The organism is Pontibacter oryzae (genome assembly GCF_003576375.1).
GTDB classification, from domain to species: Bacteria; Bacteroidota; Bacteroidia; order Cytophagales; family Hymenobacteraceae; genus Pontibacter; species Pontibacter oryzae.
The window spans coordinates 115,343-173,013 of sequence record NZ_QWGE01000004.1 but is presented as its reverse complement, the minus strand read 5'-3'; the positions used below and the strand labels follow the sequence as shown (position 1 = coordinate 173,013).

Below are 57,671 nucleotides of genomic sequence, written 5' to 3'. Positions count from 1 at the left end.
TGGCCATGAAGTTGGCAAGTATAAGGTGGCCGATGTGAATGGGGTTGAAAGAGCCAAACAGTAGCCCTACCTTCATACTATTGCTGGTTCTGACTTAAGGAAATCGTTTACTAACTTCTCTGCCTCGCCGCACGCCCGGTCCAGGTCATCATTCACGATCACAGTATCGAATTGATCCTCAAAGCTAAGCTCGAATTTGGCCTTGAAAACGCGGCTGCTTATACTAGAAGTAGAATCGGTGTTGCGGGCTGTCAGGCGTTTGGCCAGTTCATCAATGGATGGCGGCTTCACAAAAACGGCTAGCGCTCTCTCTTTGTAAAAATGCTTTATACTTAACCCTCCCTTTACGTCTACATCCAGAATAACATGCTTGCCGCTCTTCCAGATGCGCTCAATTTCAGACTTCAGCGTGCCGTAAAAAGCACCCTCGTATACTTCCTCCCACTCTACAAACTCATCGTTTGCGATTTTCTTTTTAAAATCCTCGGGTGTGATGAAGTAGTAGTCTTTGCCGTTTTCCTCGGTGCGGCCACGCTTATCGCGGGTGCAGGCCGAGATAGAAAAACTCAGCTGTGGATTGATGCTGAGCAGGTGCTTTACTATAGTGGTTTTGCCGGCGCCCGAAGGGGCCGAAAAGATAATGATTTTGCCTTGCATTAGGGGTTATAACGTTTCTTGAATCTTCGCTTTAATGGAGTGTACCAGGCTTTGGGGTACAATCACGCGCTTCAGGTGGCCTGTTACCAGCCCTTTCAAGAGCTTTTGTTTTTGATGGTTTTCGAAGCAGCTGATGCATTCTTCGATGTGGTGGTTAAAGAACCTCTGTTCTTCCGGGGAGGCTTCGCCGTCGATCATCAGATCCAACAGGTTGGATATCTGTTCACAATCGGCCGTACGTGCATCATCAGGTGCCTTTGGGTATACTTCTTCTGTATATTTTGCTTCCATCTTTACTCAAACTCTTAAAATTTCGTCTCTAATTGTTATATCCCATGCTTTTAGCATACTTCTCCAACTTCTCCTTCAAAGAGTTTCGGGCCCTGTGCAACCTCGAACGTACGGTGCCTATGGGGATGTCAAGAATCTTGGCCATCTCCTCGTAGGTGAATCCTTCCAAATCACAAAGTATAATTACCGTTCTAAAGTCAACGGGCAAAGCATTCAGGGCACTGGCCACCTCATCCCCTATCAGATCCTGCACACTCTCGGTGCGCATATCTGTGGTAGAAGCCACTCCACTCTCACCTTCAACGTCTTCGGAGTTGTAATACCCCTCTACCTCGCTGTAGTCTACCTTGGCAGGCTGTTTGCTCTTCTTCCGAAACTCATTTATGAATGAGTTCTTCAGGATTCGGAACAGCCACGCTTTTGCATTAGTTCCTTGCTCGAAGTAGTCAAAAAAGCGGTATGCCTTCAGATATGTCTCCTGTACCAGGTCGTTGGCGTCGTCTTCGTCTAAGGTGAGCCTGTAGGCAAAATTGTACAGAGGGTCTAGCACGGGCAGCAACTCCGCCTCAAACCGTGCGTCCTTTTCCTCTTTACTAAGCTGTTTACCTGTCTGCTCGCTCATTTACTTTTATGGATTTTGTACTTTAGTGAAGTCCTCCATCGCGCGTGTAGCGCAAATATAGGAATTTTAATTACATACCTTACTAGCCGCTTCAGGGTTGCAGCCATAAGTTCTACCCTGCCTCGGTATGCAATAATAAGTCAGTTTGTACATACGTAGATTAGATGATTTAGTACGTTTCCTTTCTTTTTTCGCAGTACTTAGCCGTGAAGTATGTAATTTTGTGTGAAGCAACTTTACTAATGGGCAGGTAAATTTATCCATGAGCAACTCTATTTCGGTAACCATACTTACAAAAAACAGCCGCAAACACCTGGCGGCTTGCCTGCATGCGTTACAGCCTTTTAGCGAGATAATTGTACTGGATAACGGCTCTACTGATGATACCCTGGATATTGCCGCTCAGTTTGCCAACGTAAAGGCAGTCCGGTCACCGTTTATTGGCTTTGGGCCTTTGAAAAACCTGGCCGCGCAGCATGCCTCCAACAACTGGATTTTATCCATAGACAGCGATGAGGTGCTGACGCCGGAATTACAGCAAGAGCTCCTACAACTTAATCTTTCTGATAGCAAGTTGGCTTATACCATACAGCGCCATAACTACTACCGGAAAAAGCTGATCAAGGCATGCGGCTGGGATAATGATTTCGTGCTGCGCCTCTACCACAAAGCAGAAACCAGCTTTGCCGACTTACAGGTACATGAATTTGTGCGCACCGAAGGGCTGCAGGTGAAAAGGTTAAACGGAATTATCCGGCACTACTCTTACGACTCTATCTCTCAGTTGATTACCAAGTCTGACAAGTATACATCGCTGTTTGCCCAAGAAAACCGCTTTCGCAAGAAGTCATCACCTTTTAAAAGCCTTTATAAGGGAGCATTCTCTTTCTTCCGGAATTATATTTTGCAGCGCGGCATTTTATATGGCTATGAGGGCCTGAGTATTTCCTATACTAACGCTGCCAACTCTTTCTACAAGTATATAAAACTACACGAAGCCAACCAGACACTAGATGTGAGTGTGGTTATACTTCCAGGAGCCGCTCAATCGGATTTGGGCATCACACTCGAAAGTATAGCCGGCCAGCAGGAGTTGCCAGTAGAGGTTGTATCCTTTGGTTCTGAAGAAGCTCACCTCTACCAACCTGCGGCTGTGGCGGCTAGCACCTTGCAGCACTATACTTTGCCAGCCAATACAGAATTGCAACATGCAATTGCGCGCACCAACGGCGAGTACATTCTGGTAGTAAAAGCTGGCACGGCACTACCACCTCAGTTTGTGCGGGCACTTAAGCAAAAGGTGCGTTACCGGGCTTTCTCGGTTTACCCATTGGCGGCCGGCCAGGATATCCTTGCTTTCTGGAAAGATGATTTGCTGCGGCTGCCGCAAATACCTGCACCTGCTACAGCAAACGGTTGGCAGACAATAACCCAAGCTCTTTTGCAAAACGGAATTACACAAGTATAACAGGACTTCATACTTTCACGCTGCTACCTTAAACACATGGATCTGCTCTTTCTAACTTTCGGGGATAACATCAAAAACCATTACCAGGCTAATTTCTGCATTCTTTCGTTCTTAGCGCAGCCAGAAGAGGTAAGCTCCATTAGCGTGTACACTGATAAGCCTGAATTTTATACCCATCTGCAGGCACATGTGAAGGTAGTGGAAATTACCGAAGCCACTCTGAATGACTGGAAAGGCCCCTACGACTTCTTTTGGCGCGTAAAAATCAAGGCCTTAGAACATTTTGCTTTGGCTAAACCCGCTAGCACCATCGTCTACCTCGATTCCGACACGTTTCTTTACAATGATGCCCGAGGATTCCAGCGCATGCTACATTCAAGCGCTAGCATGCATGTGAGAGAAGGCAACCTGGCAGCATTACAAAGCAAAACAGAGAAAAAGATGTGGCAACAGGTACAGGGCCGCGCCTTTGGAGGGGTTACCATAACAGCCTCGCATGCCATGTGGAACGCCGGGGTTGTGGCAATTCCTCAAGAAAATAACCTGAAAGCAATTCGGCTTGCCTTGTCCATTTGTGATGATATGTGCCGCGAGGATGTAACCAGGCGGCTGATTGAGCAATTTGCCATTTCGGTTGCGCTTGATGAAACGTTTGGCTTAAAGCCTGCTGACCAGTGGATAGGCCATTACTGGGGCAATAAAGATGGCTGGAACGATTTCATCTCTAATTTCTTGCTAGAGTCCTTATTGAAAGGATATACTTTAGACCAAGACATTGCACGCCTCAAGCAGCTTAACTTCCAGCAAATTCCGATAATCAAGAAGGAAAAGAATACTAAACTGCGTTTACAGCGCCTACTTAATAAGATATTCTCCCCCAAAGAAGTAACCTATATTAACTAGCTAAACCGGCTAAGCCTAACCTTCTTAAACTCCTGAAATAGCATTTCTTCCGGAACCACTACCGGCTTAGGCAAACCATGTTCTAACAGCTGTTGCGCAGTGCTTTAGATGCGGACCTTCTATCGAGGTCAGTTCACACATTGCCGTGTGCAACTCACCAATAAAATACAACAAACTATCAGTTACCTTTTATTGTACGTGCCGTAAGAAAAATTATATGCTACCTTTAACGTAGGCACTATTACTCCCCGATCAAATTGGCCGGAGGCAAAACGGATTAGCTTTGATGTATTCTATGCGCTTACTCATACTGCTGTGCCTCGTTCTGGTAAACCTGCCGTTACCGGCGCAGCAATACAATATCCGAAGCTGGGCGATGGAGCAAGGTTTGCCACAAGGGCAGGTAGTAGCTATTCAACAGGATGCTAAAGGTTATCTGTGGCTGGCAACGCGTGGCGGGCTCAGCCGCTTCAACGGCATCGAGTTCAAAACCTATACTAAATCCGATGGCTTAGGCAGCAACAATATTGCCACTCTATTTTTAGATAGCCGCCAGCGCCTCTGGATCGGCACATCAGATGCCGGCCTTGTGCAGCACAATGGCGTTTCTTTTAAGAAGTATGGCCGCAAGCAAGGCTTAGAGGCGAGTACTGTAACAGCTATCGCTGAGGACAAAACCGGAAAACTCTGGCTAGCCACCGATAACGGTATTTACACCCTTGTAAAAAACCAACTGCTAAAGTATACCTCACTGCCAGCCATAAGCTATACGGCAATTGCCACAAGTAATTACGGAGAGATATGGATTGGCTCCGAGAGAAACGGGTTATATGTAATTAACGGCACCCAAACCGAGAACTTTACTACTGCTAACAGCCCACTGCCCTCTGACCACGTAACGGCTCTGCTAATTGGTAAAGATGAGGAAGTATGGATTGGCACAGAGCTGGGCCTGGCCTTGGCAGACAACCGGAGCGTTAGCAAAGTAACGCTTCCGAAGAGTTTAAATCATAGCCACATTAGCAGCCTTACCCAAGACCATTACCAGAACCTGTGGATTGGCCTACACCGAAATGGCTTGCTAAAATATAGCCAAGGCACATTTACCCGGTTAACCCGAAACAACGGCCTGCGCACTAACCGCATTGCTGCGCTAGCCACCGACACCGAGGGTAACCTATGGATCGGCACCAGTGGGTACGGCCTGCAACAGTACAAAGCTCCTTGGTTTATAAAGTACTCCGACTTCCCTGATTACACAGAGCCTAGAATCACTGCCATTGCGCAAACCGACAGCAGCCATATTTGGCTCGGCACCGATGAAGGCGCGTTGGCTAAGCTAAAGCATGGCATCCCTAGTTGGCTGCCCTCCCGCCCCTGGCCAGATGGCACTACCATCTATAGCTTTCTGCCGGAGAACAAAGGGAGTTTATGGGTAAACACCAGCAATGGCATTTGGCATATCCGCGGAGATAGCAACACACACTATACGTTTGCTGATGCCCTCTCTGCTATAGATGTGTATAACGCTGCCCAAGGCAGGCAAGGCCAGTTATACTTTGCAACCAGCAAGGGAGTAGCCGTTCTTCAGGACGGAAAGCTTTCCCTACTGCCTTATACTGGCGGAAAATTACATGCACATACCGTTAAGCGAGACAGTAAACGCAACATATGGGTGGGCACCGAAGAAGGTGTCTTTTTAATCGAGAACGGAAAACTTACCAGACCAAGGCAATTAAAGGACTTAAACCCACCAGACATCCGGTCTATCACAGAAGATAAGAGTGGCAACTTATACTTTGCCGCTTACAACACGGGCATTCTAGTTCTTCAGAACGACCAGCCTACACTTTATACTTCTGATGATGGCTTACCCAGTGAAAGCGTAAAGGTGCTGCAAGCCGATTCAGCCGGTAACCTGTGGGTAAGCACCAATAACGACCTACTCAAAATCCGGCTCCCATTCCTGCAGAAAGAGGGAATGCTTACTTACAGAAGCTATGCCAGCTCAAATGGATTTAAAGATCTGGAAGTATGCGACAATGCCATTCTCCCTACAAAAGATGGTGTAGTGTGGTTTGGCACAACCAAAGGCCTTACAAAGTACCTCCCCTCCCTGGACCGGCGCAACAAAGTGTACCCAAATTTGGTGCTAAAGGATGTAATGCTCTATGCCAAGCCAACCAACTGGGAAGAGCTAGGCTTTACCCCCGATAGTATGACTGGCCTGCCTGAGAACCTGCACCTCTCTCATTCTCAAAACTACCTTGCGTTTAACTTCCATGGCATTTGTCTTTCTGGCCCCGACATGGTGAAGTATAAGTACAGGCTAGTAGGCCACGAAACAGAATGGTCGCCGGTAACGAGCCGTACTTTTACCTCTTATGCCAACCTCACGCCTGGCACCTATACTTTCGAACTGATGGCTCAGAACAACGATGGCTACTGGACGCCGCAGCCACTGACGTATACTTTTTCTATCGTACCCCCCATCTGGCGCCGCGAGTGGTTTGTGGGCCTGTTGTTGGTGCTAGTGGCTGGCAGTGTTTTAAGTATCGTTCGCCTCCGGGAGAAGAATCTTGTAGAGATGAATACATTGCTGGAAATGAAGGTAAACCACCGCACCCGGTTACTGGAACGTAAAAACAAGGAAAAGGAAATATTGCTGCAGGAGATACACCATCGGGTAAAGAATAACCTTCAAATCGTTATTAGCCTGCTAAACCTGCAGGCCCGCCACGTAGCCGATCCACTTGCCAAGGAAATGATGCAGGCCCTCCGTAGTCGCGTGCGCTCCATGTCGTTGCTGCATGAACGGCTCTACCGCTACGATAGCCTCGAAAACATAGATCTGGAAGAGTATTTTCTGGAAATTTGCGAGAGCCTGTATGCTTCCTATGGCGTAAGCATGAGCCGCATTGCGCTTGAGTTGGATGTACCTAATATTAAATTAGACATAGACTCTGCCATAACATTAGGTTTAATTGTGAACGAGTTGGTATCCAATACCTTAAAATATGCGTTTCAAGAAGACGAACAAGGTGTATTACGGATTGAGCTTGTAAAACACGACGAAGTACAGTACACACTTACTGTAAGCGACAATGGCCACGGTTTACCCGAAGATTTCTACCAGAAACAGCAACAAGGCCAATCGTTTGGACTTAAGCTTGTGCAGTCGCTGAGCAAAAAGCTAGACGGGAACATTCGCTTTTTCAATAAAAATGGCACAAAATCAATATTATATTTTGTTTTGCCATCGTAATTAAATTTTTCACGTATGTACCTAATGCTATGACGAAACCCAAAATCCTAATATCTGAAGATGAGGTCATCATTGCGGAAGATCTTGCGGCAAGCCTGGAGGAATTAGGTTATGAAACGTGTGCCATAGATTCTGGTGAAGATACGATCGATATGATCCGGGAAACGCACCCTGACCTGGTACTGCTGGACATTAACCTTAAAGGCGATGCCGATGGTGTAGATATTGGCTCGCGCATCCGCCAGGAGTTTAAGATACCGTTTATCTACCTCACAGCCTATGCTGACCACGCAACCGTTGACCGTGCCAAGAAAACCCAACCAGATGGCTTCTTGGTAAAGCCTTTCGATGAAAAGAGCCTGCGCTCTGCCATCGAGATCGCGCTTTACAAGCACGACAATAACCGAAAAGGCGACCTGCCCACCAATGGCTCGCACCTCCCCGACCATAAAGACCAGGAGTTTACCTCTGACTATATCTTTGTGAAGGTAAAGCACCGCATTATAAAAGTGCACTACAACGATATACTTTGGGTTGAGGCTTATGATAACTACTCGTTTATCGTAACCGCCGACCAAAAGTATTTAGTAAGCTCCACCTTAAAGGATATGGAACACAAGCTGCGTTCGCAGAACTTTGTGCGCGTACACCGCTCTTACATAGCCAACCTCGATAAAATTGAGGCATTGGAGGAGAACTCTGTCGTTTTCTCTAAAGGCGATGTGCCAATTGGTAAGTCTTACAAGAAAGCACTCATGTCTAAATTCAACATTATATGACGCAGCGTTACATGGCTTAAACTATACATTAAAAGTTATCAGAACTGGCTTTGCCAACAAAAAAGAAGGGCCGATGCTATAATGCATCGGCCCTTCTCATACTTTATTTTTGCGCAGATTAGTATCTGTAATACTCAGGCTTATAAGGTCCTTCAACCTCTACGCCAATGTAGCTTGCCTGTTCTGGCGTAAGCTCATCCAGCTCAGCGCTTATTTTACCCAAGTGCAGGCGGGCCACTTTCTCATCCAGGTGCTTTGGTAAAGTATAAACTTTGTTCTCGTAAGCACCTGCATTAGTCCAAAGCTCCAACTGGGCCAGCGTTTGGTTAGAGAAGGAGTTAGACATTACAAACGATGGGTGACCAGTGGCACAGCCAAGGTTTACCAGGCGGCCTTCAGCAAGTACAATGATATCGTTGCCCTCGATGTTGTAAAGGTCTACCTGCGGCTTGATAACGTCTTTTGTGTTGCCATACGTTTTGTTGAGCCACGCCATGTCGATCTCGTTATCGAAGTGGCCGATGTTACAAACGATGGTTTTGTCTTTCATCAGGCGGAACTCGCGCTCACCAATAATATCTTTGTTACCAGTTGCTGTTACTACAATGTCAGCTTCTTTTACGGCATCAACCATTTTCTTCACAGCAAAGCCATCCATAGCAGCCTGCAGGGCGCAAATTGGGTCGATCTCGGTTACAATAACGCGGGCACCAGCACCACGCAGCGAAGCGGCAGAGCCTTTTCCAACATCACCATAACCAGCTACTACGGCTACTTTACCGGCCATCATTACGTCAGTGGCACGGCGGATAGCATCTACCAAAGACTCTTTGCAACCATACTTGTTATCGAACTTAGACTTGGTTACAGAGTCGTTTACGTTGATGGCTGGCATAGGAAGCGTGCCATTTTTCATGCGCTCGTACAGGCGGTGCACACCAGTGGTAGTTTCCTCTGAAAGGCCTTTAATGCCTGTGGCAAGTTGCGGATACTGGTCTAGAACCATGTTTGTCAGGTCACCGCCATCATCCAGGATCATGTTTAGTGGCTGGCGATCTTCACCGAAGAAAAGCGTTTGCTCGATGCACCAGTCAAACTCCTCGGCAGTCATACCTTTCCAGGCGTAAACCGAGATACCGGCAGCAGCAATGGCGGCGGCGGCGTGGTCCTGTGTTGAGAAGATGTTGCACGATGACCAGGTAACCTCAGCACCCAGCGCAACCAGTGTTTCGATTAGCACGGCTGTTTGGATCGTCATGTGCAGGCAGCCTGCAATGCGCGCGCCTTTCAGCGGCTGGCTTGGGCCAAACTCCTCACGGATAGCCATCAAGCCTGGCATCTCGGCCTCAGCCAGTCTAATCTCCTTGCGGCCCCAGTCAGCCAGCGAAATATCTTTTACTTTGTACTTTAGATATGTCTCTACCATTTTTCTCGTTTTTTCAAATAAAACACGAATTTACGCATTTTGTTGCAGTTCTTCAATACAAACTAGTTGCTAGGCTGCCTGGCATGGCCAGTTGTTAAAATAACAGCGCCTGTTAACGTTTAACAGGCGCTGCATTTAGCAATAGAGAGCAGAAAGCTATTTATTTACAATCACTTCCGCATCCAAGCTATTAGAGTTTCCGGATGGTGGGTTCAGGAAGCCTTTGGCAAATACCGTATAAATCTTGCCGGCCTCTAGTGTCAGGGTAGCAGTAATGGCGGCTACATCCGTACCAACGGGTTGTACTTCTATAGTATAGGTTCCGGCATCTACAGGCGTAAAGGCAGTTGCTTCTTTAAACTCAAGGTCAGAGAAAAGCTCCGGGCCATTCTGGACCACTACGTCAACGTTGGGCGCATCCGGCGAAAGGTGTACCACACGTATATGCGCTTTGCCACTGGCAGGTATGGTTAAGTCATCTTCCAGCACCACAGGGGTGATACTGCTTAGCATATCCGCCGCGAAAACGGTATAGCTTCTGTCTTTCTCGAGTGTTACATCGGCATCGATTACCGGGCTGCTGAGCCCTGCGCCGGCAGCGGTTACTTTAAAGTTGCGCTCGCCGGCATCAACTTCCAGATAGCCCGTGTTGTTGGGGTAGTTCAGGGCAGCGCTGTTCACTTTCGCATCATCCACATACAGATCCACGGCCGGGGCATCTGGCGACGCATGCACTACCATCACGTTAGCCTCATCAACACGCAGGTCAATGTCATCGTCATCGTCGCAACTTGCAAGGAACATAGTTGGCAGTACGGCCAGTAAAGCGATTTTCATCCAATTTTTCATAGCTAAATTATTTAATGTTAAAAATATGCTAGATGACTGATTAACTGGCAATTATAATTTTTGTTTAAATTTTTAAAAATAACATTAGACAAATATTTATACATACATATCTACACTTACTCGCTCTTTTTAAAATGATTATCTTTGCCCAACGCTATCCTCTACAGTTGCTATGCGCCATTTTACTACACAAGAGCAGGAATTTATCCTTGAGCACCAACATCATGATGTGGCCCGACTGATGCTGCAAGCAAGGCGCTACCCGCAACTGCCTATGCAGGAGCTTGTGCAACAGATTAAAGCCCGGCAAAAAGCCGCGCTGAAGTTGCCAACCTGGGTGGCAAACCCAAAGGCGGTTTTTCCAGTGGCCCTTTCTGTAGAGCAAAGCTCGTCAGAGGTTACGGCCGCCTACAAAGCCAGCCTGGTGAGCGGTAAACTGCTGGTAGACCTGACCGGAGGTTTTGGGGTGGATAGCTTATACTTTGCCCGCCAATTTGAGCAGGTGATACACGTGGAACAGAACGCGGAGCTGCAGGAAACAGCAATGCATAACTTCGGTCTGCTTGGTGCCGCCAACATCCAAAGTATGCATAGCACTGCCGAGATTTTTTTAGAGACATTTGAAGGCACAGCCGATATTTTATACTTAGACCCCGCCCGCCGCGGCAACCACGACCAAAAGCTGCACTTGCTGCAAGACTGTGAGCCCGATGTGCTGCACCTGCTGCCTTTGCTGTTCCAGAAAGCTAATGCCGTCTTGCTGAAAACCTCTCCGATGCTAGATATTGAGCAGGCACTTCAGGAGCTTGGGCAGGTGGTGCATGTATGGGTAGTAGCGCTGCAAAACGAGGTGAAAGAGGTGTTGTACTTGCTAAAGCCTGTGGCGCCGGCTCCGGAGGCTGTGCCGGTTACTGCCGTTAACCTACTGCCGAATAGTACAGACCAGCAACTTACCTTTAGCCGCCAACAGGAAGAGGAGGCAAAACCAGACTACTCTGATCCGCTGGAGTATATCTATGAGCCCAACGCGGCCATACTGAAGGCAGGCGCTTACCGCTACCTGGGGCAGCAGCTGCAACTTGGCAAGTTACACCCAAACAGCCACCTTTATACTTCCGGCCAGTTGTTGCCAAGCTTTCCGGGGCGCAGCTTTAAATGCCTTGCGGTGAGCCGCTACAACAAGAAAGAGCTGCTTCGCCACCTGCCTGCTAAGAAAGCCAATATTACGGTGCGTAACTTTCCGGAGTCTGTGGCTGATATCCGCAAAAAAACCGGCGTTAAAGAGGGAGGCCATATATATCTGTTCTTTACCACGGATATGCACCAGAAACCCCTTGTGCTGATCTGCCAAAAGGCTTAGCCCCCTTTTGCAGCCATGAGAAACGATAAGGATAAAACCGGCCAGCCCCCCTGCAGGTTATTAGCGAAGCCTCCCATACCCTAAAATCCGGCAAACTGGTAGTGCGTAGCAATGGCGCTGGCAGCACATCAACAGATAAAGTCCCTGAACGTGGCAAGAAGAAGACACGCTTACCAATCACCTGAACATCAATCACCAGCTATCGTACACCCATAAGCGGGCCTCAATGTTAAGCCCGATTGTTTCACCTAAAAACTACGAAAGCAGATGAAAGGAGAAAAGAACAAGAACTGGGAGTTTAATGGTTTTGCAAGCAACCCTGAAAAATCCTATGAGGCGGGCAAGAAAGGTAGCCGCCTAGCTGTGGAAGCCTCGCTGAGGAACACGACTCCGCAAGCCCAGAACACCGAGTCCAAATCAGTAGCTAAGCCAAGCGCCCAGAACAAGAACGAGAGCGGCAAAGGCTGGCAAAGCGTCCCGGCTGAGGGCAAAGCAAACAAAAGCGCTACTGATGAGTAGCAACTATAACTTAACCTATGAAGACAATGAAAGATCAAGATAAAAAGAATTCGTCTGAGCTGACCGACACAAACAAAGGCAATAGCAAGGACATATCTAACAGCTTGGAGCGCGACGCCACTGGTACCAAGCTCACGGGAAAGCAAACGCCGCAAGGCCGCACCGATAACGAGCAGGAAAGGGAAAGTAAAAAGCACAATCGCTAAACCTCCAAGCTAAAAGTATAGTAACAGCCATGGCACTTCGTGTTGTGGCTGTTTTGCGTTAAGCGTTTGTATATTTCTGCTTAACTTGAGCCCTGACCATACTTTGTGCTACCACTATGAGAACTCTATTTTCGCTACTGCTGTTTCTAGCACCCGCGCTGGCCTGCCTCGCCCAACATACTGCTACAGTAAATATCAGCTTTGAGCTTCATGCACCTAATTTACCCGATTCGGCGCAGGTTTATATTACAGGTAACGCTCCGCAGCTCGGCGACTGGAGCCCGAACAAAGTAAAAATGGAGCGCAACGGCCCAAATAAATGGCAAAAGCAAATTACTGTCCAGTCCACTGCTCACCTGGAGTATAAGTATACATTGGGCAGTTGGCAGCGAGAGGCTACCGACAGCACTGGCAGGCCGCTACCAAATTTTAGCGCCGAGGCTACAACGAACCAGGTACGCCAAGACCAGGTAAGCTATTGGCGAAATGGTGAGACCATACCCGTTAAAGGCGGCATTACAGGCAGCGTAATATATCACCGAAGCGTAGGCAATGGCCAAAATTTACCTGCCCGAGACCTCATAGTGTGGTTACCGCCTGGTTACGAGCAACATACTAAACGGCGCTACCCAGTCCTGTATATGCATGATGGCCAGAACATCTTCGACCCGGTTACCAGCTCTTTTGGTCTAGACTGGCGCATAGATGAAACTGCCGATAGCCTTATCCGTGCTGGAGCGATGGAACCTGTCATTATTGTGGGCATTTATAACAACGCTGACCGCATGCAGGAGTATATTCCGGGTGATAAAGGCAACGCCTATATGGATTTTGTAATGAACACTGTAAAGCCACTTATAGATAAAACTTACCGCACAAAACCAGAAAGCAAGTATACTGCAACAGGAGGTTCATCGGCAGGTGGCACCATTTCGTTCATGCTGGCCTGGGAGCACCCGGAAGTTTTCTCAAAGGCTATTTGCATGTCGCCGGCCTTTAAAATCCAGAAGATTGATTACGTAGACGATGTACTGTCATATAAGGGCCCAAGAAAGAAACTGTATTTATACATTGATAATGGCGGAATAGAACTGGAAGCGCAGCTGCAACCTGGTATTGATGAAATGCTGCAGGCACTCCGCAACAAGTGTCAGGATTATGTTTTCGTAAAAGACCCAAACGCCAAACACTCCGAAACAGCTTGGGCTAAGCGCACACCAAGGGCATTAAAGCTTGTATTTCCGGTAAAGAAGTAGCAGTTACCATAACACACATCAATCCTCACATATTTTACGCCCAATCTTTTTATACTTTATCAAATATAATTTATATTAAATGTTTATTTAGGCTAGTTCCACACCATGCACCCGTATGACAACACGCTTAGTAAGTATGGATAAGATAGCAATAAAACAACTGTATGAGGTGCCGCAGCATTTCGACACGGTAGCCAACTGGATTTACGAACAGTGGTGGAAGAAGCCAGGCAACACCATTGAGGTTGTAAAGCAGCCGCTCCGGGAACACCTGGAAAAGAAGGACTTCCCATTAACGTTAGTAGCCCTTGAAGGCGAAAAACCTGCCGGCTCTGTATTACTGATTGAAAATGACGGCATAAGCGAATTACCAGACCTAACACCCTGGCTGGCCGCCCTGTACGTAGCGCCGCGGTTCCGAAGGCAGGGTGTAGGGCCGCAGCTGGTGCAGGCTCTAGAGCAACATGCCCGGCAAATAGGCTATAAAAAGCTATACCTGGTGGCCACCGATCGTGTCAGTTTTTACAAAGATTTAAGCTGGGGCATCTATACCAAAATGGGAGGCAAAACCGGAATCACCATTATGCATAAGCAACTTTAAGCTACTGCCCAGTTTAGCCATTGTATACTTAGCTAGCTGGTTATACTTATCTCTTCCTGCTTACCCATTTACTTTCCTTCACCCAGAAGCGCCAAGGCAGCAAGGCATCTTCGCCGGCATAATCTATACCTATCCGTGGGCCTGCGGCTATACTTTCAGGAGGTAGCACCACATTTTTGTCTTCCAGCCAGATAGTGCTTCCGGTCAGGTCGGTACCATATAGCTTTTTATTGATGCCCAATGCCTGGCTTAGTACCCCAGGCCCGGCGGTAAGGTTTGGCTTTAGCTGCTGCATGTTGCGCCGTAGCTGCATTTCCTCTATGCCTACCTCAGGTTCTATGGCCCGAACTAATACTGCATCGGCACTGCCTTGCTGGTTTGTGATAATATTGAATAGATGATGCATACCGTATACCAAGTATACATAGGCTACACCGCCTTCGGCATACATAATTTCGGTGCGTTGTGTGCGGCGTTGCAAATGGGCATGGCAGGCTTTATCGTTCTCGCCCGAGTAAGCTTCCGTTTCTACAATCATCCCGCCGGTAAGCATGCCATCCACACAGGTATAAACATACTTGCCTAGCAGCTCCTGCGCCAGTTGCACCACATCCGGGCGGGTATAAAAAGATTTTGTCAGTTTCACGCTTCGTTATTTGTTGTCAGTTGATCATTACCGTGTCTACGCACATTCAGCCTCGCTCTCCTAATTCCCCCTTAATAATTATTAATTGGTAATTATTAATTCGTAATTTCGCCTTCAGATTGGTGGCTGTAACTACTGCCGTAGATATAACCTTAAAAGGGAAGCAGGTGTAAATCCTGCGCTGTTCCCGCAACTGTCATCTTCACAAAACGGGTTAGTCCATAACCAAAGGCCACTGTGCAGCACTTGCCGCATGGGAAGGCGGACTAACTGAAGAGAGCCAGGAGACCTGCCAGTCCGACACAAATTTGTCGTATGCTTTCGGGTAAAAAGCTGCACGGCCACCGCTGTTTAACTACTGCGTTTGCTGTTTCTGCCTTTCTGCCTGTGGCATGCTTCGGGATGTAAGCATTACGTATTTTGGCTAATTTCTCTTATTTAAAAGTATGGCTCTGCGCCGGCCTTTGCTGCGCATTTGGCAAGGCTGTGGCCCAACACCCACAGGACACCACCCAACTACAGCTAGGCACCGTGGAGGTTTTTGGCAAGCCTGCCGAGGTTTTTGCTGCCGGCAGCCACGTGGAACAGCTCGATAGCGCCTACCTGAGCACGTACAGTTCCGGCTCTCTGGCCGAGGCCCTGCAGGCCCGCACTCCCTTATACCTCAAAAGCTATGGGGTCAGTGGCATCTCGTCGGTGAGTTTCCGGGGCACAAACGCCAGCCAAACCGCCGTGCTTTGGAATGGGCTTAACATTGCACCAGCCACCCTCGGCCAGGCTGATTTTTCGACATTACCCCTTAGCGGGCTTGGTGATGTGGCGGTTCAGTATGGCTCGGCGGCGGCAAGCTATGGCAGCGGGGCTATTGGCGGGGCCGTGCTATTGAACTCCCCAAAGCATAAAACGCAAGGCTTGGGAGGCGATGTAAAGCTGGAAGCAGGCAGTTTTGGGCGCTATTTCGGTAGCGGCAGCCTAGGGTATACCAGCGGCAAGTTTAGCTACGGGCTTAGTACTTACGGGCTGCTGGCCGAAAATAACTTCACTTTCCGGGACCTGAGCAGGTTTAAAACCCCGGAAACAAAGCAGGAACACGCTGCTGTGGCGCAACATGGCTTTACCCAGGATTTTGGCTGGCAACTCTCCCCTAAAACTGACCTAGCCGTGCATGGCTGGTACACGTACTCAGACCGCGAGGTGCAACCTTCTATGGGTTCTGCCGATACCGATGCCCGCCAACTGGACGAAAGCCTCCGCCTGATGACTGAGCTAAAACACCTAAGCAGCCTGGGGCAAACCAATATCAAAGCAGCTTATTTTAAGGATCACCTCCATTTTACCGACCTGAGCAACGACTCCGAATCAGACGTAAACACATACCAGCTGCAGGCAGAGCAAACCTATACTTACGGCAACCGCTGGCGCCTGCGCGGGGGTATAAACATGCAGCACTTTGCCGCGCAGAACGATGGCTACGCCGGGCCGGCAGAAGAAAACCGCACGGCTCTGTTCGCTTTGTTCCGCTACGACCCGGCGCAACAGCTACAACTCTCCCTGAACCTACGCCAAGCTTTTGTGGATGGCTATAACCCGCCGCTAACTCCGGCACTCGGCTTCAACTGGAAGTTCTTTAACAACAACCGGCACCAAGTATCGCTTAAGGGCAACGCCAGCGGCAGCTACCGCGCACCGACACTAAACGACCGCTTTTGGGCCAATGCAGGCAACCCAGACCTGCGCCCCGAGCAAGGCCGTAACTTTGAGCTGGGTCTGCGCCATGTGCTGGTGCAGGGCAGTAACCTCCTGTTGCAAACTGAAGCCACCGGGTATTACATGCTGCTAGACGACTGGATACAATGGGCGCCTAACAGTAACGGCACTTGGCGGCCAGTCAACCTGCAAAAAGTAGAAAGCAAGGGCTTTGAGCTGAGTGCGTCGGCTACTGCCACCTGGGGCAAGTGGCAACTAAACAGCACCGCCGCCTATACTTATACTTCCTCGGTACAGAAAGAAGTATACGAAAACAACTCTGACGGCCTTGGCAAGCAGCTGATGTATGTTCCGCAACACAAAGCGGTTCTCTCTACGGCGGCAAAGTATAAATCATGGAGCTTACTGGGCACCCTAAACTATACCGGCTTGCGCTATACCTCAAACTCCGAAACCACCAGTCTGGACGATTTCCTGCTGCTGAACCTGGCATTTACCAAACGCTTGCAGCTTGGCCCCAACATCCTGCTGCTCTCGCTGCGCTCCGATAACGCCACCAACGCTGAATACCAGACCATGTCTGCCCGGGCCATGCCGCCGCGTGGCTATACGCTCAGCCTGCGCTTTATACTTCCCTAGATTACCCATTTATTCATACTATAAACTATAATGAGAAAACTAAATAACTTCCGCAGCTTATTGCTTGCTGTATCGCTGGTCTTCAGCTCTTTTGCTTTTACTGGTTGCAACGATGATAACGATGGCCCAAGTGGCGCCTATTCCGAGAATGGGGTATTTGTGGTTAACGAAGGTGGCTTTAACAACTCTAACAGTTCTGTTACCTTTTATAACAGTAACTCCGGCCAGGCCGAGCAACAGGTTTTCCAGACGGTAAATAAGCGTTTATTAGGAGATATCGCCCAAAGCATGGTGCTGCACGATGACCGGGCCTTTATTGTGGTGAACAACAGCAACAAGCTGGAGGTGGTAAATGCAGCCACGTTCCAGAGTGTAGCCACCGTAGAAGGCCTGAATCAACCGCGTTACTTCGCTGCCCTTAACAACCAGAAAGGCTACGCCACGGAATGGCTTATGTATGACCCGGCAACATACGAGTACCCAACCGGGCGCGTAGCAGTAATCGACCTGGAGAGTTATACTGTGCTTAAGACGATTAACGTTGGCACGCAGCCAGAGGCACTTGCTATTGTAGGCGGCAAATTGTTTGTTGCCAACCAGGGCAGCAATACAGTTACCGTTATCAATACGGCTACAGATGCGGTAGAGAAAACAATCCCCGTAACCGATTACCCTACAAGTATAGCCGTGGATGCCAGCAACAATGTTTGGGTTCTGAGCAGCGGCAAAAAGGTTTACGCCACTTACCCGGATATTGACCCAGCTAAGAGCACAGCCGGCGCATTAACTAAGATCAGTGGTGCAGATGGCTCGGTTATCAGTACTTTTGCTTTTCCGGATGTAGCGGCCGGTGCCAGCAAACTTGTGCTTAATGGTGCCCGAAACACGCTATACTATAGCTATGGCGGCAAAGTGTATAAGCAGGAAACCAATGCCAGCAGCCTGAACCATACCCTTGTAGTGAATAAAAACTTTTACGCCATCGGCGTAGACCCAGAGAATGGTTACATCTATGGCGGCGCGCAAGACGGCTTCACCGCTGATGGAACAGTATATGTGTATCGCCCGGACGGCACGCAGGTAACAACCTTTAAAGCAGGAATTGGCCCTAACGGGTTTGTATTCAATTAAACTGCCTAACTTTAAAAACAAGAGAGCCTGCCTCGTATTTGAGGCAGGCTCTCTTGCTTTAAAGTTAGGTAGGATTCTTATTGCTGCACTTCGTCGCGCTTTACGCCATCACCTTTGCCATCGTAGGCGCCATCGCCTAGGGCTTTGTTCGTGTTATCGTCGTGGTTTTCGTGGTCGGCATGATCGTAGTGGCTTTCCAGGCTATCGGCTTCGTCGTAACGGGCTGGCTGGTCCCCTTCATCTCCTACCATCTCGCCCTCATCCCGGATATCGCTACGCTCTACATTTGTTTCTCCGGGGCTCGTGCCGGTGTCGCAGCTTGTAAGCCCACCCAGTGTAAAGGCTGTTGCAGCCACTCCAAGTATGGCTGCGCTTATGTTATGCTTATTCATAGTTAATAGTCGTTTCAATTAAACATGGTATGGCCAGTAGCCACCTACCTATGTACGACTGCCGTTTGCCAAGAGTTAAGGCGCACCAGCAGGCCCTCCCTTTCGTAAAAAAGTATATTGTTAAACTTAGTTTCAAAAACGATGGAAGAGAAAGGAAAGAAAACACCACCCACAGAAACCACCAAAGACGATTCCTCAGATGTGGAGCAGGTAAAGAAACTCCGCCAGGGGCCACCACCCCAGAAAACGCCTACAGAGAAGACCCCACCTCATTCATCAGAAAATGAGGAAGCGCAAAAAGGGCATTCCTGATTTTTTTATATGATGATAACACCTTACTTTGCGCTCAAAGTTAAGCCCCATGAAACAAATAGTTCTCAGACCGCAGCTGCGCCGCAAGCTGCTCATTATTGCGGTTATAAGTCTGTTGCTGGCATCGGCACTAGAGATGTATACCTTTGGGCTGCATTCTGATTTTCCGGGGAGGTGGCTGCGCAGCTTTTTGGTGTTTTACGTTCTGATTGCTATTACATCACTTCTGATTGTACCAGGTGTAAACTACGGTATGGGCAAGTTTATAAGACGATAAACCTTTAGTGCAAAGTATAAAAGCAAAAGCGCCTGTGGTTTTTAACTGCAGGCGCTTTTGCTTTAAGCTAGTGTGGTTTAGTTAGTGAGTGCCTGCCCCTCTAAAGAAACGGAGGCCAGGTGGTGCGCGGCGCTATCTTGTTGTTTGTTTCCAGCCAGCTTGCGCTTTACCATTTTTCTAAAGCTATGTGTAATGTTTGGGGCTACAATATCATGGTGTCTAACCGCCTGAAGCGCGTGCTCTAGGCAGCAAACACTTCTTACGGCAGGGTTGCTGCCTTTGGTAACAACCCTGCTTTTTTCAGGTGCAGAGTACACCTGCTTTAGCCCCGTTTCCTGCCAGTGCAACAGGTATACAGCTAGCACCAGAAGCGATAGTGTAAAGCCAGCATGCAATGTTTTCCGTACGTTCATGGCCCAAATTTGATTATTGCAGCATTTTATAGAAATCAACTAAGCAAATATAAATAAAATTCCACAGAATTATCACCAATCCCATATTAAATATTTATTAATCATTATATCTAAGTTTAAGGATATAGATTTAGCGTTAGGTGGTGCATGAACCACTAGCGCTTACAGGCTGTTGCAAGGGCGGCAGTACCTTAGATAATGCGTCAGAAACCTGTACTTTTGCAATTGGCGCTGCTGCCAACCAACTATATAAATGCTGATTTATTTTGAAAAAGCCGACTATACTGCTGCTAACGCCGCCCCTTACGCAACTTAACACGCCCTACCCGGCCACAGCATACCTGAAAGGCTTTCTGGCCGGCCAAGATTTTAGCGTTACGCAAGCCGACATGGGTATTGAGTTGGTACTGCGCATGTTCTCTAAAGATGGACTGCAGCAGATTTTTGAGGCGATAGAACAAGGTGGCTATAAACTTTCGGATAACAGCCTGCGCATGCTGCGCCTGAAGCGCGAGTATCTGCACACCATTGAGCCGGTTATCCGTTTTTTACAAAACAAGGATAATACGCTGGCCCAGCAGATAAGCTACAGCCGCTTTTTGCCAGAGGCCGCCCGCTTCGATCAGGTAGAGGACATTGATTGGGCCTTCGGAAGTATGGGCATCACCGACCGTGCCCGCTACCTGGCCACCTTATACTTAGAAGACCTCGGCGACCTGATAAAAGAAACCGTTTGCCCATACTTTGCCTTCAGCCGTTACGCCGAGAGCCTGGCTATGTCTGCCACTAGCTTCGACCCGCTGGAGCATGCCCTGCAACTGCCGCCCAACCTAGTGGATAAACTGCTGCTAGAACTCCTGGAGCAACACATGCAGCAGGTGCAGCCCGATGTGGTGGGCTTCTCCATCCCGTTTCCGGGCAACCTGTATGGCGGGCTACGCATGGCGCAGTACATCAAGGCAAAGTACCCGCATATAAAAACCATGATGGGCGGCGGCTACCCCAACACCGAGCTGCGCAGCCTGCGCGAGCCACGCCTCTTTAAGTATATTGATTTCGTGACGCTGGATGATGGCGAGGGCCCGTGGCTGAAACTGCTCGAGCACCTGCAGGGCCAGCGCGACGTGGAGCAGTTGCAGCGCACATTTATACTTGCCGATGGCCAGGTGCAGTACATCAACGGCAGCACCGACCCTGATATTCCGCATACCGAGGTGGGCACCCCAGACTACAGCGACCTGCGCCTGCAGGATTATCTCTCGGTGATCGACGTGATAAACCCGATGCACCGCCTCTGGAGCGATGGTCGCTGGAACAAGCTCACCATTGCCCACGGATGCTACTGGAAACGCTGCTCCTTCTGCGACATCACCCTAGATTATATAAACCGCTACGATGTGGCCCCGGCAACCTTGCTGGTAGACCGTATTGAGCAGATAATCGCACAAACCGGGCAAACAGGTTTCCACTTTGTGGATGAGGCCGCGCCTCCTGCCCCGCTCCGCGATATGGCGATTGAACTGATCAGGCGCGGCGTGAAAATAAGCTGGTGGGGAAATATCCGATTCGAGAAAACCTTTACGCCGGACCTGTGCCGCCTGCTTGCCGATTCTGGTTGTATTGCCGTATCGGGTGGTTTGGAAGTAGCTTCTAACAGGCTCCTGGATCTGATGGAGAAGGGCGTGAGTATTGAGCAGGTAGCGCGCGTAACCGATGCCTTTACGCAGGCCGGCATTATGGTGCATGCTTACCTCATGTATGGCTTCCCGACCCAAACAACCCAGGAAACCATCGACTCGCTGGAGGTGGTGCGCCAGCTGTTTATAAACAATGTGATACAATCAGGCTACTGGCACCGCTTCAGCATGACGGCACATAGCCCTGTGGGCAAAAATCCGGAGAAGTATAGCGTGGTAAAAGTTGGCCCCGAGGAAGGCCCATTTGCCAACAACGACTTGTGGCACGACGACCCGAAAGGCACCGACCATACTATGTTTGGCGAAGGCCTGGCCAAGGCTATCTATAACTATATGCATGGCGTGGCTTTAGAAGAGCCCCTCTCGTTCTGGTTCGATTTTAAGACGCCACGCACCAAGCTGCGCCCTAACTTAATTTATAATGCTATCCAGCAGCCGCCTAAACCTGATACCGAGCGCCGCAATGCCCGGGTGCTTTGGATGGGTGGCGTGCCCGAGATAGAGTTTACCATGTATGCCAAGAAAGGCGAAACTCTGGAACGCTGCCTGCTTACGTTCTTCGAGAAGGCCGAGGACTTCCAGGTGAAAACCACTGCCATTATTGGCCAATGGCTCTTTGATATACTCCAGAAAATTACGCCGGAGGATGCGGCCAGAACCTTGAAGCAGTTGGAAGAAAGTTTCCCGGTGGAGGCGCATCTCAATTTTGCCGAGTTCATGAGCTCCCCAACCTGGTTCGAGCTCCGGGAAAAAGGATTACTGCTGCTATAGCATAAAAAACCCGAAGCTGGTTAAACAGCTTCGGGTTTTTTGCTTATTCATTTTTGCTTGCCTGCGGCACTTTGTAATCTATGCCAAACCGTTTGAGGTAATCCTCTAAAGGCTCCAGGCCCATTTCTTCGCGCCGCTTGTTTACGTTGGCTTCGTCGGCTATTTTATACAGCTCTGGCTGCCCCGTTTCGTTGTTTACATTAAGCTGGCTCCCGTAAATCTGGAGCTTGCCGTTGTTCATTAGCACGCGGTCCTCCATTAGGGCTAGCTGGCTTTTTTCGGCTTCGCCTTTTGCGGCAGCCTCGCGTAGCTGTGGCAGGTACTTCTCCATGGTTTCTTTATCACTGTGCTGGATAACCAGAAAAGCTGCCAGGCTTGCCTGCTTGCCTACCATACTTTTGCCCGGCCAGCCATGTGCATCAATAATTCCAGTCACCTGCTTTTTATTCTCCTCGTCTGTAGCAATCATTTTTTGAATGGCCTGCTTTACCTCTTCGGAGTTAATGCTGTACTTGGATGTGACTGCCTGGTATTCCTGGCGCACGCCCTGGTCGGTTTTAAGGATTTGCTCCAATTGCGCTTTAAGCGGTTTATCATACTTGGCCTCCTGCGCCGCCACTTTCTTTTCTAACTCCCCAACAAGCTGATTCCACCGCTTGTCGGTGTGTAGACTGCTTAAGTCGGTATCTTGCTTTAGGTGCCCAACATTATCCCAGCCTAAAGCCACGGCTTTGTTGAGGTTGGCAAATGCCTTGGCTTTGTTTCCGGCCAATGCCCAGGAGCAGGCGGCGTTGTAATGATCGGAAGCATTACCCTTGCCTTGCGCAAACGCTTTTTCGTAGGTTTCGCCGGAGGCTTTGTAGGCTTTGGCATCATACTTGGCGGTGGCCTCGCTTATACTTTGCGCTGAGGCAGCAAACGCCATACTTGCGCAAAGTATGGCTGTTAATAAGGTTCGTTTCATAGCATATAAAGATTTGTATCTATCAATATAAAGTACCTCAGGCAAACAAGCAACTCATTGCCAGGCTATTCTACAAATGCGCGCAGCTGCTTGGCAAGCTTTTTTGGCAACCCCATGCAACCTCCCGCATACTTCCTGCATCTTAGTTATGGAAGCCGGCTCTAAAGCCGCCAGCTTTCAGACTACTACCTACTCCTACCAAATAAAACTATGAAGAAGGCCTGGCCCCGCCCCACTTGCTCCTGCTCCGAGCCGGGGCGGGACTTCCAGGCAAAAGCATTACCTAAGGTTTTAAACATAAGCGGCTCCCATACTTTGTACAGGAGCCGTTTCTGTTTTTATGTAGTACAGGGCCTTACTATTTCATATAGGCATCCCGGGTGGCTTTAAACTCAGAGCCTTGCTTCCACTGCGGCCACTCCTGCGAGTAAGCCAAACGCTTGCCTACCTTAAACAGCAGACTGAGGTCTGCTACGGCACCATCCAGCTTCAGGCCGGGGTGCATTTGGTCGGAGGGTTTGTGGTAATAGCTGGCAAAGTACTCATCCAGCTTTTCTTTGCCATAGGCTTTGCCTTTACCCACATGGTCTATGCCCGGGCCAACAAACAGCGCCGGCACGCCTATTTTCGCGAAGTTAAAATGATCAGACCTGTAGTATAAACCGGCCTCCGGGTTCTCTTCCGGCGCAACATACCTGCCTATGGCTTCAGCCTCCTCGGTAATATACTCCTCCAACTCCGATTGGCCCAACCCATACAGCACAATGTCTTTGGTCTTGCCATAGGGGTTCATCATGTCCATGTTGATGTCTGCCACTGTTTTCTCCTTCGGGAAAATCGGGTGCTCCGCGTAGTATGCCGAGCCCCAGAGGCCCTGCTCTTCGGCAGTAACGGCCAGAAACACGATACTCCTTTCAGGCAGCTCGGGTAAGGATTTAAAAGCTCTGGCAAGCTCCAGCAGGCCAGCCACACCGGTGGCATCGTCTACGGCGCCGTTGTAGATGCTGTCACCGGAGGCATCGGCTTTGCCGTAGCCCAGGTGGTCCCAGTGTGCCGAGTAAAGTATGGCCTCATCGGGGTGTTTGCTGCCGGTTATCTTAGCCACGAAGTTGTAGCTCTTGTCGTAAGTGGCGCTTACTTTTAGCGAAGTACTGATATTTATACCCATGGGCTCCGGCTTTGCACCGGACTTGGAGGCCTTCTGCACAGTGGTGGCATAATCCATACCTGCCGCCTGAAAAAGCTTCTGAGCCGTGGCATCGGTTACCCAACCCTCTATGGCGCATTTATAGGTTTCGTCGCCGCGCGTATCCAGGTATAGTTTGGAGGTGTTCCAGTTGTTTTGCACTACCTCAAAGCCGTAGCCTGCCGGTTCGGTGTTATGGATGATCAGGCAACCTTTAGCGCCCTGCCTGGCGGCCTCCTCAAACTTGTAGGTCCAGCGGCCATAGTATGTCATCGCCCTGCCCTTGAAAACATCCGGTGCCTGCTCATAAAAACCTGGGTCGTTCACCATGATCAGCACCACTTTATCTTTCACATCCAGGCCGGCATAGTCGTTCCAGTTATACTCTGGGGCCACAATGCCAAAGCCTGCAAATACCAGCTCGCTCTTATCCAGGGTTATACTTGGCTCGGTGCGGCGGGTCCAGAGCACGTAGTCTTCGCGGCCTTGCAACTCCAGGGTTTTGCCTTTGCCGCTCACCGTCATACTTGGGGCCGGGCTTGTGCGGATGTCCACCATCGGCACTTCCTGCAAAAAGCTATCTCCATTACCGGGTTCCAAGCCCAGCGCCTTAAACTCCTTCTCCAGGTATGCCAGCGTCTTTTTCTCGCCGGAGGTAAATGGCTTTCGGCCTTCCAGCTCGTCGGCGGCCAGCGCGGTTAGGTAGGCGCCATAGCTCTCTTCGGAAAGCACGGCTGCGCTTTCTCCGGAGTTATCAGGTTTATCAGAATTACAGGATGAGCAAAGCGCTACCAACACAGGCAGCACAAAGTATAACAGCTGTTTATTCATAGTATGCGGTTCTATAGTATGATATGTGCTTGATCAAGATACTAGTATACGGGCTTATCTCATAAAAAAGGCAGCTACTTTTCAGCAGCTGCCTTGCTAAGTAAATACTTAATCTCGTTTGGTCTTCAGCATTTTCCGAAGCTCTGCAAGCTCGTCTCTATACTTGGCTGCCTGCAAAAAGTCGAGGTCTTTGGCGGCAACCTCCATTTGTTTTTCTGTTTTCTTGATGAGTTTTTCCAGCTCTTCGCGTTTCATGGTTTGGATGATCGGTTCGGCGGCAAGTGATATGTCCTCCGGCCCAGTATACATCTTCACCTCTTTCTTGCGCGCATCGGCCACAGAGGTTTGCCCCATAATCTCGTCCTTGGATTTGAGCACTGTGCGCGGCGTAATGCCATGCTCCTCGTTATAGGCCATCTGCGTGGCACGGCGGCGGTTCGTCTCGTCTATGGCGCGCTCCATGGAGCCCGTCATGCGGTCGGCGTACATAATTACCTTTCCCTTTTCGTTACGGGCAGCGCGGCCCATGGTCTGTATCAGCGAGCGCTGATCGCGCAGGAAGCCTTCTTTATCGGCGTCAAGTATGGCTACTAAGCTTACCTCAGGCAAGTCGAGCCCCTCGCGCAGCAGGTTCACCCCGATCAGCACATCAATTATACCCAGGCGCAACTCCCGCAGAATCTCCACCCTATCCAGCGATTTAACCTCGGAGTGCAGGTATTTCACTTTGATGTTGAGGCGCTCCAGGTACTTGGCCAACTCCTCCGACATACGTTTGGTGAGCGTAGTTACCAGCACGCGCGCGCCTTCTTTTACGCGCTCATCAATTTCATCCAGCAGGTCATCCACTTGGTTGGTGCTTGGCCGCACTTCAATAACAGGGTCTAGCAGGCCGGTTGGGCGAATGATTTGCTCCACAATGACACCTTCTGATTTCTGGATCTCATAATCGCCGGGGGTGGCACTCACAAACACCACCTGGTGCATCAGGCTCTCGAACTCGTTAAAGGTAAGCGGGCGGTTGTCCATGGCGGCCGGCAAACGGAAGCCATACTCTACCAAGGCAACTTTCCTGGACCTGTCGCCGCCCCACATGGCGCGCACCTGCGGTATGGTTACATGGCTCTCGTCTATCACCATCAGGAAATCATCCGGGAAATAATCGAGCAGGCAGAACGGACGGGCACCGGGTGCGCGGCGGTCGAAGTACCTGGAGTAGTTCTCGATGCCAGAGCAGTAACCCAGTTCACGGATCATCTCCAGGTCAAATTCGGTGCGTTCTTTTATGCGCTTTGCTTCGGCTGGCCGGTCTTCTTTCAGGAAATAATCGTGCTGCGCTACCAGGTCATACTGTATCTCGCTGATGGCCTGGTTCAGCGTGTCCTTGCCTGTCACGAAGAGGTTGGCCGGGTAAAGCGTCACGGCACTTTCATCAGACAGCTTTTTACCCGAGGCCGGATCGATGCGGTGAATCTGCTCCAACTCGTCGCCGAAGAAGTATAAGCGGTAAGCAAAGTCTGCATAGGCCGGATAGATATCCACGGTATCGCCCTTTACCCGAAATGTTCCACGTGTGAACTCACCCTCGGTGCGGCTGTAGAGAATCTGCACAAATGTATAGAGCAAGTTGTTGCGGCTGTACCGCTGGCCCGGTGCCAGGTATAACACGTTCTTGCCGAACTCCTCGGGGTTACCGATACCGTAAATGCAGGAAACGGAGGCAACCACCACAATGTCGCGGCGGCCTGAGAGCAACGCCGAGGTAGTGTGCAGGCGCAGTTTCTCGATCTCCTCGTTAATTTGCAGGTCTTTTTCTATGAATACATCCGAAGAGGCGATGTACGCTTCGGGCTGATAGTAGTCATAGTATGAGATAAAGTATTCTACCGCATTGTCCGGGAAGAACTGCTTAAACTCACCGTAAAGCTGCGCAGCCAATGTTTTGTTGTGGCAAAGCACTAACGTGGGTTTACCTGTATTCTTAATAACGTTGGCCATGGTAAAGGTTTTACCCGTACCTGTGGCGCCCAGCAACACCTGAGCAGGCTCTCCCTTATTAACGCCCTCAGTGAGTTGGGCTATCGCTTTCGGCTGGTCGCCGGTTGGTTGAAATTCTGAGGTTAACTTAAAATCCATTCGCTTGTTTTACGGATTAGTAAAGATAAACTATAACATTTAAAATCGGCAGTAAGTTTAGGCTGCGGCTAACGTTATACCATCTGTACGAAGGCGCCTCCAAAAGGCTTTGGGTAAAGAAAAAGCCTGCTGCATGGCAACAGGCTTAGTGCACTATGTTACAGAAAATCGATTCAGGAACTGAGGGCTGCCCCTGCGCAACGTGGTCCGTATCCAGGGCTGCTTCTATACCCATGACCCTGCCTCACACCAAACGGTTGCAGACAAGCGCAAAAAAAAGCAGCCGGGTTTTGGCCGGCTGCTTTTTTTTGCGCTTGTAACTATCTGCTAGTCGTTAGCGATAGTCGGGTTTAGTATCCACAGATCATCGTAGCGGATGTTGCCGGAGTTGCCCAGGCCAATGTAGCCGCGCTCACCGATGCCAAAGCCGATGGCCCCTAATCTACCGCCACCTGTAAAGTTAGTCAGTTGGGTCCAGGTGTCGCTTAGCGGGTCGTATTCCCAGGCGTCGAGGTAGTTTGCCGCTCCGTTGGTGCCAGCCACTAGGTATGCCTTGTTGTTAACCGTAAAGGTGGTTGCAAACGTACGAAGTGCCGGATACTCTTCCTCAGGGCGTTGTTCTGTGTTAAGGTTCTTCTTGGTGCTCCACTCGCCAGTGGCAGGGTCAAACTCCAATAGGTCGTCTTGATATACATTGTTGTTTTGGCCACCACCCACGTAACCTTTTCCATTTACAGTAAAGGTAAACCCGTTTAAGCGCTTCGCTCCTTTTAAACCGGTTTGCTCGGTCCAGGTGGCAGTAGCCGGGTCATACTGCCAGAAGTCTTTCTGATAGTTGCCATCGTAGCCAGCCCCCACATAGCCTTTGGTTTCGAAAGACATGGCAATGGCACCGTAGCGGGCCGAAGCCGGGAAGTCAGCAATCTGAGTCCATTGGCCATTGCCTTGGTTGCCAGCAGGATCAAACTCATAAAAGTCTTTCAGGTATCCGTCGCCGGTATAACCGGTACCAATATAGCCTTTCCCGTTTGCCGAGAAACCAACGGCACCACTGCGTGCTTCACCGGGCAAGTCAGCCAGCCTTTTCCAATTACCCGTTGCCGGGTCAAACATCCAGAAATCTTTAAGGCGGTTATTTCCATCAAAGCCAGTGCCCACATACGCCTTGCCGTTAATTACAAACGACACTGCGCTGCTACGCCCTACGCCTGCAAAATCAGGGCCTTGCTGCCAGGCGCCTAATACTACATCATCATCACTGGTATCGCAAGAAGAGAACACGCACAACGATAACACAAAAGCCGCCACCGCCCAAATGCGCATGTTTTTGAAAAGGTTATTCATAGGATAGATTATTGGATAGTGGTGTAATAAACTTTAAGCCTTACGTTTTTGATATTCTTGTTCTGCGCACCCACCACTAATCGGCTGGCAGTAGTGTTAAAGGCTGATGGGGAAGGAGCTAAGTAAAGCGGCTGGTTTGTGATGCGCTCATCGCGCAGCCTCTTGATCAGGTGCTCGGTGATGGAGAACTCATAGCGACCATCCGTTGAGGTTTCGCTGCTTTTGATAAAGCTGGAGGTAATTGGGTTGCCCTGTGCGTCATAATCAAACGGTATCGGGCTGTAGATTATGCCGTTGCTGCCAGTCTCATAAAGGGTAACCGCAGTAGGCACCGGATATGGATAGGTGGTAGCAAAGCTACGGGACGGCTCCACAATGAGCACCGCCTTGTTAATGAACTCAGGCTTCAGCTGCTGCTTCAGCTTATCCAGATGCGGAATATCCAGTTTGATCATAAGACCCGCTCCTGCCTGTGCCATACTTACCTCGTTAGTAACGCTGGCAGCCAGTTCTTTGCTATGCTTAATACCATCCAGCGAAGAGCCTGTAAAATCAGAAGAGAACTTGTTAAACTGTGTCGAAGAGTTTGTTAAAGGGAAATCAATGAATTTCTGTACCCTGTTACCACCTGAAGTAGACGGCTCTGAATAGTACAAACGCACCAGTGTGCCGGTTGTGGCAAAATTCAGTACTGATGTACCCTCCGGTGAAGTAATGTTGAGCCCCTTGAAGAAAGTCATAAAACTGCTTGTTTCGCTTAATTGCTCATCGCCTGCCACACGCATATCGAACCACATCTGGCCCAGCGTGTTTGGCATCGGAATAAGCAGCGTATCTTTGCTTACCGGCCTTGGGCTGAATGAATATGACGTTAAGGGATCTGGTTTAACACCTACTTTGCTTTTGTTGTAAAGGGCTGAAGATCGGAAGAAGTATGAGAGAGGGCGCTCTACAGGGTATACTGTTGGCAGGTCGCGCAACTTTAAATCAGAGCTAAGCTCAAAAACATTTAGCGTTACAGTGTTGATGGTATCACCATAGTAACCACCCGAAAGTGGCATAATCAGCTTCAGGGAATCATACCGCGCATCGCTCGCAATAGTGGCCGTGCTGCCTACACCCAACTGAAAGAAAGTGGAGGCACTTAAAGTGCCAGCATTTGGCGTAGTATACCGCCCAACAAGCAAACTGCCTGTGCCGGAAGTATAAATAGAGTCTAGCAGCACGGTAGATACATTTATGGTAAGCGTATCTACAAATTTACCAGACACGTTATCCTCCACCAACTCAAGGCCCAGGTCATTTGGGTCCTCGCAGGAAGAAAGCGCCAATATGGCACCCAGGCAGCAAAGCAGGTAGTTAAACTTGTTTTTAAAACTAGACTTCGAAAATAACATATATCAACGTTGTAAACAGATTTCCCTTAGGGCGAAACACGGAAGCCAAACTAGCTCGGGCCTTCCCTGCTTGCTCAAGGCAAACATCTTGTATAAAATCTCTATTAAAGTATAGCGGAAAGCCATAATTTATTCCGGTTCAAATATAACACTATATTTTCTTCAACAGAAAGATATTGCAATCTGTAAACTGCAATACACCCAGATTATTGCACAACAAATGTACCGAACCTAAAACTAGCAGGAGAAAGAGCGAGGGCGGGAAGTAAAGCTAAAGAATATACAAAAGGCTTGCTGGGCAAGCCCTCTGTTCACACTTAATCAGAATTCATGCTGTGTTATCAGTTCTTGTCAGGCGCTTCGCCGTTGCAGGTATCCACTACCCGAACAGCCAGATACATCATAGACGCAGACATACAGGTAGGGCCGTATGCTCCGTTAAGTTCCAAGCGCAGGGCTATTTTGGTACCGATCTTCTGATAAGCCTCTGGCAGGTTATCCGTAGTAACATAGCCACCTTGCAGCTGGCCAATGTAGCGCCCTTTACTTTCTGCACCGCCGGAGTTCTTCTCCAGCTTTAAGATGTACCATCCGGTTTCGCAATCCTGCCCAATTACCTCAGCTGCGTGGCAAACCGGGGCTGGTGCACTTTTGGAGCATCCTGCAGCCACTAATGCCAGGCAAAAGTATAAAATACTCAGGTAGAGGAAACGCTTCATATTAGGTTGTTTGTTGGTTTGCCTGCCAGTAATACGCAGGGCGTTTTCATAGCTCAGAAAAGCAGAGATCAATTAAATAACAGCAATCAGATTTTGGAATGGCTTCATACATGATGGATTATTGTCCGCTATAATAGGACCCCAGGCATACTTCCTGCGTTGCACACCGCAGGAAATTTATCGGCGCCCTGCCCCTAAATCGTAATTCACAGCCAGGTTCAGGCCCATAGTGTAAGGCTTGCCCTGCGGAGCCATGGCCTTCTCAGGAGAGGCTAGCATGGTATCGAAATAGCTTCTGAACTCCGGGCCGACGGTTACCGAGATATTATCTGACAGTCTTTTGCCCAGCCCTGCCGTTGCATTACCCGACCACTGCAGTTTACGGAACGGAGAGTCCTTGTCATTTGCGCTATAATCCACATCCTCTACATCCGCAGCAGAGGCAAGCACAGAAGACTCCAGCAGAATGTTGGCTGCTACCCCACCTCCTGCAAACCAGAACCAATCTTTGCTCAGATTGCCTTCATACTGTATACCTGCTGGCACAGTAAGGTGTCGGTAGCGATACTGCACTTCATAGTCATCAGTTTTGGTCAGACTTTCTGGACTACTCGCATCCGTTTGATTGAGCGTAGGCACGAAAAATGTTTTAGCGCTGCCGCTCCCGTTTGGCCCCATCCTGTTGTGATTTTGCTCAAGCACATAGCTGGACTTGGACCGTGCCGTGTTTTGCGTAAAGCCTAGCCCACTCAATAACCTCCACTTTTTACCAAGTTTAAAACCGGTTTTCAATTCTATCCCAAATGAGAACCCTGGCTCAACCTCCTCTTTATACTCTTCGCGAGCCTCTGCCGCCATAAGCGTGGAAGCCTGCATGGCCGAAGGTGGCGCAAGTGTGGTAAAAGCGGTTGGGATGGCCGATTGTGCTGAGGTACCTATATTTTGCTCGAAGTAGCTTGGTGCGTAAGCCAGCCCCAACGACCATCTGCCGCTTTTAGGGTTTTGCTCATTTTCAGGTAAGCCGGCCAAAGCTAGCTCCTGTTCTGCCTTTAAGCGATGCGCCATACTTTCCTGCTCCGCGCCCAATGCCTTAACCCTGCTCATAACGGCACGGCTCAGCGCGGTAAAATCGTCTTCTATAGCCTGCACCGGATCATCTCCCATAAAGCCCGATGATATTATAACCGAGCCAAAGCCTGTAGTGACCTTTTTTCCGGAAAACTCCTGCTGAATGGCAGGAAACCGCGATTGTACACTACGGCCTGACTTTTCGCTGAATACAGAAGTATAAAATGCATTATTTGTACCAGCCACATTGTACCAAGCAAATGTATTTGGAGCAACAACTTGCGGCGCTTTTGCACGCGATAATCCAAGCGCGGACGCTGGCTTTGAAGTATAACTTAAGTTGCTTTCTACACTTCCCGGGCGCTCAGGTACTGCTTCTGCAACTATAGGCTGTTGCTTTACCGGTTCATACGCCTGCACAGCCTGTTGCATAGCAGAGGCAATAGCCTCATCGGTTATACTTGCTGCCTGGCCCGCTTCAGGCATGGGCACTTTGGTTGTCAGGCTATCTAGTGTTAAGGCCTCCGGACCCTTGGTTGGCTTACTAAAATAGAATGCAGCCATACTTCCGGCTACTATGAGGAGAGTGACACAAGCCGCTGCCAGCTGCCTATAGAATAGCATACCTCGCTTGTACTGGCTATTTTCCTGCACCGTCAGCTGATGGTCTATGCGGTTCCAAAGATCTCCGGACGGCGTCGCCTCAGCGTTTTGCATGCGGCGCTGGAACTCTTCCTCCATACTATTCCGCTGGTTGTTAGTTGCTGATGACATGTTCCTTTATTTTTTCTTCCTGGCGCAGCAACATACTTTGCAGTATAGCCCTTGCGCGTGAATATTGTGATTTAGATGTCCCCTCTGAGATGCCGAGCATTTCCCCGATCTCCTTGTGGTTGTAGCCTTCAATAGCGTATAGGTTAAAGACCATGCGGTAGCGCGGCGCCAGGCTCTGGATCATGGCCATAAGCTCATCCATAGTATAACCACTTAGGTTTACTTCTCCGGAGCTCAGGTTTGCCACCTCTTCGGCCTCATGCGACACGGTGAGCAACTGTTTGCTGCGAAGGTGCTTTAGTGCTGTGTTAACTACAATGCGGCGTATCCAAAACTCTACAGGGCAATCGCGCTTAAATGCGTGCAGGTTGTTAAACACTTTCACGAAAGCATCTTGCATGATATCCTCGGCCTCAAAGGTAGTGGGTGCATAACGCAGGCAAACGGCCATCATCTTCCGGGAGTAAAGGCCATAGAGTTGGTGCTGCATTTCGCGTTTGCCTGCGATGCATCCATCTATAAGTTTCTCCTCGTCGGATTTAGGTTTTGTAAAAAGCTTCAAATGTTGCCTGTTTTACGCTTATGTACCCCTATGATTCCGATTGTAGCCAGATAGTTGCAAGCGTGTGAAATTATTTTTACAGAACAAAAGGGTCAAGCGCATGTATATACCTTAAACCATACTTTGCAAAGTAGTAAAGCAATGATTACCTGACGGTTTAAGTTATGAAAATTACTGTTACACCCCTGAAAAATAAACTATGAAAGTACTGATTATGTATTACTCGCTCTATGGGCATGTGAAGAAAATGGCAGATGCCATTGCCGAGGGCGTGAAACAAGTGGATGGCGCTGAAGTAGTGCTGCGCCGCGTGGCAGAAACCTTACCCGACGATATTATTGAGTCGGTTGGGGCAAAGGAGGCGCAGCAGGAGTTGCAGAAAGTCCCGGTGGTAACCCTGGACGACATGCGCGAGGCTTCCGCCATTATTGTGGGTACGCCTACACGGTATGGCAACATGTGCAGCCAAATGCAGGCTTTCATTGACTCGACAGGTCCGCTTTGGGCAAAAGACGAACTGGTAGGAAAAGTTGGCGGCGCCTTCACGAGCACCGCTACGCTACACGGTGGCCAGGAATCCACCATCCTTCATGTGCATACCATGCTGCTACACCTGGGCCTAGTCATTGTAGGGCTGCCTTACAGCTTTAAAGGCCAAGCCAAGGTAGATGAAGTAACCGGTTGTTCGCCATACGGGGCCTCTACCATAGCCGGTGGCCAGGGAGAGCGCACCCCAACCAACAACGAGTTAGAGGGTGCACGCTTCCAGGGCAGACATACCGCTGAAATTGCCAAAAAGCTCTTCGGCTAACAAATATAGCATCGGATGTAAAACTAAAAAGCCTCCTGAATTCAGGAGGCTTTCTTCTTTCGCAGCAAGCTCTTAGTAGTTGTAAATCATCTTAAACCTTGCCCGGAAGTATGTTTATACTTAGTAGGGTATATCCAAAAATAAAAATTTATAGCTAATCAGAGTAATCAGTACCAATATTAGTAGCCAGGTATAGCTTATCACTTTTAATGCCAAAAATGAGTTTCCGTCTATCTGGCTCATGTCTTCGTAAGCCTGCAGCCTGGACTCTTGCTTTACCTGCCTAGAAATAAGCTGATACGAGGCTGGCAGTACGAAAACTATCATCGCCACATCATCTAAGTAGCCAAAAACCGGGGTAAGGTCCGGCACCAAATCAAGAGGGCTAACCACATAGGCTATAACCATTGCCAGCAACACGCGTGCATACCATCTAACACGATAATCACGGTATGCTAAGTATAAGGCGTAGACTTCGGTATGGAAAGCATGCGCCTTTTGCTTAAGGGTGTTTAAGTGCGGCATGGTAGTAGGGCGTGTTCAATCCCTTTTACGCATGTAACACAGCATAAAGTTGTACTTTAACTACTTTATTTACACCGTTCACAATTGTACTGCTTAATATTTAAAATTCCAAATACTCCAGGCAGCATCCGCTTGCTGGTATAGCATAGGCAACCCGTTTATTACTTTAGCGCCATTGGCAGCACATTTTTGCATAAGCAGCGTTTCCTCCGGATTGTACACTAAATCATACACATAATGCTGCTGTGTTATACCACTGAATGGTAGTTCTGGGGCTTCCTGCACTTGCGGGTACATGCCTATTGGAGTAGTATTGATGATGAGCTGATGCGTCTGCAGTACCTGGTCTGAGAGTTGGCTGTAGCTCACCTGCCCTGCCCCCGCTGTTCTGGATACTTTCAAGAAGGGTATGGCCAGTGCATCCAGTGCGGCCCAGACAGCTTTGGCAGCACCGCCTGTACCCAGCACCAAGGCCTTACTTTGCTTATGTATTGGATAAAACTCCTGCAGAGAACTTTTAAAAGCTATGAAATCCGTGTTGAAGCCTTTGGTTTTGCCGCCGCTAATCTTAATCGTGTTCACGGCCCCAATCTGTGCCGCAGCCTCGTCCATTTCGTCTAACAGCGGAATTACTTGCTCTTTATAAGGTACCGTAACGTTCAGGCCCACCAGTTCCGGCTCCTGTTGCAGCAACTCAGGCAGGCCCGCCATATGAGGCAGCTCGTACAACTCATACTGCGCATCAAGTATGCCCTCGCGCTTAAACTTCTCCGTGAAATACTTTTTAGAGAAAGAGTGGCTGAGCTTTTTACCGATGAGTCCGAATTTACGCATGGCAGTGTGGTTCTGATTTATACTTGTACAGTTGTGTCCTCGGTGAACCGATCGATTAAGTACACGAGCAGGAAGCCGAATATAGCCAGCAGTACGCCATACAGTAAGTATGGCTCCTGCCCTGTTATGGCCTCGTAGTTGCCTGGCAGCACGTTTTCCTGCACCAGTGGCTTTACCTCTCCGTGGCGGTCGGTGTAGGTTTCGATGGTTTCCTTCCAGGGCCATACTTTGTTCAGAGACCCAACCATGAAGCCCGTTAGCAGCGCCACCGTTATGTTATGGTATCGCTTTAGCATATAATTCAGCACATGCGAGAAAGCCAGAATGCCCGTTACGCAGCCCAGGCCAAAGGTTATGATTACATCTAGCTTCAGCTCTTTCACGGAGTTAAGTATAAACTCATACTTGGCCAGCAGCACCAGCAAGAAGCTTCCGGAAATGCCGGGTAAGATCATGGCGCAAATCGCAATAGCCCCCGACAGGAAAATAAACCAATAGGCTTCCGGTGATTGGGTAGGCGTAGCAACCGTGACATAATAGGCAATAGCGGCGCCAACAAGGCCAGAAAGTATAACTGCGGGCCGCCAGCGGGTGATCTTTTTGCTAACCACCACTGCTGAGGCTACAATCAGCCCAAAGAAAAACGACCAGAGCATCTCCGGGAAATTCTCCAGTAGGTAAAGTATAACCCGCGAGAGCGAAGCGATGGAGAAAAGAATACCCCCGATCAGCACCACTAGGAAATTGCCGTTGATGTGCTTCCAGAAACCTTTCAGGTTGAGGCGCAGCAATAGCTTAATGGCCTCCCCGTTTACCGAGCGGATAGAGCCTAATAGCTCTTCATAAATTCCGGTGATAAAAGCGATGGTGCCACCCGACACGCCCGGCACTACATCAGCCGCGCCCATGCCTGCGCCTTTGGCAAACAGCAGCAGGTACTCTCGTAAAGATCTTCTTTCCATAAATTGTTTAAGGCTATACTTGTATGGCTAAAACGGAAATTGCCCGTGGGGCCATACCTCACGGGCAATTTATACTTTTGGATTTATACTTTAACCTCTTAGCAAGGTTTTTCCATGTTCAGGAAATGATCGAAGGTATCGCCACGCAAGCCCAACCGGATTGTTTCCAGCGGAATAACCTCGCTTGGCGCAATGTTGCCCAAGTTTACGTTAGCTCCTAAAAGCTTGATAAACCATACTTGCTGCGCTTTTTGAGGGGCCTCCCATAGTATTTTCTCAAACGGAATCTGCGTAAGAATCTCTTCCACAAGGCCGCTGCGCACCTCGCCGGTAGAGCGGAAAAGGCCAACGTTACCGCCTTCGCGGGCTTCGCCAATCACTTTCCAGGCGCCTGCTTCCAACTCAGCCTGCATCAGTTTGATCCACATGTATGGCGGAATGATCTTCTCTGCATCCTTGGAGCCTACCTCCGACAGCACAGTAACTTGCTCCGACAGTTTAGCGATGTACTCGCACTTTTCGTCGTGCGGCATCTCTAAAGAACCATCCGATACTTCCGCGAACGTCATCCCGAATTCGTCCAGCACACGGCGGTAGTCATCAAACTGGTTACGCACAATAAACGCCTCGAACAGGGTACCGCCAAAGTATGTAGGGATACCGGCGGCTCTATACACCTCCAGCTTCTGTTTAAGGTTAGGTGTCACGAAAGACGTGCCCCAGCCAAGCTTCACAATATCAACGTATTCTCCGGCTACCTCCAGAAAGTCTTCCACTTCCCGAATGCTAAGCCCTTTGTCCATGGCCATGGTAAAGCCCCGTTCGCGTGGTTTAACCGGGCGCTCCGGAATGCTATTCAGTGTATAGTTCATTTGATTTTATTTGCGGTACTGATCAATTAATCGGGCTAATGCACGCTGCGATTCCAGCTCAGGGAAGAACTCGAACAGCAGCTTGTGCTTATCGAAGTCCAAAATTAATGCATTTTCCAGATAATTATAAGCCTCGCGGTATTTTCCTGCGGAAAGCATGTAGGCGCATGCCCTGTAATAGAGCTCTGCCTCTTTTGGTTGCAGCTCTATGGCGTTTAAAATAATGTCTGTTGCTTCTTCAAAATTGCCCTGCTCAAAAAGTATGATAGACCAATTGAGGTAGATGTTCTTATCGTCCGGACGAATGCCGGAGGCGCGCTCATAGCTCTCCAGCGCCGACACCACATGGCCCACTTGGTATTCTGCTGCGGCCAGCGCTACCCAGTAATCTGCACTGTCATCGTAAAGCTCCACTGCCTTTTTAAAGAAGTGCACGGCCTCATACCATTTTTCCTGCGCATCCAGAATCACCCCGATACCAAACCAGGCCTCGTCCATCTCCGGGTCCAGGTCCACTGATTTTTGGTAGTAGCGACGCGAAAGGTCCCACTGCTGCATTTTCTCGTAGCACTCCCCGATGTTGCAATATACTTCCGCGTTGGGCTCACCGTGCTCAATCATGGCATTGAATGCCTCAATGGCCTTTAGGTACTGCCCCTGGTACACCAGCGCATTAGCCATGTTGTTATAAGCCGTGATAAAATCCGGGCGAATGAGCGTGGCGTAATCGTACGCTGAGATAGCTTTTTCGTAAGCGCCCATCTTGTTATACAGGTTGCCCAAGTTAAACCAGGCCACATACGAGTATGGGTCGTCGTCCACGAACTTCTGGAAAAACGGCAGGTGCTCGCTCATTACATTCGTCAGGTCCATGCAGTAAAGCACTTCCTGCATTGCGGCCTCGTTCTCGGGGTTCAGGGCTACGCACTTTTTGTAATACTTTATGGCCGAGGCAAGCTTGCCCCAGGTTTGATAAGCCAGCCCAATGTTAAAGTATATATCATCCCGGTCGTCGGCATAGGCCAGGGCTTTCTTAAAGTAATCTATCGCCTCCCTAAACTCTCCGCGTTGGGTGTAGATAATTCCGCGCGTAAGCTGCACGTCGGCATTCTCCGGGTCCACTTCGGCTACCTTGTTAATCATGACAAGGGCTTCCTCAAAGTTGCCTGACATGGCCAGCAGCTGCGCCTTGTCTATCTGTAGCTCCGTGGAAAAAGGGTACTGCACCAGGGCTGTGTCGCAGGCGGCCAGGGCTTTCTTGTACTCAAAGTTTGCGGTATAGTGATCAATGATATACTCAAAGTCTGTGAGGTCAAAAAATGCCGTCTCGTTGCTCCCGAGCATGCGCTCGAAACGTTGTATCAGTTCCAGCTCTTCGCTGTGTTCTTCAAAGTCTTCTTTCATCTCCAATATCCAACAAGCTGCCCTAGAACAGCTTTTTTCATACTACATTTTAAGGCTGCAAATAGTTTATTCTGCTTTTTGCAGCGCTGCTTTGCCAGCCTGCCGCCCTAATTCCGTGCAAACCCACTGCACCGACTCCGCTACCGGCCTAAACTCGAACCCAAGTGCCTTTTTAACTTTATCGTTACTGAAAAAGTGTGTTTTCTTGGCTACCCTGGCCGTGTCTTTGGTGATGAGTGGCCGGCGGCCTGTAAGCCACGAGCGGGCGTGCTCCAATCGCCAAACGACCTCAGCCACAAAAGGGGGTACTTTTAAAGCGGGGGCTTTTTTATCGAAACAGTTAGCTACCTGCTCAAAAAAAGTCTTGTAGCTCAGTTTCTCAGCATTTAATATAAACCTTTCTCCTGATATTTCCGAGAAGGCCAGGCGCAGCATTGTTTCAATCACATCGCGCACATCCACAAAATTGGCCTCCCCGGCGGTGTAGTAGAGGCGCTCATTATACACATACTTAAACAGTTGCGTGCTGCTCCGGCTCCAGTCGGCAGGGCCAAGTATGATAGACGGGTTAACGATAACGGCATCGAGCCCCTCGGCTACGCCGCGCCATACTTCCAGTTCACCAAAGTACTTTGAGCTGGCGTAAGCAGACAAATCGGCTGCCGGGTCCCATTTAGCCTGCTCCGTAAGTATGGCTTTGTTTTTTGGCCGGCCAACTGCAGCAATCGAGCTGACATGGCACAGCTTTATACTTCCGGCCTCCAGGCAGGCATCCACTATATTGGCGGTGCCCTCTATGTTTATTTGCTTCAGCAGCTCCTCATCCTGCGGGGCATAAGACACCAACCCGGCACAATGGAAAACATGCGTCGCACCCTGCAGGGCATCACGCAGCATAACCGGGTCCAGAATATCTCCCTCAACCCATAGCACCTGGTCGGCATAAGCGATGGCAGGGGTTTGCCCACGGTAGAGCGCTTTTACCTGATGGCCTTGGCGTACTAGCTCCGGAATCAGAAAACTGCCGATCAGGCCACTGCCGCCCGTTACAAAGATCATGCGTTGAGGAAGTATAAATTAGAGGAAATAACTATAGTTGCCTGTTGCGAAGCGGCAAAGCCAGCGCTTTAACCAGATGCTTTGAGCTTAATACTTTATGCAGGGAGTTGATGTGCTTCAGGCCATGCGTATCTGAGCCCAGAAAATCTGCCAGGCCCTGCTCTATCAGGCGCTCAGCCACATCTTTCGCCCCCGGCGAGTAATAGCCTGCCAGGGAGTTGATATTTGGCTGAAACAAAACGCCCAAGTCTTTTAAGGCCACCAACTCGTCATACTTGCCATAGAAGTAGGTATAGCGTTCTGGATGGGCTAGCACCGGCTGGTACCCCTTGGCACGCATCATAAAGATTGCTTCGCGCAGATTCAGTGGCTCGTTCAGGAATGATGTCTCAAAGAGTAAGTATTTCTCTCCGAAGGTTAGCAGCTCCTCCCCATTCTCCAGCTTTTCCAGAAAGCCCTCGTCCAGGTAATACTCTGCCGCACAGTCCAGCTCCATTTCTATACCTTCCTTAGCTACGGCTTGGCGCAGCAAAGCAAGCTTTCCCCGGATAATTTCGGGCGTGTTTTTGTAGAAATCGCTCATCACGTGTGGCGTCATGATCAGCTTACGGTAACCCAGCTGCTTCATGGCACGCACCAAATCCAACGACTGCTCCAGGCTGTCAGAACCATCGTCAATGCCCGGCAGAATATGCGAATGCATATCCACAGCCAGCTCACTGAGTGATGCCACCAGCACTGGGTCCTCGCCTCCCCCAAATAAGTTTTTTAAAAACTTTATCATCATCTCTACATTGGTTCCTGTGGCCCTGCTGCATGCGGGCAGCACAGCAAACAAAGCTCAAAATAACAGAAATTAAAATCACGGTCAAAATAAAGCTGGCACAGGCTACAGTAGCCTCTTTTACATACGATTAAATCTATATGCCTGATTGCCCCTTTGGCCTTATTTACATAGCTTTGTAAACAACGGATAGTGCGCTACCGTTAGTAAAGGCTACTTATCACCTTACATGAACCCAAACTATAAATGGAATTAAAAACAACTGAAAACCAGCGCATGATCGCGGACATGGTCCGTGATTTTGGTGCGAAGCACATCAAGCCCAAAATGATGGAGTGGGACGAATCACAGGAGTTTCCGGTGGAGGTCTTTAAAAAACTCGGCGAACTGGGTCTGATGGGCGTGCTTGTGCCTACAGAGTATGGCGGCTCAGGCTTTGGCTACCTGGAGTATGTAACTGCTATCGCGGAGCTATCTAAGATCGATGGCTCTATCGGCCTTTCCATGGCCGCGCACAACTCGCTTTGTACCGGGCACATCCTCCAGTTCGGAAACGAGGAGCAGAAGAAGAAATACCTGCCTAAGCTGGCAACTGCCGAGTGGATCGGCGCCTGGGGCCTAACAGAACCAAACACAGGCTCAGATGCGGGTAACATGCGCACCGTAGCCGTGCAGGACGGTGATTACTGGGTAATTAACGGCGCTAAGAACTTTATCACGCACGGTAAGTCTGGCAATGTAGCTGTTGTTATTGTACGCACCGGTGAGGTGGGCGACTCGCATGGCATGACGGCTTTCGTGATTGAGAAAGGCACTGAAGGCTTCAGCGCTGGCCGCAAAGAAGACAAGCTGGGCATGCGCGCCTCAGAAACCACGGAGCTGATCTTCCAGGATTGCCGCGTGCACAAAGACCAGATCCTGGGCGAGGTAGGCGAAGGCTTCGTGCAGGCCATGAAAGTACTGGATGGCGGCCGTATCTCTATCGCAGCCCTCTCGTTGGGCATTGCACAGGGTGCTTTTGAGGCGGCTTTAGCTTACTCTAAAGAACGCCAGCAGTTTAACAAGCCAATCTCCAGCTTCCAGGGCATCGCCTTTAAGCTAGCCGACATGGCGACAGAGATCGAAGCGGCTTCGCTACTGACATACCAGGCTGCCGATATGAAGAACCGCGGCCTGAACGTAAATAAGGAATCAGCGATGGCTAAGCTCTATGCCTCTGAAGTATCGGTGAGGGTGGCAAACGAAGGTGTGCAGATTTTTGGCGGCTATGGCTTTACCAAAGATTACCCTGCAGAGAAATATTACCGCGATGCCAAACTTTGCACCATCGGCGAGGGAACAAGCGAGATACAAAAGCTTGTTATATCCAGAGCCATGCTTAAATAAAAAAGCTGTGGCAGAGGCTATATAGGCGCTTCTGCCACACTTTCTAAAATAAAATCAGGCTGAGCAAGAAATAATTAGCCAATAAGTTGATTTTTAAGTCAAAGCTTGTTTAAATTTGCAACCCTAAATTCAAAGAGAAGCGAGGAATAATATGATCATTGTAAACGTAAAAGATAACGAGTCTGTAGACCGTGCTCTGAAGAGATTCAAGAAGAAATTTGAGAGAACTGGTGTTTTGAAGGAACTGCGCTCTAGAGCCTATTTCGAGAAGCCGTCAATTGCTAAAAGAAAGCAAAAAGAGAGAGCTGTATACAAGCAGCACCTGTTTGCTGAGCAAAACTACTAGTATCTCTAACAAGATATTTTATTTTTCCATAAATTAGTATATCTGATACACCCAGTCAGGTATACTAGTTTATGGATTTATTTTTTAAGTACCTACAATACGAGAAGCGGTATAGCCCGCATACGCTCACCTCTTATCATACCGATCTGGGGCAGTTTGCTGATTACCTTCAGCAAGTATACGAAATTACAGACGCCGCAGAAGCTGACCACACCATTATCCGATCCTGGATTCTGACACTGGTTCAAAATAACATCAAGCCGCGCTCCATTAACCGCAAGATTGCTTGCCTACGCTCTTATTACAAGTTTTTACTGGCCCAGGAACGCATTAAGGTAAACCCCATGCTGCGCATAAAGGCGCCGAAAGCCACCAAGAAACTCCCTGCCTTTGTGCAGGAGGAGCCTTTCAATAACCTGCTCGACAGCTTTACTTTTGAGGATACCTTTGAAGGCCAGCGCGACCGCCTGATCTTGGAGTTCCTGTATGGCACTGGTATCCGCCTGGCAGAGCTCATTCATATTGAGCCCTCAGATCTGGAACTACGGGCCAAAACAGTGCGCGTACTGGGCAAAGGAAACAAAGAGCGCATTGTGCCGCTAAACGACTCCCTACTGCAGGCCCTGGATGCTTACCAGCATGAGAAAAAACGCTTTTTCGGTGATAACAATTCGGTAAAATTGCTCGTTACTAATAAAGCTCGCCCCCTATACCCAAAATTCGTTTATCGCGTTGTAAAGAAGTATATCAGCTTGATCACTACCTCCGAACATACCAGCCCCCATGTGCTGCGCCATTCCTTCGCCACACACCTTCTTAACAAGGGAGCTGACCTAAACGCGATTAAAGATCTACTGGGGCACGCCAGCCTGGCGGCAACACAGGTTTACACACACAATTCAATTGAGCAGCTGAAGTCTATCTTCGAGAAAGCTCATCCTAAAGCATAAGTTTAACTTTTAATTTAAAGACTATGAAGCTACAGATGCATTCTATCCACTTTGAGGCAGATCAACAATTGACTGACTTCGTTCAGCAGCGTATTGATAAGCTGGAAACGTTTTACGACCGCGTAGTGGAAGGCGAAGTGTTTCTCAAACATAATAACAATGACGGCATCGCCACTAAAACCGTAGAGATCAAGCTCTTTGTGCCGGGCTCCACCCTCTTCTCTAAAGAAGAAGCCCCATCTTTTGAAGCCGCCGCTGATGCTGCCGTGGAGGCAATGCGCCGACAGCTCAAAAAGTTTAAGGAAAAGCAAATGGCACACTAGAGATCACGTTTGTCATTAAGTATAAAAAGCGAAGGCCTGCTAATTTAGCAGGCCTTCGCTTTTTATACTTGGTTTATACTTGCAAGCTGGATTACAATCCGAACTCAGCTTTTATCTTATCAACATAATCAAGTTTCTCCCAGGTAAAAGTCTCGAACTCTTTGGTCTCTTTTTTACCGTTTACAGAGATTTCTACTACTTTCTTGCCCGGCGTTCTGCCCATGTGGCCGTACGCAGCAGTTTCAGCAAAGATAGGGTTTTGCAGGCCGTAGCGTTGCACAATGGCATAAGGGCGCATATCAAACAACTTGCTTACCTTCTCGGCAATCTCACCATCGCTCATCAGGTTGCCGGCGGCATCCTTCACCTTGGTAGAGCCATAGGTAGTTACATATAAACCAACCGGTTTTGCCACGCCAATAGCATAAGCCACCTGCACCAGCGCCTGGTCTGATACGCCAGCAGCTACCAGGTTTTTGGCAATATGGCGCGCGGCGTAGGCTGCAGAACGGTCTACTTTAGATGAATCCTTCCCGGAGAAAGCTCCGCCGCCGTGAGCACCTTTGCCGCCATAGGTATCCACGATAATCTTACGGCCTGTAAGACCGGTATCGCCGTGCGGGCCGCCAATCACGAACTTACCCGTTGGGTTGATGTGGTAAATAATATCCGCATTGAATAGCTTCTGCGTACGCTCTGGCAACAGCTTTAATACACGCGGGATAAGTATAGTATCAACATCTTCCTTGATCTTGGCTACCATCTTTTTCTCTGCAGCGTCTTTGGCTTCCGGCGTGTTGCCTTCCGTTGCTACAAACTCATCGTGCTGTGTAGAGATAACAATCGTATCGATCTTCTCAGGCACATCATTATCATTGTAACGTATAGTCACCTGAGACTTGGCATCCGGGCGCAGGTATGTCATTTCTTTGCCTTCCTTGCGGATGGCAGACAGCTCCTGAAGCAGCAAGTGGGATATGCTCAGGGCCAGCGGCATGTAGTTATCCGTTTCGTTGGTGGCATAGCCAAACATCATACCCTGGTCGCCAGCGCCCTGCTCCTCCGGCTTGGCACGCTCAACGCCCTGGTTAATATCAGATGATTGCTCATGGATGGCCGAGATTACTCCACAGGCATCCGCATCAAACATATATTCTGATTTAGTATAGCCGATACGCTTAATCACGTCGCGGGCTACCTTTTGTACGTCTACGTAGGCTTCTGTCTTTACCTCGCCGCTCAGCACCACAAGGCCTGTGGTTACCAGTGTTTCGCAAGCTACTTTAGACTGTGGGTCTTGCTTCAGGAACTCATCTAAAAGTGCATCCGAGATCTGGTCGGCTACTTTATCTGGGTGCCCTTCAGACACAGACTCAGATGTAAATAAATAAGGCATTTTTTTCTATGGGTTTAGGTACAAAGTATAAACCAGCTGCCCCCCTTGGCAGCGGCTACAAAGCTAAGACAAATCTGCCACACTTGAAACTGAATATCAGGCTCACTCTAAGCCTTGTAGCCATTTAGAGGCAAAAGGTTACGTTTTGCAAATCTGCTACTTGCCTGGGCAGGCCATTAGAAGGGAAGTATAAAAGCATAACCTTTTAAAATTATGGCCCGTTTCATCTACAACAAATTGCATCATTTGAAATAACCCTTTATGAAACGTATACTATCCCTTATTTGTATTTTAACTTTATTAATAGGCAACGCTTCAGCACAAGACGATTCGCCTTATAAAACCAGCTTTAAAGTTGATGCCCCGATTATTGCTGCAGGCATGGGCCTGAGCGCGTATGGCCTATCGCTGATGCAGGATAAAAGCGGCCTTACCGAGGAGCAAATCTCGGCTCTTGACAAAAACGATGTTAATGGATTTGACCGCTTTTCGGCTGGGTATGACTCGGAGAGTGCCAAGAAGATAAGTGACTTCCCGTTCTATGGATCTTTTGCTATGCCTGTTGTAATGCTATTGAACAAAAACGTTGGTAGCAAAGCAGGACAGGTAGCCGTGCTATATGTTGAAACAATGGCTGTTACAGGCGCCCTATTTACTATGACAAACGGAAACGTAGAGCGTACGCGCCCTTTGGTTTACAGCGATGATGTTGACATTTCCGACAAAAATACGGCTAATGCCCGCAACTCCTTTTATGCTGGCCATACTGCTGCTACAGCAAGTGCTACATTTTTTGCTGCCAAAATCTTCCATGACTTTAACCCTGATTCTGGAGCCAGACCATACGTTTGGGCAGCTGCCGCAGCTATCCCGGCTACTGTAGGTTACTTGCGCCTGAAGGCTGGCAAACACTTTCTGAGTGATAATCTTTTAGGGTATGGCCTAGGCGCCGCCGCAGGTATACTGGTGCCTCAGCTGCACAAGAAAACCAATACCCGCAACATCAGTTTAATACCGGTGTCGAGCAGGCAATACAATGGTGCGCTTCTCACTTATACTTTCTAACAATGTTGAGGAGTCCCCTGTTACTGTGGTTGCTGGCTCTAATATTACTCCCAAGTATAGTTAATGGCCAGACTGCTACGTCGCCGTATAAAACAGACTGGCTCCGCGATGGATCCATAGCTGCCGGAGGCATAGGTGCCACAGTAATAGGGAACATCCTGATTGAAAAAAAGACACGGCTCACTGAAGCTGACTTATCCCAGTTAAATGTTAATGATGTTAACAGCTTTGACCGGTTTTCGGCAGGCAATTATAGCGCTAACGCAGAAACTGTAAGCGATTACCCTTTCTATGGTTCATTCTTAGCGCCACTCCTTCTTCTTCTTGATGATGACATTAAGCAAAATGCGCCACAAGTATACTTACTGTATGGCCAAACACTTTCCATAGCAGGGGGCTTGTATAGTATGACTGCTGGTACATCGTCACGTAAAAGGCCATACGTTTATACTTCAGACGCTTCTTTAGAGCTTCGTACTGATAAACAAGCTACTAATTCTTTTTACGCCGGCCATACGGCTGCTACAGCTGCTGCTACTTTTTTTCTGGCTAAAGTATATCATGACTTTAATCCCGACTCTCCTGCCCGCCCCTATATTTGGGCTGCAGCGGCCACCGTACCAGCGGTAGTTGGTTACTTACGCTTAAGAGCTGGCAAGCATTTCCTGAGCGATAATATTGTTGGCTATGCCATTGGCACAGGTATAGGAATTTTGGTGCCTGAGCTTCACCGGCGTGGCTCCCCTATAACACTCATACCAGAACGAACCACAATGTATGACGGCCTGGCTGTGGTATATCAGTTTTAATAACTTTACTCCAATAAAAAAGCCCGCCTCATTTGAGGCGGGCTTTTTTATTGGACTCTAAAGCAATTTATAGCTTAGGTGTTATTTGCAAAACAACCTTTTCTTTATCAGATCCTTTACGACCAACTGAAAGGCCATCAGCTTCAACAAGAGTTAAAGTTGCAGTAGCAGAAGTTTGCCCTGCAGGAACAACATTGGCAGGAACTGGAAGGTTTAGCGTAATAGAATTGGTATTTCTAGCTAAGGTTACTGTTCCTGACTTAGTGAATGCTCCAGTTACTTCATATTTTAAAGTTTTATCCTGCTGGAAAAACTCTCTTGATTGAAAAGTTATAGAAGCTGTTTTCTCCTCCTCAACTTCAATATTTGCTTTAGATTTTATCTCAACATAAGCAGGCATTGAGTTAGAGAAATCATATGTATCCATGTCCTTCTCGCAAGATGAGAAAGAGAACATAGTGCCCATCAGGGCTAACATTATTAGTTTATTCTTCATGATACTATTCTTGAATTAAAAGACCTACAGATCGAACCACAGTTTCTGAGTGATAATCGGAGTTGGGCTTGGTGTGTTAGCGTTAGAAGTGGCTTCATCTGGAGAGTATACCCATCTTCTGATCAGGCCGCCGGCAGGTGTACCCTCTGGCTGAGTCAAGGTAGGCACTTCGTTGCCTTCGCTTCCTGATCTTCTCCATTGCGTCCAAGCTTCCAGCGGTCTGTCCATTAAGTCAATCCACTGCATTAAGTGAATCTGGTCTACTGGTTTTGCAACTGAAGTTAAGGCCGGCAATGTGTTATCTACATAATCCTGAGCCGTTGAAGATGCAATGCCGTTAAACAGCAATGCTTGCAAAGTAGCTTTCTTGTATAGCTCATTTGCTTTGTTCAGATCCTGACCTACGCCTAACCCTCTTGCATAAGCCTCTGCTTCCAGGTACAGTTGCTCCTGGTAAGTATAAACTACTTCTGGGGCATCTGGTCTGTAAAGGTACATGCTGATGGTAGCTGTAGTGGCATCTGCCTCTTCTTCCGAGTCAACACCGTTATAAGTGCTAACACCTGCTGGCTTATCAAAGTATACCGGAATACGCGGGTCTTCCAGCTGCTTCATGTAGCTCAACACGTTGTTGTTTGCAAAGAAGAAAATATTAGACCCGCCTGCATAGCGCTTAAGGATCTTATATCTTGGGTTCTCTTTATCTGGTGTGTTATAGAACGGGAAGGTGAAGTTTGCCGCAGCAGAAGAAACCATTCCTCCCTCGTTTAACATCTGACCGATTTTGGAAGCTACAGAAGGATCTTTATCTACCATCACCATGTAAGTCTTAAACTTAATGGATTTAGCGAAACTCTTCCACTTGCTCAAGTCTCCATTGTAAATCAGGTCATACTCTGAAATTTTAAGTGGGCTGGTTTCATCGATCTGAGCGATAGCCTCATCCAAAAGCCCAATTACCTGCTCAAAAACAGATTTCTGAGCATCGAACTTTGGATAAGAGATACTCTCCTGCCAAGACTCCGAGAATGGAATATCGCCCCAGATAAGAGTAGCCTCATACATCATCGTGGCTAGCTCGATCTTAGCTTGCGCAGCTGCATTGTTGTTTGCAGGGCTTGCCTTCTCTGCTTCAGCGATAGCCTGAACAAGGTTTAGACCAGCTGTAGCATAGTATGCCTTCCAGGTGTTACCTGTGCTGTAAGGGCTGATTTCGTACACGTTGTCTTTACCCCAACCAAAGTTACCGCCACTCGCGATAGTTTGCGCTGACAGGGCAATTGGAATGTAGTTGTCGCCACCTGCACGGTTAGCTGCCCAGTTAGTTGTTGCATAGTTAAACAACAGCTTAGGCTCAACCTTTGTACTTGCGTAAGGGTCTGTGTTAATATCGAGATAACTCTCGCAGGATGTTGCAGCTACTGCCGTAAGGCCAAGCGCTGCTATCACTGTATATCTTTTAATGTTTTTAAACATCTTAAAACAATTTAATTTTCCAACAACTATTAAAGCGTCACTCTCAGGTTAAAGCCCAGAGTTCTTGTAGTTGGCATAGTGTTAAATTCAACACCTTCACCTACTGAACCAGCACCGAAGAAGTTAGACTCTGGATCGATATGAGGCACGTTTGAGTGGATGATCCACAGGTTACGGCCTTCCAGGCCAAACTCAGCAGATCCTACAAAAGTGTTCTCCAACCATCTCTTAGGCAAAGTATAAGAAACTCTTACTTCTCTCAGCTTCACATAAGAAGCATCGAACACGTTACCTTCGGTGTTAGCTGTAGCTGAGTATTTGCCCCAGAAATCCTGCATGCTTTGTACCGGTGTGGTGTTTGGCACAAATCCATCGTCGGTTTTGTTCACACCACGATCGATGAAGATGCTGCCACGGTTCTCAAGTGTTTCTTCGGCTAAACCTGAAGAGCGCAGGCTGGCTACTGTACCAGAGTAGAAAACACCGCCTTTACGGATATCCACCAGGAAGCCCATGTTGATGCCTTTGTAGGTAAATGTGTTGTTGATACCCATTAACCAGTCTGGTGTAATGCTACCTAAACGCTTGCCCTGCTCAGTCTCTCTTAGTCCAGTATCCTTATTGATGATGAAGTTTCCTTCAGGATCTCTCTGCCATGCTGTACCATACAAACCAAACGACTTACCTTCTTCAGCTTTGATTTGCAGGCCGCTCCAGCCGCTTGCCAAGCCATAGAAGTCCAAAGACTCAGGCAGGTCTTGTACTTCCTGCACGTTCTTAGAGAAGTTCACATTCGTAGTCCAGTCGAAGCCTGATGTAGTACGGATTGGGTTCAAAGTTAAATCAACTTCTAAACCGCGGTTTAATACGGCACCAACGTTAACATACTTAGCGAAGTAACCTGTAGAAAGCGGCACATCAAGCGCTACAATCTGATCTGTTGTCTTGGTGTTGTAATAGGTAAACCCAAGGTTGATTCTGTTGCTCAGGAAACGGAAGTCGGCACCAAACTCAACGTTTGTCTGGTTCTGCGGCTTCAGGTTGAAGTTAGGAAGCGTACGTGGCGCAGAGAAACCTAGTAACCCGCCGTGAGGGAAAGTACCGCTTAAGCTATACTGCACAAAATATGTAGTAGCAGGGTTGTAGTTATAGTCAAGGCTATAAGGTGCAGCATCGCTACCTACATTGGCCCAGCTTGCTCTGATTTTACCGTAATCCAGAATATTTGACTGAATGTTGAAGGCATCGGTAAACACAAAACCTGTACTCACTGATGGGTAGAAGTATGATCTGTTATCTACAGGCAGTGTTGACGACCAGTCGTTACGGCCGGTTACGTTCAGGAACAGGTACTCTTTGTAGCTTAATCCTAAATCACCCCAGATACCTACTAGTCTTCTCTCAGAGATAGACTGGCTCGGCACTGTGCTCGTGGCGTTTGCATAGTCATACAGGCCATCAATTGTCAGGTTTCTGGCCGTTACGGCCTGTGCTTCATAATGCGTAGAGTAGATGTTGTGGCCAGCCATTACTTTCAGGTTCAGGTCTGGGTTAATGTCTCTCTCTGCTGTAACAATGAAGTCGTTGTTTACAATGCGGTTCTGAAGCGTTGCTTTGTAGAACTCCCCTTCCAGTGCACCAAATGTGCCTTTGCTAGTCTTGTTAAAGCGATTCTCTTTGTAGAAGTCAACACCTGTATTGTTAGAAAGCGTTAACCATGGAAGCGGCTTGTAAGAAACAATAGCGTTTCCGTACATACGCTCCAAATCACTCTCGTTTGTGTTTCTGTTAATTATCCAGTAAGGGTTGTTACCCGTTTTGTCTGGAGTCAAAGAGATTTGCTCTCCTGTTATTGGATCGATATAGTTATCGCGCAGCCTGTTGATATCAACGGTTCTTGGCAAACCATAGATAGCAGAAGTAAGAATGTTCGGGCTGTTTGAGCTTTGCACCGGACGGCCTTCTGTAGTAGTCTTAACATAGTTGATCGTGGTACGCACGTTCAGTTTATCCTTGAAGTTACGGCCAGCGTTTAAGCCAACATTGTAACGGTCTAGGCCCTGGTTTTCGATGATACCAGTCTGGTTTGTGGAACCAAGGCTCAAACGGAAATCGCCTTCTTTGCTACCTCCTTCAAAAGCTAGGTTGTTCATGTAAGTCATACCTGTCTGGAAGAAATCTTCCACGTTGTTAGGGTATGCCTGTAGCGTAACGTCTTCGCCCATGAAGTTTTTAACTGTTACATCTTGCACTTCACTGATTTTAGGGCCCCAGCCGTTTGTGTTTCTAAGATCGTACTTACCAAAGTTACCTTGCGCATACTCGTTCTGCAGGTCAGGTAATCTCAGTACGTTGTCGAAACGTGTAGAAGAGTTTAAAGACACTTTTACTTTGCCTTCAGCACCTTTCTTGGTAGTGATGATGATTGCACCGTCTCTTGCACGGGCACCATATAATGCTGTCGCAGCCGCACCTTTTAGTACAGTCATGCTTTCGATATCATCCGGGTTGATATCACCGGCTCTGTTACCGTAGTCTACCGAACCGTTACCTGTTGGCGTGTTGCCACCTGGTGCACTGTTGCTGATAGGCAAACCATCGATAACGAATAGTGGGCTAGAACCGCCAAAGCTGTTTGTGCCACGGATAGTTACTTTAGAAGAACCACCCAGTGAGCCTGATGACTGCGTAATACGCACGCCTGAAACTTTACCGGCGAGGCCGTTTACAACGTTAGTTTCACGGGCTTTTGTAAGCTCTTCGCCATCTACCTTAGAAGCGGCGTAACCCAATGATTTCGTTTCGCGCTCAATACCAATGGCAGTTACTACCACCTCCTGAAGCTGCTTTGAGTCAACACCTAAGGCAACGTTCACAACGCTTGCATTATCGATGTTACGCTCTACTACCGAGTAACCGATAAATCGGAATACCAGCGTGTTGCTTCCTTCCGGCACATTGATAGTATAAGTACCATCTACACCTGTTGCAGTACCTGTAGTTGTACCTTTAACCAGAACTGCTACTCCTGGCAATGCATCACCAGTACTCCGGTCTGTTACCTTTCCAGATACGGCTCGGTTCTGCGCCCATGCTTGGCTTACAAGCGTTAGGAACATTACCAAACCAATAAATAGAACTTTTCTCATAAAGTTAGATTAGATTGATATGTAAAATAGATTATTGTGTTTCCCTAAATATAGACGAATGTTAAAACATACTAAAGCCAACATGATTAAAAATGCCATTATTTGATAATTATTCAACCCTTTGAGCATTTAAGACCCATCACACTTTCAAGTAAATAATTATTAAACAATCACTTACAAAAATAACAACTGATATATGAAAATTCCTTCATAATGTCTAAACACTTATTGCAAAACAGGTTATTTATACTTCTAATCTATTGTAACAACAAGTGTACTTAATAAAGCCAGATGGCTATCTTAACCCACTATACTTATAACTATTTAAATATTTTTACTGTGTGACACTTACAGAGCTACACCAGGAATTTTACTGATTTAGCCATAAAAAAAGCGTGTGCAGCACAGGCCGCACACGCTTCGGATTTCAAAACAGGAAGTATACTTTACTTCTGATCCTTCAGGTTCTCTTCAAAAAGCTTATAGATGCGCTTGTACTCATCCGTCCAACTGGCTGGTTCAGTAAAGCCGTGGTCCTCCACGGGATAAACTGCCAGCTCCCAATTTTCCTTGCCTAGCTCAATAAGGCGCTGGGTAAGCCGCACTACATCCTGGAAATGCACATTGGTATCTACCATGCCGTGGCAGATAAGCAAGGCGCCCTTCAGACCTTCGGCATAATAGATTGGTGAGCTTTTAGCATAGGCTGTGCTATCGGTGTAAGGGGTGTTGAGGATGTTGGAAGTATAGCCGTGGTTATAGTGCGCCCAGTCGGTAACAGAGCGGAGAGCAGCGCCAGCAGCAAACACATCAGGCTCTGTAAACATGGCCATCAGGGTGATAAAACCGCCGTAAGAGCCACCGTAAATACCAATGCGCTTTGGATCCACATTATACTTATCTACAAGTAGTTTAGCCCCATCTACATGGTCGCTTAGGTCTTTGCCGCCCATAAACTGGTAGATGCCGGTACGTACATCGCGGCCATACCCTGCACTGCCACGGTAATCAATGTCCAGCACGGTGTAGCCCTGGTCTGCCAGGAAGTTATGGAACATGTACTCTCTAAAGTATGAGCTCCACCACCTATGGGCATTCTGCAGATAGCCAGCGCCGTGCACAAACACAACTGCAGGGCCGTTTTGCGTCGGGTTCTCCGGGCGATACAGGCGGGCGTTTACATTGGCCCCATCCTTTGCCTTAAAGGTAATTACCTCCGGGTCGCGCCAGTCGTAAGACTTAAACTCATCGGTGAGCGAGTGTGTTACCTGCTTTACTTTCGCGCCTTTTTTATTGTCCATCACATACAGCTCCCATGGCTTGTTGCTGTAAGAGTAACGGATCGCCAGGTTCTTTTCATCCGGCGAAAGCTCTACCTCGTGGGCTCCTTTCAGGCTGGTAAGCTGCACCATTTCCCCGCCGCCAGCTGGCATACGGTAAAAATGCTTCTCGCCCGGATGCACTTTGTTGGCTGTGAAGTAGAAATATTTCTCATCGTCAGATAAGCGCACATCTGATACTTCATACTTGCCAGAGGTTAGCGCTTTTTTCTGGCCACTGTTTACATTTACAGTGTATAGGTGCGAGTAGCCACTCTCCTCAGAATGGAACCATACGTGCTCGTTGTCTGGCATCCAGCCCATGTCGCCGGGGCCATAACCTATACCCGGGCCGTTAATCCATGCCTCATCGCGTTGGCGGTCCAGTACGGTTAGTTTGGCAGTAGCCGGGTCAAGCTTCATAATCCAGCGGTCTTTGTTGTCCTGCGAGCGGGCTACCACCACGGCATGTTTCCCGTTAGCCGACCAGTATGGCCCGTAAATAACCGTTTCGCGAGGGGTAGCTTTTTGAGGTTTGGCATCTGCGGGGCTTGCGCTAGCCTTTTTCTGCTGCTGCAGGTAAACTGGCTGCTCAGTTATGCCAGCCACATCATTCATTAGCACGGTATAAGCGGAGTCGCGCTGCGTGTCGTACACGAAAAACTCATACTTGCTTTGGGCGTCTCCTACTTTGGTGCGGGTATTGATATCTTCTGTATAACCCGACTCAGTTACAAAGTCAGGAACCAAAGCTATCTTGGCATTCTTTGGCCTTGTAATTAGCTGGTAGGTGATAAAGCGCTCTCCTGGCCCAAGTGTGATATTGCTAACCGTTTTATCTTCTGTGTAAATTTCTTTTGGCCTGTGTGGGGCGTCGAGCTTCTGCTGCTTTTCGGCGGCATCCTTATCCAGCTTACGGTCGCGGACAATTTGCAGCAAGGTTAGCTGCTGTTGTTTCAGCCACTCGCGCTGCGGGTCCTTTGCTTCATCGGCAGGTTTGCGGCCTTTCTTAAAATCTGTGAGCTGCACTGTTTGCCCGTTATCGATGCCCCAGGCAAACAGGTTTCCGTCTTTTGTATAAATTACCTTTTGCTCGTTATGGCTGAATGCCGGGCTGCTTTCACGCTCTACGGTATTAGTTACCTGCTGGGCCTTCCCGGATCTTATATCATACAAAAAAATATCGCCGTTCTTCTCATACACCTTTTTAGTTTCGGCGCGGTTATACTCACCGCGCTGGCTTGGCAGGCTTCTTCTTTCCTGAGCGCTTACCTTCTGTATATTCTTGCCATCGGCGCTTACACTATAGAGCGAGTCCTGGCGGTTACCCTCGGGGTTCCAGTAAAAGTATATCTTTTTGCCGTCTTCGGACCAGAACACGTTGCTAGGCGAGGTGCCGATCCATTTCGGGTCGCGCATGATCTTCTCAACGCTAAGCTCCAGCTTCTTATTCTGAGCCTGCAGTTCGGCACTGCCCAGCAGCAGCAAAGCCATAAGGGCTACGGCTTTTTGTTTCAATTGCATAACAAAGGTGTTAGTGTAGGTAGTTTTATTTAGATAGATGCTCAATTTAAAGTATAAACAGCCATAAAGCAAAACCGCCACCTGTAAGTTGCTGCTTATAGGTGGCGGCCATACTTAGGATTTCTTTTTCTTGCCGAAATCCATACTTGGGTGTTGCTCCTCGTGCGGCGTTATACTTTGGTAGAATTTGGCGAAGCTCAGCAGCTCTGCCTCCCCGAACAACTGGCCCATAAACGTAATGGTTGTAGGCATGCCGTTTTTCTGAAATCCGTTTGGTACCACCACGCACGGGTGCCCGGTGAGGTTGGTAACCACCAGGTTGTTGCTGGCAAAAGATGGGCTGATGTATACATCCACATCTTTTAAGGTCTCGTGCATTTGCTGCACTAAAAGGGTGCGCACGCGCTGGGCTTGCAGGTACTCCACAGCAGGTATAAACCGTGCCGACCGGAAAGCGTTTGGCCAGGCATTCTTATGCTGCTGCACCAGCAGGCTGTCGCGGCCGCTGCGGGTAAGCTCATCAAAAGCGGCGGCACCTTCCACAGAGATGGTCATGGTAAGCTGGCGCGCCGGAAGGTTTGGCAGCGAAATAGGAACGAGCTCTACCCCTGCATTACGCAGCGCATCGAGGGTGGCTTTATCATTTGCGGCAAAACCATACTCTTTGGCAAAATCATCTTCTAGGTAACCTACCCGTAGTTTCTTAGGGTTTATACCTGTGTTGTAGTTGAAAGGCGCATCATACACAGACTGGTCTTTGCCGTCAGGGCCGTAGATGGCGTTGAACACGATGGCACAATCCTCGGCGGAGCGCGCAATGGGGCCAATTTTATCCATCGACCAACTTAGGGCCATGGCTCCGTGGCGGCTAACGCGCCCAAAGGTTGGCCGAAGCCCCGTAGTGCCGCAAGCCGTAGAAGGCGAAACTATAGACCCGAGCGTTTCAGTGCCGATGGCATAGGGCAACAGACCAGCCGCCACTGCCGATGCAGAACCAGCCGAAGAACCGCTGGAGCCTTTACTGATATCCCAGGGTGAGCGTGTCTTGCCGCCGTACCAAACATCGCCCATAGCCAGCGCGCCCAACGTAGTTTTCGCAACCAGCACGCCACCAGCCTCCTGCAGGCGTTGCACTACGGTGGCATCCTCGTCAATCACCTGGTCTTTGTAGGGCATGGCTCCCCAGGTTGTTTTATACTTACGCGTAGAGAGCAGGTCTTTTACCCCGAACGGGATGCCGTGCAGCATGCCTTTATACTTGCCGGCTTTTATATCTTTATCGGCTTGCCTGGCCTGCTGCATGGCAAGTTCTTCGGTTAGCGTGGTTACGCACTCCAGCGTCGGGCCATACTTCTTCAGTCGACCCAGGTAGAACTTTGTGAGCTCCTCGGAGGATATTTGCTGTGTACGCACCAACTCGGCCAGCTGCGGAATGGAGTAGAATGCCAGGTCTTCGCGCTTACGCGGCAGCTTTACCTGTGCAGGCCGCTGCACCTCAAATGCAGTCTTCTTAGTTTCAAAGGTAAACCCTGCTGGTACGGGGTTAAACATAAGTGCCGGCGGAACGCTGTTCGGTAGGTCTTGCTCGCGCAGGATAGTGTACGTTTCCTTCATTTCCTCTAGCTCCGAAAGCGTTGAATCTAGCTGCGCATCTGTAAAGTTTAGCCCCAGCACCTTCTGTGCATCCTGAAGTATGTTTACTGTAAGCTTGTTATCTGACACCCTGCCCACAAATGCCCCTGATACGAAGCATGCTGCGCCAAGTATGGCTATTGTTCTGTTTTTCATGTGGTATGACTCCAAAAATTTATACTATAGATAATTTCATGCATAATAATTAAATATTTCTACACTATAATTATATCATGCAAAGCCATTGGTATTTATATAGCAATGGCACTTGGCCCAACAATCTTCTCTTCTTCAGGTTTATTTTATCATTCACCTAGTATATTGTTACCACAAGCTATTTCACCATTTATAGTAGCTCTATAAGGTTTAACTAAAAAGGACCGTTCATGGAACGGTCCTTTTTAGTTATGGTAAGAGATTAATTCTATTGCTCTAATTGTGGATTATTTAACACCTCTGCCTGTGGAATTGGGAAAGTGAGCTCATCAGAATCCCAAGCGAATGTGCTTCCAGCTTCAAACAAATGGTTTGCTCCTCTGGTAACATTTTTCTTAAGCCTTTTCATGGCTAAGTAAGCTTTACCCTCGCCCCATAGTTCAATACGGGTTTGCAGATAGATCTCATCCAGTAGCGCTTGTCCGCTGAGTGCATCAACGTAGCTAGCATCTGGCATTCGCTGCGACACAAGTTCTTTCAGTCGGTCTTTAGCCATTCCGTCTTGGCCAAGTCTTGCATGTGCCTCTGCATTTAGAAGATACATTTCCTCTATACGCATATACACATAGTCGGTAGTAATTTGCCGCTGCCCGCCAGCTTTACGGCCTAGATCAAAGAACTTGTATAATGGCCTGCCGGTAGAGTGGAACTGCTTCTTGCGAAGGTCATCCGTCTTGATGGCATCAAATAGATTTTTGTCGATGATTTTAGCATCACCAGCCCAAGCATAGCTATAGGTATAATAGTCCATTTGGCCCCACCAAGAAACAAGGTCTAGCCCATTAGCAAGTGTAAGGTCTACACCCCACATCCAGCTTGGAGTACCCACGTTATTAAATCCTGATTCCGTATTTAATAGTGCCCCCGTTTCTGGGTCAAACTTCGCTACTAACTCATTTTCATTTGTAATCCTGAACCCACCTGTTGTTATTACATCGTTAGTCAGGGTAACAACTTTGTTTAAGTCCTCTTGAGTACCTCTAGCCGCGTGAGCATAAGCCAACAGGGCTTTTGCAACATCCTTATTAATCTGGTCCTTGGATGTTCTATTAAAGTCCTCTAAATATGTTACAGCCTGGGTTAAGTCATCAATGATGAGGTTGTATACCTCTTCTGATGTGCTTTTAGGCTGGTTAGGAACTTTTGTATCTACGTATATAGGTAA

The 57,671-nt window shown here is 48.6% G+C and carries 52 protein-coding genes and 1 riboswitch (2 of these 53 running past the window's edge); of the genes, 21 read left to right on the top strand and 31 right to left on the bottom strand.

The features are described from left to right. The 4 genes in view from nadD to D1627_RS12970 are tightly spaced (at most 28 nt apart) and all read right to left on the bottom strand, a layout consistent with a single transcriptional unit that may run on beyond the window. Positions 1-76 carry the start of a nicotinate (nicotinamide) nucleotide adenylyltransferase gene (gene nadD / locus D1627_RS12985; protein WP_119432697.1) on the bottom strand. The gene continues 497 nt to the left of window position 1, outside the view, so the window shows 76 of its 573 coding nt (coding positions 1-76); the start codon lies at positions 74-76; its stop codon lies off the left edge, out of view. Next, positions 73-657, bottom strand: coding sequence for a guanylate kinase (gene gmk, locus D1627_RS12980; protein ID WP_119432696.1), 585 nt, complete (start codon positions 655-657; stop codon positions 73-75). Before gmk ends, nadD begins: the two co-directional genes overlap by 4 nt. A gap of 6 nt (positions 658-663) precedes the next feature. Continuing rightward, a complete protein-coding gene (locus tag D1627_RS12975) occupies positions 664-948 on the bottom strand; it encodes an anti-sigma factor family protein (protein WP_119432695.1) in 285 nt (94 codons plus the stop codon). A 28-nt stretch (positions 949-976) separates the two neighbouring features. After that, on the bottom strand, positions 977-1,570 hold the full coding sequence (locus tag D1627_RS12970; protein WP_119432694.1) for a sigma-70 family RNA polymerase sigma factor: 594 nt from the start codon (positions 1,568-1,570) through the stop codon (positions 977-979). A gap of 262 nt (positions 1,571-1,832) precedes the next feature. Here D1627_RS12970 and D1627_RS12965 point away from each other — a divergent pair, with 262 nt between their 5' ends. From D1627_RS12965 to D1627_RS12950, 4 genes are all read left to right on the top strand, one after another. Further along, positions 1,833-3,038: a glycosyltransferase family 2 protein gene (locus D1627_RS12965; protein WP_119432693.1), complete on the top strand. Its 1,206-nt coding sequence runs from the start codon at positions 1,833-1,835 to the stop codon at positions 3,036-3,038. Positions 3,039-3,074: 36 nt separating this feature from the next. Continuing rightward, entirely contained in the window at positions 3,075-3,941 is an 867-nt protein-coding gene (locus D1627_RS12960; protein ID WP_119432692.1) for a hypothetical protein, read from the top strand. Between the two features lie 295 nt (positions 3,942-4,236). Then, positions 4,237-7,206, top strand: coding sequence for a two-component regulator propeller domain-containing protein (locus D1627_RS12955; protein ID WP_158607186.1), 2,970 nt, complete (start codon positions 4,237-4,239; stop codon positions 7,204-7,206). Between the two features lie 29 nt (positions 7,207-7,235). Continuing rightward, positions 7,236-7,985: a LytR/AlgR family response regulator transcription factor gene (locus tag D1627_RS12950; protein WP_119432690.1), complete on the top strand. Its 750-nt coding sequence runs from the start codon at positions 7,236-7,238 to the stop codon at positions 7,983-7,985. Between the two features lie 118 nt (positions 7,986-8,103). Here D1627_RS12950 and ahcY read toward each other — a convergent pair whose 3' ends face one another. Beyond that, positions 8,104-9,411, bottom strand: a complete 1,308-nt coding sequence (gene ahcY / locus D1627_RS12945) for an adenosylhomocysteinase (RefSeq protein WP_119432689.1) — start codon at positions 9,409-9,411, stop codon at positions 8,104-8,106. A gap of 156 nt (positions 9,412-9,567) precedes the next feature. Beyond that, positions 9,568-10,248, bottom strand: a complete 681-nt coding sequence (locus tag D1627_RS12940) for a DUF4397 domain-containing protein (RefSeq protein WP_233555627.1) — start codon at positions 10,246-10,248, stop codon at positions 9,568-9,570. Between the two features lie 184 nt (positions 10,249-10,432). Here D1627_RS12940 and D1627_RS12935 point away from each other — a divergent pair, with 184 nt between their 5' ends. The 5 genes from D1627_RS12935 (at position 10,433) to D1627_RS12915 (ending at position 14,202) form a co-directional block, all read left to right on the top strand. Then, a complete protein-coding gene (locus D1627_RS12935) occupies positions 10,433-11,620 on the top strand; it encodes a THUMP-like domain-containing protein (RefSeq protein WP_119432687.1) in 1,188 nt (395 codons plus the stop codon). Positions 11,621-11,887: 267 nt separating this feature from the next. After that, positions 11,888-12,139 carry a hypothetical protein gene (locus D1627_RS12930; RefSeq protein WP_119432686.1) on the top strand — a complete coding sequence of 84 codons (252 nt, stop codon included), beginning with the start codon at positions 11,888-11,890 and terminating at the stop codon, positions 12,137-12,139. Between the two features lie 17 nt (positions 12,140-12,156). Further along, on the top strand, positions 12,157-12,345 hold the full coding sequence (locus tag D1627_RS12925) for a hypothetical protein (protein ID WP_147383302.1): 189 nt from the start codon (positions 12,157-12,159) through the stop codon (positions 12,343-12,345). Between the two features lie 116 nt (positions 12,346-12,461). Then, a complete protein-coding gene (locus D1627_RS12920; protein WP_119432684.1) occupies positions 12,462-13,601 on the top strand; it encodes an alpha/beta hydrolase-fold protein in 1,140 nt (379 codons plus the stop codon). Between the two features lie 115 nt (positions 13,602-13,716). Then, positions 13,717-14,202: a GNAT family N-acetyltransferase gene (locus D1627_RS12915; RefSeq protein ID WP_119432683.1), complete on the top strand. Its 486-nt coding sequence runs from the start codon at positions 13,717-13,719 to the stop codon at positions 14,200-14,202. Positions 14,203-14,248: 46 nt separating this feature from the next. Here D1627_RS12915 and D1627_RS12910 read toward each other — a convergent pair whose 3' ends face one another. Beyond that, positions 14,249-14,848: a DNA-3-methyladenine glycosylase gene (locus tag D1627_RS12910; RefSeq protein WP_119432682.1), complete on the bottom strand. Its 600-nt coding sequence runs from the start codon at positions 14,846-14,848 to the stop codon at positions 14,249-14,251. Between the two features lie 103 nt (positions 14,849-14,951). Then, a riboswitch (cobalamin riboswitch) is annotated at positions 14,952-15,159 on the top strand. Between the two features lie 109 nt (positions 15,160-15,268). Between D1627_RS12910 and D1627_RS12905 the strand changes: the two genes are divergently transcribed. Further along, a complete protein-coding gene (locus D1627_RS12905) occupies positions 15,269-17,194 on the top strand; it encodes a TonB-dependent receptor plug domain-containing protein (protein WP_119432681.1) in 1,926 nt (641 codons plus the stop codon). 30 nt (positions 17,195-17,224) lie between these two features. Further along, positions 17,225-18,325: a YncE family protein gene (locus D1627_RS12900; protein WP_119432680.1), complete on the top strand. Its 1,101-nt coding sequence runs from the start codon at positions 17,225-17,227 to the stop codon at positions 18,323-18,325. A 77-nt stretch (positions 18,326-18,402) separates the two neighbouring features. On the opposite strand, the gene D1627_RS12895 is transcribed toward D1627_RS12900, so the two are convergent. Then, on the bottom strand, positions 18,403-18,717 hold the full coding sequence (locus D1627_RS12895) for a hypothetical protein (RefSeq protein ID WP_119432679.1): 315 nt from the start codon (positions 18,715-18,717) through the stop codon (positions 18,403-18,405). Between the two features lie 141 nt (positions 18,718-18,858). Here D1627_RS12895 and D1627_RS18365 point away from each other — a divergent pair, with 141 nt between their 5' ends. Both D1627_RS18365 and D1627_RS12890 read left to right on the top strand, forming a co-directional pair. Beyond that, entirely contained in the window at positions 18,859-19,029 is a 171-nt protein-coding gene (locus D1627_RS18365; RefSeq protein WP_158607185.1) for a hypothetical protein, read from the top strand. A 49-nt stretch (positions 19,030-19,078) separates the two neighbouring features. Further along, positions 19,079-19,306 (top strand): DUF2798 domain-containing protein, encoded by a 228-nt coding sequence (locus tag D1627_RS12890; RefSeq protein ID WP_119432678.1) that lies wholly within the window; start codon positions 19,079-19,081, stop codon positions 19,304-19,306. Positions 19,307-19,383: 77 nt separating this feature from the next. Here D1627_RS12890 and D1627_RS12885 read toward each other — a convergent pair whose 3' ends face one another. Beyond that, positions 19,384-19,719, bottom strand: coding sequence for a hypothetical protein (locus D1627_RS12885; RefSeq protein ID WP_119432677.1), 336 nt, complete (start codon positions 19,717-19,719; stop codon positions 19,384-19,386). Positions 19,720-19,985: 266 nt separating this feature from the next. On the opposite strand from D1627_RS12885, the gene D1627_RS12880 reads away from it, so the two are divergent. Continuing rightward, on the top strand, positions 19,986-22,187 hold the full coding sequence (locus D1627_RS12880; protein ID WP_119432676.1) for a B12-binding domain-containing radical SAM protein: 2,202 nt from the start codon (positions 19,986-19,988) through the stop codon (positions 22,185-22,187). A gap of 43 nt (positions 22,188-22,230) precedes the next feature. Here the strand turns inward: D1627_RS12880 and D1627_RS12875 are convergent, their stop codons facing one another. The 8 genes from D1627_RS12875 to D1627_RS12840 all read right to left on the bottom strand — a co-directional run bounded on the left by D1627_RS12875 (position 22,231) and on the right by D1627_RS12840 (position 33,168). Continuing rightward, complete coding sequence (locus tag D1627_RS12875; RefSeq protein ID WP_119432675.1) at positions 22,231-23,151, bottom strand: DUF6624 domain-containing protein; 921 nt, start codon at positions 23,149-23,151, stop codon at positions 22,231-22,233. A 358-nt stretch (positions 23,152-23,509) separates the two neighbouring features. Further along, positions 23,510-25,168: a M28 family metallopeptidase gene (locus D1627_RS12870; protein WP_119432674.1), complete on the bottom strand. Its 1,659-nt coding sequence runs from the start codon at positions 25,166-25,168 to the stop codon at positions 23,510-23,512. A gap of 108 nt (positions 25,169-25,276) precedes the next feature. Next, on the bottom strand, positions 25,277-27,304 hold the full coding sequence (gene uvrB, locus D1627_RS12865) for an excinuclease ABC subunit UvrB (RefSeq protein WP_119432673.1): 2,028 nt from the start codon (positions 27,302-27,304) through the stop codon (positions 25,277-25,279). Between the two features lie 327 nt (positions 27,305-27,631). Continuing rightward, positions 27,632-28,648, bottom strand: a complete 1,017-nt coding sequence (locus D1627_RS12860) for a Kelch repeat-containing protein (protein WP_119432672.1) — start codon at positions 28,646-28,648, stop codon at positions 27,632-27,634. A gap of 8 nt (positions 28,649-28,656) precedes the next feature. Continuing rightward, a complete protein-coding gene (locus D1627_RS12855) occupies positions 28,657-30,045 on the bottom strand; it encodes a DUF4270 family protein (protein WP_119432671.1) in 1,389 nt (462 codons plus the stop codon). Positions 30,046-30,386: 341 nt separating this feature from the next. Continuing rightward, positions 30,387-30,764, bottom strand: coding sequence for a hypothetical protein (locus D1627_RS12850; RefSeq protein ID WP_147383300.1), 378 nt, complete (start codon positions 30,762-30,764; stop codon positions 30,387-30,389). Between the two features lie 177 nt (positions 30,765-30,941). Further along, a complete protein-coding gene (locus D1627_RS12845) occupies positions 30,942-32,606 on the bottom strand; it encodes an outer membrane beta-barrel protein (RefSeq protein ID WP_119432669.1) in 1,665 nt (554 codons plus the stop codon). Then, positions 32,590-33,168, bottom strand: coding sequence for an RNA polymerase sigma factor (locus D1627_RS12840; protein WP_119432668.1), 579 nt, complete (start codon positions 33,166-33,168; stop codon positions 32,590-32,592). The genes D1627_RS12845 and D1627_RS12840 overlap by 17 nt, the downstream gene beginning before the upstream one ends. A gap of 199 nt (positions 33,169-33,367) precedes the next feature. Between D1627_RS12840 and wrbA the strand changes: the two genes are divergently transcribed. Continuing rightward, on the top strand, positions 33,368-33,979 hold the full coding sequence (gene wrbA, locus D1627_RS12835) for an NAD(P)H:quinone oxidoreductase (protein WP_119432667.1): 612 nt from the start codon (positions 33,368-33,370) through the stop codon (positions 33,977-33,979). Between the two features lie 120 nt (positions 33,980-34,099). Here wrbA and D1627_RS12830 read toward each other — a convergent pair whose 3' ends face one another. The 7 genes from D1627_RS12830 to D1627_RS12800 form a co-directional block, all read right to left on the bottom strand. Continuing rightward, a complete protein-coding gene (locus D1627_RS12830) occupies positions 34,100-34,504 on the bottom strand; it encodes a YkvA family protein (RefSeq protein WP_119432666.1) in 405 nt (134 codons plus the stop codon). A 93-nt stretch (positions 34,505-34,597) separates the two neighbouring features. After that, the gene (locus D1627_RS12825) at positions 34,598-35,338 is read right to left on the bottom strand and encodes a shikimate dehydrogenase family protein (RefSeq protein WP_119432665.1); all 741 of its coding nucleotides are present in this window, start codon (positions 35,336-35,338) and stop codon (positions 34,598-34,600) included. Between the two features lie 17 nt (positions 35,339-35,355). Further along, positions 35,356-36,300: a DUF368 domain-containing protein gene (locus D1627_RS12820; protein ID WP_119432664.1), complete on the bottom strand. Its 945-nt coding sequence runs from the start codon at positions 36,298-36,300 to the stop codon at positions 35,356-35,358. Positions 36,301-36,398: 98 nt separating this feature from the next. Further along, a complete protein-coding gene (locus D1627_RS12815; protein WP_119432663.1) occupies positions 36,399-37,172 on the bottom strand; it encodes a phosphosulfolactate synthase in 774 nt (257 codons plus the stop codon). 6 nt (positions 37,173-37,178) lie between these two features. Further along, positions 37,179-38,576, bottom strand: coding sequence for a tetratricopeptide repeat protein (locus D1627_RS12810; RefSeq protein WP_119433023.1), 1,398 nt, complete (start codon positions 38,574-38,576; stop codon positions 37,179-37,181). 66 nt (positions 38,577-38,642) lie between these two features. Then, positions 38,643-39,635 carry an NAD-dependent epimerase/dehydratase family protein gene (locus D1627_RS12805; RefSeq protein ID WP_119432662.1) on the bottom strand — a complete coding sequence of 331 codons (993 nt, stop codon included), beginning with the start codon at positions 39,633-39,635 and terminating at the stop codon, positions 38,643-38,645. A gap of 31 nt (positions 39,636-39,666) precedes the next feature. Then, a complete protein-coding gene (locus tag D1627_RS12800) occupies positions 39,667-40,422 on the bottom strand; it encodes a tyrosine-protein phosphatase (RefSeq protein WP_317125217.1) in 756 nt (251 codons plus the stop codon). A 243-nt stretch (positions 40,423-40,665) separates the two neighbouring features. Between D1627_RS12800 and D1627_RS12795 the strand changes: the two genes are divergently transcribed. The 4 genes from D1627_RS12795 (at position 40,666) to hpf (ending at position 43,424) form a co-directional block, all read left to right on the top strand. Further along, a complete protein-coding gene (locus tag D1627_RS12795; protein ID WP_119432661.1) occupies positions 40,666-41,805 on the top strand; it encodes an acyl-CoA dehydrogenase family protein in 1,140 nt (379 codons plus the stop codon). A gap of 151 nt (positions 41,806-41,956) precedes the next feature. Beyond that, positions 41,957-42,151 carry a 30S ribosomal protein S21 gene (gene rpsU / locus D1627_RS12790; protein WP_119432660.1) on the top strand — a complete coding sequence of 65 codons (195 nt, stop codon included), beginning with the start codon at positions 41,957-41,959 and terminating at the stop codon, positions 42,149-42,151. Positions 42,152-42,222: 71 nt separating this feature from the next. Beyond that, complete coding sequence (locus tag D1627_RS12785; RefSeq protein ID WP_119432659.1) at positions 42,223-43,101, top strand: tyrosine-type recombinase/integrase; 879 nt, start codon at positions 42,223-42,225, stop codon at positions 43,099-43,101. Positions 43,102-43,124: 23 nt separating this feature from the next. Beyond that, positions 43,125-43,424 (top strand): ribosome hibernation-promoting factor, HPF/YfiA family, encoded by a 300-nt coding sequence (gene hpf / locus D1627_RS12780; protein WP_119432658.1) that lies wholly within the window; start codon positions 43,125-43,127, stop codon positions 43,422-43,424. Positions 43,425-43,515: 91 nt separating this feature from the next. Here the strand turns inward: hpf and metK are convergent, their stop codons facing one another. Then, the gene (gene metK / locus D1627_RS12775) at positions 43,516-44,820 is read right to left on the bottom strand and encodes a methionine adenosyltransferase (protein WP_119432657.1); all 1,305 of its coding nucleotides are present in this window, start codon (positions 44,818-44,820) and stop codon (positions 43,516-43,518) included. 261 nt (positions 44,821-45,081) lie between these two features. On the opposite strand from metK, the gene D1627_RS12770 reads away from it, so the two are divergent. Further along, positions 45,082-45,885 (top strand): phosphatase PAP2 family protein, encoded by an 804-nt coding sequence (locus D1627_RS12770; protein ID WP_119432656.1) that lies wholly within the window; start codon positions 45,082-45,084, stop codon positions 45,883-45,885. Between the two features lie 2 nt (positions 45,886-45,887). Next, positions 45,888-46,694, top strand: coding sequence for a phosphatase PAP2 family protein (locus tag D1627_RS12765; protein WP_119432655.1), 807 nt, complete (start codon positions 45,888-45,890; stop codon positions 46,692-46,694). Between the two features lie 67 nt (positions 46,695-46,761). Here D1627_RS12765 and D1627_RS12760 read toward each other — a convergent pair whose 3' ends face one another. The 6 genes from D1627_RS12760 to D1627_RS12735 all read right to left on the bottom strand — a co-directional run. After that, entirely contained in the window at positions 46,762-47,190 is a 429-nt protein-coding gene (locus D1627_RS12760; RefSeq protein ID WP_147383298.1) for a hypothetical protein, read from the bottom strand. A gap of 24 nt (positions 47,191-47,214) precedes the next feature. Next, on the bottom strand, positions 47,215-48,639 hold the full coding sequence (locus D1627_RS12755; RefSeq protein WP_199688436.1) for a SusD/RagB family nutrient-binding outer membrane lipoprotein: 1,425 nt from the start codon (positions 48,637-48,639) through the stop codon (positions 47,215-47,217). Positions 48,640-48,695: 56 nt separating this feature from the next. Further along, positions 48,696-51,815: a SusC/RagA family TonB-linked outer membrane protein gene (locus D1627_RS12750; RefSeq protein ID WP_199688435.1), complete on the bottom strand. Its 3,120-nt coding sequence runs from the start codon at positions 51,813-51,815 to the stop codon at positions 48,696-48,698. Between the two features lie 446 nt (positions 51,816-52,261). Continuing rightward, on the bottom strand, positions 52,262-54,658 hold the full coding sequence (locus tag D1627_RS12745; protein ID WP_119433020.1) for a prolyl oligopeptidase family serine peptidase: 2,397 nt from the start codon (positions 54,656-54,658) through the stop codon (positions 52,262-52,264). 114 nt (positions 54,659-54,772) lie between these two features. Next, positions 54,773-56,446: an amidase gene (locus tag D1627_RS12740; RefSeq protein ID WP_119432652.1), complete on the bottom strand. Its 1,674-nt coding sequence runs from the start codon at positions 56,444-56,446 to the stop codon at positions 54,773-54,775. Between the two features lie 268 nt (positions 56,447-56,714). Then, positions 56,715-57,671: the 3' portion of a RagB/SusD family nutrient uptake outer membrane protein gene (locus tag D1627_RS12735; protein ID WP_119432651.1), read on the bottom strand. Its footprint extends 552 nt past the window's final position; only the last 957 of its 1,509 coding nucleotides appear in the window; its start codon lies beyond the right edge, outside the window; the stop codon is at positions 56,715-56,717.

Bases quoted from the DNA above. Each gene is read 5' to 3' on its own strand.
- D1627_RS12760 (WP_147383298.1), bottom strand. From the start codon at position 47,190: ATGAAGAATAAACTAATAATGTTAGCCCTGATGGGCACTATGTTCTCT.
- D1627_RS12770 (WP_119432656.1), top strand. From the start codon at position 45,082: ATGAAACGTATACTATCCCTTATTTGTATTTTAACTTTATTAATAGGC.
- D1627_RS12965 (WP_119432693.1), top strand. From the start codon at position 1,833: ATGAGCAACTCTATTTCGGTAACCATACTTACAAAAAACAGCCGCAAA.
- uvrB (WP_119432673.1), bottom strand. From the start codon at position 27,304: ATGGATTTTAAGTTAACCTCAGAATTTCAACCAACCGGCGACCAGCCG.
- D1627_RS12820 (WP_119432664.1), bottom strand. From the start codon at position 36,300: ATGGAAAGAAGATCTTTACGAGAGTACCTGCTGCTGTTTGCCAAAGGC.
- D1627_RS12830 (WP_119432666.1), bottom strand. From the start codon at position 34,504: ATGCCGCACTTAAACACCCTTAAGCAAAAGGCGCATGCTTTCCATACC.
- D1627_RS12950 (WP_119432690.1), top strand. From the start codon at position 7,236: ATGACGAAACCCAAAATCCTAATATCTGAAGATGAGGTCATCATTGCG.
- rpsU (WP_119432660.1), top strand. From the start codon at position 41,957: ATGATCATTGTAAACGTAAAAGATAACGAGTCTGTAGACCGTGCTCTG.
- gmk (WP_119432696.1), bottom strand. From the start codon at position 657: ATGCAAGGCAAAATCATTATCTTTTCGGCCCCTTCGGGCGCCGGCAAA.
- D1627_RS12885 (WP_119432677.1), bottom strand. From the start codon at position 19,719: ATGAACGTACGGAAAACATTGCATGCTGGCTTTACACTATCGCTTCTG.
- D1627_RS12810 (WP_119433023.1), bottom strand. From the start codon at position 38,576: ATGAAAGAAGACTTTGAAGAACACAGCGAAGAGCTGGAACTGATACAA.
- D1627_RS12955 (WP_158607186.1), top strand. From the start codon at position 4,237: ATGCGCTTACTCATACTGCTGTGCCTCGTTCTGGTAAACCTGCCGTTA.
- D1627_RS12860 (WP_119432672.1), bottom strand. From the start codon at position 28,648: ATGAATAACCTTTTCAAAAACATGCGCATTTGGGCGGTGGCGGCTTTT.
- D1627_RS12920 (WP_119432684.1), top strand. From the start codon at position 12,462: ATGAGAACTCTATTTTCGCTACTGCTGTTTCTAGCACCCGCGCTGGCC.
- D1627_RS12960 (WP_119432692.1), top strand. From the start codon at position 3,075: ATGGATCTGCTCTTTCTAACTTTCGGGGATAACATCAAAAACCATTAC.
- D1627_RS12785 (WP_119432659.1), top strand. From the start codon at position 42,223: ATGGATTTATTTTTTAAGTACCTACAATACGAGAAGCGGTATAGCCCG.
- D1627_RS12890 (WP_119432678.1), top strand. From the start codon at position 19,079: ATGAAACAAATAGTTCTCAGACCGCAGCTGCGCCGCAAGCTGCTCATT.
- D1627_RS12925 (WP_147383302.1), top strand. From the start codon at position 12,157: ATGAAGACAATGAAAGATCAAGATAAAAAGAATTCGTCTGAGCTGACC.
- D1627_RS18365 (WP_158607185.1), top strand. From the start codon at position 18,859: ATGGAAGAGAAAGGAAAGAAAACACCACCCACAGAAACCACCAAAGAC.
- D1627_RS12740 (WP_119432652.1), bottom strand. From the start codon at position 56,446: ATGAAAAACAGAACAATAGCCATACTTGGCGCAGCATGCTTCGTATCA.
- hpf (WP_119432658.1), top strand. From the start codon at position 43,125: ATGAAGCTACAGATGCATTCTATCCACTTTGAGGCAGATCAACAATTG.
- D1627_RS12870 (WP_119432674.1), bottom strand. From the start codon at position 25,168: ATGAATAAACAGCTGTTATACTTTGTGCTGCCTGTGTTGGTAGCGCTT.
- D1627_RS12850 (WP_147383300.1), bottom strand. From the start codon at position 30,764: ATGAAGCGTTTCCTCTACCTGAGTATTTTATACTTTTGCCTGGCATTA.
- D1627_RS12915 (WP_119432683.1), top strand. From the start codon at position 13,717: ATGACAACACGCTTAGTAAGTATGGATAAGATAGCAATAAAACAACTG.
- D1627_RS12845 (WP_119432669.1), bottom strand. From the start codon at position 32,606: ATGTCATCAGCAACTAACAACCAGCGGAATAGTATGGAGGAAGAGTTC.
- D1627_RS12765 (WP_119432655.1), top strand. From the start codon at position 45,888: ATGTTGAGGAGTCCCCTGTTACTGTGGTTGCTGGCTCTAATATTACTC.
- metK (WP_119432657.1), bottom strand. From the start codon at position 44,820: ATGCCTTATTTATTTACATCTGAGTCTGTGTCTGAAGGGCACCCAGAT.
- D1627_RS12750 (WP_199688435.1), bottom strand. From the start codon at position 51,815: ATGAGAAAAGTTCTATTTATTGGTTTGGTAATGTTCCTAACGCTTGTA.
- D1627_RS12795 (WP_119432661.1), top strand. From the start codon at position 40,666: ATGGAATTAAAAACAACTGAAAACCAGCGCATGATCGCGGACATGGTC.
- D1627_RS12975 (WP_119432695.1), bottom strand. From the start codon at position 948: ATGGAAGCAAAATATACAGAAGAAGTATACCCAAAGGCACCTGATGAT.
- D1627_RS12855 (WP_119432671.1), bottom strand. From the start codon at position 30,045: ATGTTATTTTCGAAGTCTAGTTTTAAAAACAAGTTTAACTACCTGCTT.
- ahcY (WP_119432689.1), bottom strand. From the start codon at position 9,411: ATGGTAGAGACATATCTAAAGTACAAAGTAAAAGATATTTCGCTGGCT.
- D1627_RS12900 (WP_119432680.1), top strand. From the start codon at position 17,225: ATGAGAAAACTAAATAACTTCCGCAGCTTATTGCTTGCTGTATCGCTG.
- D1627_RS12935 (WP_119432687.1), top strand. From the start codon at position 10,433: ATGCGCCATTTTACTACACAAGAGCAGGAATTTATCCTTGAGCACCAA.
- D1627_RS12895 (WP_119432679.1), bottom strand. From the start codon at position 18,717: ATGAATAAGCATAACATAAGCGCAGCCATACTTGGAGTGGCTGCAACA.
- D1627_RS12805 (WP_119432662.1), bottom strand. From the start codon at position 39,635: ATGATCTTTGTAACGGGCGGCAGTGGCCTGATCGGCAGTTTTCTGATT.
- D1627_RS12745 (WP_119433020.1), bottom strand. From the start codon at position 54,658: ATGCAATTGAAACAAAAAGCCGTAGCCCTTATGGCTTTGCTGCTGCTG.
- wrbA (WP_119432667.1), top strand. From the start codon at position 33,368: ATGAAAGTACTGATTATGTATTACTCGCTCTATGGGCATGTGAAGAAA.
- D1627_RS12800 (WP_317125217.1), bottom strand. From the start codon at position 40,422: ATGATGATAAAGTTTTTAAAAAACTTATTTGGGGGAGGCGAGGACCCA.
- D1627_RS12825 (WP_119432665.1), bottom strand. From the start codon at position 35,338: ATGCGTAAATTCGGACTCATCGGTAAAAAGCTCAGCCACTCTTTCTCT.
- D1627_RS12930 (WP_119432686.1), top strand. From the start codon at position 11,888: ATGAAAGGAGAAAAGAACAAGAACTGGGAGTTTAATGGTTTTGCAAGC.
- D1627_RS12815 (WP_119432663.1), bottom strand. From the start codon at position 37,172: ATGAACTATACACTGAATAGCATTCCGGAGCGCCCGGTTAAACCACGC.
- D1627_RS12875 (WP_119432675.1), bottom strand. From the start codon at position 23,151: ATGAAACGAACCTTATTAACAGCCATACTTTGCGCAAGTATGGCGTTT.
- D1627_RS12970 (WP_119432694.1), bottom strand. From the start codon at position 1,570: ATGAGCGAGCAGACAGGTAAACAGCTTAGTAAAGAGGAAAAGGACGCA.
- D1627_RS12940 (WP_233555627.1), bottom strand. From the start codon at position 10,248: ATGAAAATCGCTTTACTGGCCGTACTGCCAACTATGTTCCTTGCAAGT.